At 74.4% G+C, this 57373-nt stretch carries 47 protein-coding genes, 1 tRNA gene, 2 pseudogenes and 1 riboswitch (1 of these 51 cut by a window edge); of the genes and pseudogenes, 23 read left to right on the top strand and 27 right to left on the bottom strand.

Going from position 1 to position 57373, the window contains the following annotated elements; all coding sequences use genetic code 11:
* A protein-coding gene (locus tag ACFV1W_RS14070; protein ID WP_380416176.1) for an ATP-binding protein crosses the window boundary here: on the top strand, window positions 1-1070 show its 3' portion. 574 nt of this gene lie to the left of the window's left edge; the window shows 1070 of its 1644 coding nt (coding positions 575-1644); its start codon lies off the left edge, out of view; the stop codon is at window positions 1068-1070.
* Window positions 1071-1130: 60 nt separating this feature from the next.
* Window positions 1131-1490, top strand: a pseudogene (locus tag ACFV1W_RS14065) (hypothetical protein); the annotation flags it as partial.
* Between the two features lie 348 nt (window positions 1491-1838).
* Here ACFV1W_RS14065 and ACFV1W_RS14060 read toward each other — a convergent pair.
* Complete coding sequence (locus ACFV1W_RS14060) at window positions 1839-3266, bottom strand: MFS transporter (RefSeq protein WP_380416174.1); 1428 nt, start codon at window positions 3264-3266, stop codon at window positions 1839-1841.
* 85 nt (window positions 3267-3351) lie between these two features.
* Window positions 3352-3927 (bottom strand): TetR/AcrR family transcriptional regulator, encoded by a 576-nt coding sequence (locus tag ACFV1W_RS14055; protein ID WP_380416172.1) that lies wholly within the window; start codon window positions 3925-3927, stop codon window positions 3352-3354.
* Between the two features lie 193 nt (window positions 3928-4120).
* Here ACFV1W_RS14055 and ACFV1W_RS14050 point away from each other — a divergent pair, with 193 nt between their 5' ends.
* Window positions 4121-5263, top strand: a complete 1143-nt coding sequence (locus tag ACFV1W_RS14050; protein ID WP_380416170.1) for an MFS transporter — start codon at window positions 4121-4123, stop codon at window positions 5261-5263.
* A 242-nt stretch (window positions 5264-5505) separates the two neighbouring features.
* On the opposite strand, the gene ACFV1W_RS14045 is transcribed toward ACFV1W_RS14050, so the two are convergent.
* The gene (locus tag ACFV1W_RS14045) at window positions 5506-6225 is read right to left on the bottom strand and encodes a G1 family glutamic endopeptidase (RefSeq protein ID WP_380416168.1); all 720 of its coding nucleotides are present in this window, start codon (window positions 6223-6225) and stop codon (window positions 5506-5508) included.
* Between the two features lie 492 nt (window positions 6226-6717).
* Between ACFV1W_RS14045 and ACFV1W_RS14040 the strand changes: the two genes are divergently transcribed.
* The 9 genes from ACFV1W_RS14040 (at window position 6718) to ACFV1W_RS14000 (ending at window position 16871) form a co-directional block, all read left to right on the top strand.
* Window positions 6718-7176: a LytR C-terminal domain-containing protein gene (locus ACFV1W_RS14040; protein ID WP_380416167.1), complete on the top strand. Its 459-nt coding sequence runs from the start codon at window positions 6718-6720 to the stop codon at window positions 7174-7176.
* A 230-nt stretch (window positions 7177-7406) separates the two neighbouring features.
* Complete coding sequence (locus tag ACFV1W_RS14035; RefSeq protein WP_380416165.1) at window positions 7407-9062, top strand: LCP family protein; 1656 nt, start codon at window positions 7407-7409, stop codon at window positions 9060-9062.
* 105 nt (window positions 9063-9167) lie between these two features.
* On the top strand, window positions 9168-9617 hold the full coding sequence (locus tag ACFV1W_RS14030) for an SRPBCC domain-containing protein (RefSeq protein ID WP_380416163.1): 450 nt from the start codon (window positions 9168-9170) through the stop codon (window positions 9615-9617).
* Between the two features lie 192 nt (window positions 9618-9809).
* Complete coding sequence (locus ACFV1W_RS14025) at window positions 9810-10610, top strand: VOC family protein (RefSeq protein ID WP_380416161.1); 801 nt, start codon at window positions 9810-9812, stop codon at window positions 10608-10610.
* A gap of 122 nt (window positions 10611-10732) precedes the next feature.
* Window positions 10733-11476 (top strand): HAD family hydrolase, encoded by a 744-nt coding sequence (locus ACFV1W_RS14020; RefSeq protein ID WP_380416159.1) that lies wholly within the window; start codon window positions 10733-10735, stop codon window positions 11474-11476.
* Between the two features lie 73 nt (window positions 11477-11549).
* Window positions 11550-13955, top strand: a complete 2406-nt coding sequence (locus tag ACFV1W_RS14015; RefSeq protein ID WP_380416156.1) for a glycoside hydrolase family 65 protein — start codon at window positions 11550-11552, stop codon at window positions 13953-13955.
* 151 nt (window positions 13956-14106) lie between these two features.
* Window positions 14107-15819 carry a pyruvate dehydrogenase gene (locus ACFV1W_RS14010; protein WP_380416295.1) on the top strand — a complete coding sequence of 571 codons (1713 nt, stop codon included), beginning with the start codon at window positions 14107-14109 and terminating at the stop codon, window positions 15817-15819.
* Between the two features lie 115 nt (window positions 15820-15934).
* The gene (locus tag ACFV1W_RS14005) at window positions 15935-16570 is read left to right on the top strand and encodes a helix-turn-helix domain-containing protein (protein WP_380416154.1); all 636 of its coding nucleotides are present in this window, start codon (window positions 15935-15937) and stop codon (window positions 16568-16570) included.
* Between the two features lie 31 nt (window positions 16571-16601).
* The gene (locus tag ACFV1W_RS14000) at window positions 16602-16871 is read left to right on the top strand and encodes a DUF6126 family protein (protein WP_380416152.1); all 270 of its coding nucleotides are present in this window, start codon (window positions 16602-16604) and stop codon (window positions 16869-16871) included.
* 22 nt (window positions 16872-16893) lie between these two features.
* Here ACFV1W_RS14000 and ACFV1W_RS13995 read toward each other — a convergent pair whose 3' ends face one another.
* From ACFV1W_RS13995 to ACFV1W_RS13985, 3 genes are all read right to left on the bottom strand, one after another.
* Window positions 16894-18324 (bottom strand): PLP-dependent aminotransferase family protein, encoded by a 1431-nt coding sequence (locus ACFV1W_RS13995; RefSeq protein ID WP_380416150.1) that lies wholly within the window; start codon window positions 18322-18324, stop codon window positions 16894-16896.
* 148 nt (window positions 18325-18472) lie between these two features.
* Window positions 18473-19390, bottom strand: coding sequence for an undecaprenyl-diphosphate phosphatase (locus ACFV1W_RS13990; RefSeq protein WP_380416148.1), 918 nt, complete (start codon window positions 19388-19390; stop codon window positions 18473-18475).
* Between the two features lie 256 nt (window positions 19391-19646).
* Window positions 19647-20426, bottom strand: a complete 780-nt coding sequence (locus ACFV1W_RS13985; protein WP_380416146.1) for an NRDE family protein — start codon at window positions 20424-20426, stop codon at window positions 19647-19649.
* Between the two features lie 139 nt (window positions 20427-20565).
* On the opposite strand from ACFV1W_RS13985, the gene ACFV1W_RS13980 reads away from it, so the two are divergent.
* Both ACFV1W_RS13980 and ACFV1W_RS13975 read left to right on the top strand, forming a co-directional pair.
* A complete protein-coding gene (locus ACFV1W_RS13980; protein WP_380416144.1) occupies window positions 20566-21045 on the top strand; it encodes a carboxymuconolactone decarboxylase family protein in 480 nt (159 codons plus the stop codon).
* 11 nt (window positions 21046-21056) lie between these two features.
* Window positions 21057-21866, top strand: a complete 810-nt coding sequence (locus ACFV1W_RS13975; protein ID WP_380416142.1) for an isocitrate lyase/phosphoenolpyruvate mutase family protein — start codon at window positions 21057-21059, stop codon at window positions 21864-21866.
* 79 nt (window positions 21867-21945) lie between these two features.
* Here the strand turns inward: ACFV1W_RS13975 and ACFV1W_RS13970 are convergent, their stop codons facing one another.
* The 10 genes from ACFV1W_RS13970 to ACFV1W_RS13925 form a co-directional block, all read right to left on the bottom strand.
* Window positions 21946-22206, bottom strand: a complete 261-nt coding sequence (locus tag ACFV1W_RS13970) for a hypothetical protein (RefSeq protein WP_380416139.1) — start codon at window positions 22204-22206, stop codon at window positions 21946-21948.
* A 50-nt stretch (window positions 22207-22256) separates the two neighbouring features.
* Entirely contained in the window at window positions 22257-23384 is a 1128-nt protein-coding gene (locus ACFV1W_RS13965) for a cytochrome P450 (RefSeq protein WP_380416137.1), read from the bottom strand.
* A complete protein-coding gene (locus ACFV1W_RS13960; protein WP_380416135.1) occupies window positions 23348-24865 on the bottom strand; it encodes a cytochrome P450 in 1518 nt (505 codons plus the stop codon). Before ACFV1W_RS13960 ends, ACFV1W_RS13965 begins: the two co-directional genes overlap by 37 nt.
* Window positions 24862-25488 carry an ATP/GTP-binding protein gene (locus ACFV1W_RS13955; protein ID WP_046386144.1) on the bottom strand — a complete coding sequence of 209 codons (627 nt, stop codon included), beginning with the start codon at window positions 25486-25488 and terminating at the stop codon, window positions 24862-24864. The genes ACFV1W_RS13960 and ACFV1W_RS13955 overlap by 4 nt, the downstream gene beginning before the upstream one ends.
* On the bottom strand, window positions 25466-25813 hold the full coding sequence (locus ACFV1W_RS13950) for a DUF742 domain-containing protein (RefSeq protein ID WP_380416133.1): 348 nt from the start codon (window positions 25811-25813) through the stop codon (window positions 25466-25468). Before ACFV1W_RS13950 ends, ACFV1W_RS13955 begins: the two co-directional genes overlap by 23 nt.
* Complete coding sequence (locus ACFV1W_RS13945) at window positions 25810-26223, bottom strand: roadblock/LC7 domain-containing protein (protein WP_030289775.1); 414 nt, start codon at window positions 26221-26223, stop codon at window positions 25810-25812. The genes ACFV1W_RS13950 and ACFV1W_RS13945 overlap by 4 nt, the downstream gene beginning before the upstream one ends.
* A 78-nt stretch (window positions 26224-26301) precedes the next feature.
* Complete coding sequence (locus ACFV1W_RS13940) at window positions 26302-27573, bottom strand: sensor histidine kinase (RefSeq protein WP_380416293.1); 1272 nt, start codon at window positions 27571-27573, stop codon at window positions 26302-26304.
* A gap of 396 nt (window positions 27574-27969) precedes the next feature.
* Window positions 27970-28602 (bottom strand): TetR/AcrR family transcriptional regulator, encoded by a 633-nt coding sequence (locus ACFV1W_RS13935; protein WP_380416131.1) that lies wholly within the window; start codon window positions 28600-28602, stop codon window positions 27970-27972.
* A gap of 25 nt (window positions 28603-28627) precedes the next feature.
* Entirely contained in the window at window positions 28628-29452 is an 825-nt protein-coding gene (locus tag ACFV1W_RS13930) for an alpha/beta fold hydrolase (RefSeq protein ID WP_380416130.1), read from the bottom strand.
* Window positions 29453-29548: 96 nt separating this feature from the next.
* On the bottom strand, window positions 29549-29839 hold the full coding sequence (locus ACFV1W_RS13925) for a YiaA/YiaB family inner membrane protein (protein ID WP_380416128.1): 291 nt from the start codon (window positions 29837-29839) through the stop codon (window positions 29549-29551).
* A gap of 196 nt (window positions 29840-30035) precedes the next feature.
* Window positions 30036-30194, top strand: a riboswitch (cyclic di-AMP (ydaO/yuaA leader).
* Between the two features lie 11 nt (window positions 30195-30205).
* Here ACFV1W_RS13925 and ACFV1W_RS13920 point away from each other — a divergent pair.
* Window positions 30206-31081 carry a M23 family metallopeptidase gene (locus ACFV1W_RS13920; RefSeq protein WP_380416127.1) on the top strand — a complete coding sequence of 292 codons (876 nt, stop codon included), beginning with the start codon at window positions 30206-30208 and terminating at the stop codon, window positions 31079-31081.
* 54 nt (window positions 31082-31135) lie between these two features.
* On the opposite strand, the gene ACFV1W_RS13915 is transcribed toward ACFV1W_RS13920, so the two are convergent.
* Window positions 31136-32014: a hypothetical protein gene (locus ACFV1W_RS13915; RefSeq protein ID WP_380416126.1), complete on the bottom strand. Its 879-nt coding sequence runs from the start codon at window positions 32012-32014 to the stop codon at window positions 31136-31138.
* Between the two features lie 42 nt (window positions 32015-32056).
* On the opposite strand from ACFV1W_RS13915, the gene ACFV1W_RS13910 reads away from it, so the two are divergent.
* The 3 genes from ACFV1W_RS13910 (at window position 32057) to ACFV1W_RS13900 (ending at window position 34855) form a co-directional block, all read left to right on the top strand.
* Window positions 32057-32638: a GNAT family N-acetyltransferase gene (locus ACFV1W_RS13910; protein WP_380416123.1), complete on the top strand. Its 582-nt coding sequence runs from the start codon at window positions 32057-32059 to the stop codon at window positions 32636-32638.
* A 116-nt stretch (window positions 32639-32754) separates the two neighbouring features.
* Window positions 32755-33489: a sensor domain-containing protein gene (locus ACFV1W_RS13905; protein WP_380416121.1), complete on the top strand. Its 735-nt coding sequence runs from the start codon at window positions 32755-32757 to the stop codon at window positions 33487-33489.
* A gap of 109 nt (window positions 33490-33598) precedes the next feature.
* Window positions 33599-34855 (top strand): GNAT family N-acetyltransferase, encoded by a 1257-nt coding sequence (locus tag ACFV1W_RS13900; RefSeq protein ID WP_380416119.1) that lies wholly within the window; start codon window positions 33599-33601, stop codon window positions 34853-34855.
* Here ACFV1W_RS13900 and ACFV1W_RS13895 read toward each other — a convergent pair.
* The 8 genes from ACFV1W_RS13895 to ACFV1W_RS13860 all read right to left on the bottom strand — a co-directional run bounded on the left by ACFV1W_RS13895 (window position 34852) and on the right by ACFV1W_RS13860 (window position 45415).
* On the bottom strand, window positions 34852-36003 hold the full coding sequence (locus ACFV1W_RS13895; RefSeq protein WP_380416117.1) for a hypothetical protein: 1152 nt from the start codon (window positions 36001-36003) through the stop codon (window positions 34852-34854). The genes ACFV1W_RS13900 and ACFV1W_RS13895 overlap by 4 nt on opposite strands.
* Before the next feature lie 406 nt (window positions 36004-36409).
* A complete protein-coding gene (locus ACFV1W_RS13890; protein WP_380416116.1) occupies window positions 36410-37234 on the bottom strand; it encodes a hypothetical protein in 825 nt (274 codons plus the stop codon).
* Between the two features lie 196 nt (window positions 37235-37430).
* Window positions 37431-37504: transfer RNA gene (locus ACFV1W_RS13885), tRNA-Met, on the bottom strand.
* 88 nt (window positions 37505-37592) lie between these two features.
* Window positions 37593-38921, bottom strand: a complete 1329-nt coding sequence (locus ACFV1W_RS13880) for a PrsW family intramembrane metalloprotease (RefSeq protein WP_380416114.1) — start codon at window positions 38919-38921, stop codon at window positions 37593-37595.
* Between the two features lie 116 nt (window positions 38922-39037).
* Window positions 39038-39868, bottom strand: a complete 831-nt coding sequence (gene trmB / locus ACFV1W_RS13875) for a tRNA (guanosine(46)-N7)-methyltransferase TrmB (protein WP_380416112.1) — start codon at window positions 39866-39868, stop codon at window positions 39038-39040.
* A gap of 154 nt (window positions 39869-40022) precedes the next feature.
* Entirely contained in the window at window positions 40023-41258 is a 1236-nt protein-coding gene (lhgO, locus tag ACFV1W_RS13870) for an L-2-hydroxyglutarate oxidase (protein WP_380416291.1), read from the bottom strand.
* Between the two features lie 594 nt (window positions 41259-41852).
* Window positions 41853-43430 carry a TROVE domain-containing protein gene (locus tag ACFV1W_RS13865; protein ID WP_380416111.1) on the bottom strand — a complete coding sequence of 526 codons (1578 nt, stop codon included), beginning with the start codon at window positions 43428-43430 and terminating at the stop codon, window positions 41853-41855.
* A gap of 557 nt (window positions 43431-43987) precedes the next feature.
* Window positions 43988-45415, bottom strand: coding sequence for an MFS transporter (locus ACFV1W_RS13860; protein ID WP_380416110.1), 1428 nt, complete (start codon window positions 45413-45415; stop codon window positions 43988-43990).
* Window positions 45416-46126: 711 nt separating this feature from the next.
* Between ACFV1W_RS13860 and ACFV1W_RS13855 the strand changes: the two genes are divergently transcribed.
* The 3 genes from ACFV1W_RS13855 (at window position 46127) to ACFV1W_RS13845 (ending at window position 49732) form a co-directional block, all read left to right on the top strand.
* Window positions 46127-48283, top strand: coding sequence for an asparagine synthase-related protein (locus ACFV1W_RS13855; RefSeq protein WP_380416109.1), 2157 nt, complete (start codon window positions 46127-46129; stop codon window positions 48281-48283).
* Between the two features lie 127 nt (window positions 48284-48410).
* A complete protein-coding gene (locus tag ACFV1W_RS13850) occupies window positions 48411-48932 on the top strand; it encodes a universal stress protein (RefSeq protein WP_380416107.1) in 522 nt (173 codons plus the stop codon).
* A 95-nt stretch (window positions 48933-49027) separates the two neighbouring features.
* Window positions 49028-49732: a DsbA family oxidoreductase gene (locus ACFV1W_RS13845; RefSeq protein WP_380416106.1), complete on the top strand. Its 705-nt coding sequence runs from the start codon at window positions 49028-49030 to the stop codon at window positions 49730-49732.
* Between the two features lie 90 nt (window positions 49733-49822).
* On the opposite strand, the gene ACFV1W_RS13840 is transcribed toward ACFV1W_RS13845, so the two are convergent.
* Window positions 49823-52150, bottom strand: coding sequence for a sigma-70 family RNA polymerase sigma factor (locus ACFV1W_RS13840; RefSeq protein WP_380416105.1), 2328 nt, complete (start codon window positions 52148-52150; stop codon window positions 49823-49825).
* A gap of 367 nt (window positions 52151-52517) precedes the next feature.
* Entirely contained in the window at window positions 52518-53399 is an 882-nt protein-coding gene (locus ACFV1W_RS13835; protein WP_380416103.1) for a TetR/AcrR family transcriptional regulator, read from the bottom strand.
* A gap of 575 nt (window positions 53400-53974) precedes the next feature.
* Here ACFV1W_RS13835 and ACFV1W_RS13830 point away from each other — a divergent pair.
* Window positions 53975-55324, top strand: coding sequence for an NAD(P)/FAD-dependent oxidoreductase (locus ACFV1W_RS13830; protein ID WP_380416102.1), 1350 nt, complete (start codon window positions 53975-53977; stop codon window positions 55322-55324).
* 182 nt (window positions 55325-55506) lie between these two features.
* A pseudogene (locus ACFV1W_RS13825) lies at window positions 55507-56823 on the top strand (PP2C family protein-serine/threonine phosphatase); the annotation flags it as partial.
* Window positions 56824-57373: the final 550 nt, after the last annotated feature.

Raw genomic sequence — 57373 nt, 5'->3', positions numbered from 1 at the left:
CGGAGCGCGTCCGGGAGGAGGCCGAGGGGGTGCGGCGGTCGGCGTGCGCCGACGCCCAGGAGATCGTGGAAGAGGGCCGACGCCTGAGCTTCCGGACGACGTCCGGAGCCCTGCGCGAACTCCGTGAGACCGTGGAGAAGATCAGCGAATCGCAGCTGCCCGAGCTGATCGAGAGGATCACCTCCGGTCGGGTCCCGGAGAACGGGCACGACCTGAGGCTCCCGTCCGTCGGCATCCACGGACGTGACAGCGTGGGACGGCTGGCCCGTTGCTTCGAGTCGGTCATGCGCCTCGCCGTCGAGCAGGCCCTGCTGCGCGGCAGCTCCGAGTCGGTCCTCGCCAACCTGTCGCGCCGCGGCCAGCGCCTCATCCAGCGCCAGCTGGGACTGCTCGCAGAGCTGGAGCGCCGGGAGACGGACCCGGAGCGGCTGGCCGACCTGTTCAAGCTGGACCACCTCGCGGCTCGCGTGCGCCGCAACGGTGAGAACCTCCTCGTCCTGACGGGTGAGGACCGGGGCGGCCGCTGGACCAGGCCCGTTCCACTGGTCGACGTGCTCGGCGCCGCCGCCTCCGAGGTCGAGCACCACGAGCGCATCGAGCTCCTCGCCGTGCCGTCGGCCGAGGTCGCCGGCCGCGTGGTCGACGACCTCGTCCACCTGCTCGTCGAACTGCTGGAGAACGCCACCTCGTTCTCCAGGCCGCAGTCCTTCGTCCCGGTCGTCGCCCACGTCCTGCCGGACGGCCGGGTACTGGTCGAGATCCACGACACCGGCATCGGCTTCAGTCCCGACGACCTCGGTGAGATCAACGAGCGGCTGGCCAACCCGCCGATCGTCGACGCCTCCGTCTCCCGCCGCATGGGCCTCTTCGTGGTCGGCCGCCTGGCCCTGCGGCACGGCATCCGGGTCCAGCTGAGGCCGCGCTCCGACGGCACCACCGCGCTGGTGATGATCCCGGTCGACCTGCTGAAGCTCCCTGCGGCCGAGCCGCTCGTGGACGGCGCCGCACCGCCGGCCGGACGGCCGCCCGATGTCGAAGGGGCCGGAGCCCGCCGAGCGGGCAAGCCCTAGCGGACTCGGCTGAAGGCCCCCGCCGAGATTGGGCGACGGAGGCTCAACTATCTTGACGACATGGGACCTTTGAAGCCGGATCTTTCACAGCTCGTCATCGGACTCGTCTGCTTCTTCCTGATATTCGGCGTTCTCGGGGCGGTGCTGGTACCGCGCATCGAGAAGCTGCTCGGAGAGCGCCGGGATGCCACCGAGGGTGGTGTGGAGCGGGCCGAGGCGGCGCGGGCGGAGGCCCAGCGGGTGTACGAGGAGTTCCAGGCGGAGCTCGTCGCGGCGCGGCACGAGGCGGCGGTGATCCGGCAGACGGCGACCGAGGAGGGGGCGGCGCTGATCGCGCGGTTGCGGGCCGAGGGGCAGGCGCTGCGGGACACCATGCTGGCCGAGGCGCAGGTGCAGCTGGCGGCGGACCGGGTGCTGGCCGAGGCCGAGCTGCGGGAGGACGTGATCCGGCTGGCCGGTGAGCTCGCGGGCCGGGTGATCGGCGAGCCGGTCGCCGAGCTGCGCGCACCCGGGCGATCGCCGAGGAGTTCTTCGCCGCGCACGACGCGAGGGACGCCCAGGCCGGCACCCGCGGCTGACGTCCCCCGTCTTCGTACCTCCCCACCGACGGCCCGGGCCCCGGGCAGTGGTTCAGCCACTGCCCGGGGCCCGGGCCGTTTCGGAACCCGGAGGGAGCCCCGGCCGGTGAGCCCGTGGCGCGGTGGTCGAGGTCCGTTCGGATTCGCTGGTCGGCGGCGTCGAGGTCCGCCAGGCCGCAGGAGCGGGGCGTCACGGCCGGGCCGCGGCCGGCGCAGGGGCCCCGGAAGCACCAGCGGGCGCGGGCGCGGGGGCCGCGGTCGCGCGGGAGAGGCGGACGGTCAGGCCGATCATGGCGAGGACGGCGGCGAGGGCGAGCCAGCTGGCCGCGGCCGCCGCGGTGGCGGGAGCGTGGTGGTCGAGGAGGGCGAAGTAGCTGCCGCCGATCACGGCGACTCCGGTGACGGAGGCGAACTGCTGGGTGGTGGAGAGGGTGCCGGAGGCGGTGCCGGCCCGCTCGGGGGCGATGCCGGCCATCGGAGCGCCGATCAGCGAGGGCAGCACCAGGCCGTTGCCGATGCCCGTCAGGGCCATCGCGGTGAGCAGCCAGGACAGGACGTCGCGCTGGTCGACGGTCTGCAGGACGAGGGCGGTGAGCAGCAGGCCGAGGGCGGTGACCGCCCCGCCGACGACCGGGACGCGCAGCCCGTAGCGGGGGAGCAGGCGCTTTCCGGTCAGCGAGCCGGCCATGGCGAGGACGGCCATCGGGGTGAAGACCAGGCCGGAGCGCAGCGGGCTGTAGCCGAAGCCGGTCTGCACGGTGAGGCTGATGACGAAGACGAAGCCGGCGAAGAAGGCCATGAAGGCGGCGTTGACGGCCAGCCCGGTGCGGAAGACCCGGCCGCGGAGCAGTTCCGGGTCGAGCAGCGGCTGTCCGCCGCGGGCGGCGAGGCGGCCCTCCCAGCGCAGGGCGGCGAGGAAGGCGGGGACGGCGGCGGCGAGCATCGCCCAGGCCCAGAGCGGCCAGCCGGCCTCCCGGCCGAGGACGAGCGGGACGAGGGCCAGGGCGAGCGAGCCGGAGACCGCGAGCACGCCGATGCCGTCGGGGGCGGGGCGGCGGCCGGTGGCGGTGCGCGGCAGGACGGCGCTGGCGACGGCGAGGACGATCAGGCCGACCGGCAGGTTGACCAGGAACACGGCGCGCCAGCCGAGGCCGAACAGGTCGCCGTCGAGCAGGACGCCGCCGAGCAGCTGGCCGCAGACGCCGCTGAGTCCGCCGGTGACGCCGAACCAGGCGAGGGCGCGGGCCCGGCCCTCGGCGGGGACGGCGGTGGTGATCAGGGCGAGGACCTGGGGGACCATGGCGGCGGCGGTGAGGCCCTGGAGCATCCGGGCGAGCACCAGCTGGGTGGGGGACTGGGACAGCCCGCACAGCACGGAGGCCACGGTGAAGGCGGCCATGCCGGTCAGGAACATCCGGCGGTGGCCGAGGATGTCGCCGAGCCGGCCGCCGGGGACGAGTCCGGTGGCGTAGCTGAACACGTAGCCGGCGACGACGAGTTCGAGGGCGGCCTGGCCGGCGCCGAGGTCGGCGCGGATGGCGGGGAGGGCGACGTTCACGACGTTGCCGTCGAAGCCGTACATGAAGAAGGCCGCCAGGACGACGGGGAGCAGGGGCATGGGGAGCCTCCGGCCGAATAGTTGTTGGTGAAAGTGCCAAAAACTTGGGTGCGAGGAAGCCCGGGCGGGCCCGGGGGTGCGGTGATCAGGCGCGCAGGTCCTCGACGATCGCGTCGACGGTCGCGTGCAGCGACTCGGGTTCGAAGCCCGCCTTGGCCTGCAGCAGCAGGCCGTGGAACCCGGCCATCACCTGGCGGGCGAGCGCCTGCGGGGTGCGGTCCGAGCGGATCTCGCCGCGGAGCCGGCCGTTCTCGACCGCCGTCATCAGCCTGGCCTCCAGTGGCACGAAGGCCTGGCGGGCCAGCTGGGCCAACTCGGGCTCGCGCAGCGCCAGTTCGGTGACGGTGTTGACCGCGAGGCAGCCGCGGTGATCGGCCGCGGCCTGGTTCACCCCCGTCAGCAGCAGTCGCCGGATGAGCTCCAGCGGTGGCAGGTCGGCCGGCAGGGGGGCGCTCCCGGCCGCGCCGCCCTCGCGGTAGCGGCGCAGTGCCAGCTCGAAAAGCTGTCGCTTGCCGCCGAAGGCGTTGTACAGGCTGCCGCGCAGCATGCCGGTGCTCTCGGCCAGGTCGTCGGTCGAGGTCGCGGTGTACCCCTTGGACCAGAAGGTGTTCATGGCCGCATCGATCGCGGCCTCGGTGTCGAACTTCCTCGGGCGTGCCATGGGGGGATCGTGCCAGTTGTTGGCAGTTTCGTCAAAAACTCCGTCAGATCACGTCCCGGGACGCGGTCGGTCGGGCCAGGGCCCTTCGGACGTTGAGGTCGCAATCGCGCCAGCCGGGGCCCGGCACCGCTGTTGGACTGGTTGCGTGCCCACAACTTCTCTGCTCACACCGCCCGTTGCTGCCCGTACCTCCGTGCGCAGCTGGTTGGCCGTGGTCTCCGTGATGACGGGGATCTTCTCCGTCGTGACCACCGAGATCCTGCCGATCGGCCTGCTCACCCCGATCGGCGACACCTTCCGGATCTCGGACGGCACCGCCGGGCTGATGATGACCCTGCCGGGGATCGTCGCGGCCGTGGCCGCCCCGGTCGTCACGGCCGCCGTTCGGCGGGCCGACCGGCGCCGGGTCCTGTGCGGGCTCGTGCTGGCCCTCGCGCTGGCCGATCTCGTCAGTGCGCTCGCGCCCGGCTATTGGGCGGTGCTCGCCGCCCGGCTCGTGCTCGGAGTGGTGATCGGCGGGTTCTGGTCGGTCGGGGCCGGACTCGCGCCGCGTCTGGTGGCGGGGGCGGAGTGGCAGGCCCGGGCCAACACGGTGATCTTCTCGGCCGTTCCGCTGGGGTCGGTCCTGGGCGTGCCCGCCGGGGTGCTGCTCGGCCACCTGGCCGGGTGGCGTGCGGCCTTCGCGGCCATGGCGCTGCTGACCCTCGCTGTCTTCGCCGCCCTCGCCGCGACCCTGCCCCCGCTGCCGCCGGAGGCCCCCACCCGCCTCGCCGTCCTGCGGGGGCTGCTGCGCACGCGGGCGGTCCGGGCCGGGCTGGTGGTGACTCTCCTCCTGGTGAGTGCCCACTTCGGTACGTACACCTACGTGACCCCGTTCCTGGAGGACGTCACCAAGGTCGGCCCGGACGCCGTCACCGTGCTGCTGCTGGTGTACGGGGCCGCGGGCGTCGTCGGCAACGTCGTGGGCGGAGTCTGGGCGGCCCGGCGGCGCGCCACCTTCACCCTCGCCATCGGCCTGCTCGCCGCTGCCGTCCTGCTGCTGCCCGCCCTCGGGGCCACCTGGCCGGTCGCGGCACTGCTGCTCGTGCTGTGGGGCCTCGCCTACGGTGCCGTCCCGGTCTGTGCCCAGACCTGGTTCGTCCGCGCGGCCCCGCACGCGCCGGAGGCGGCCACGGTCGTCTTCACTTCTTCGTTCCAGGCCACCATCTCGCTCGGTGCCCTGGTCGGCGGTGCGGTCGTCGACGCCTCGTCGCCGTCGACGGTGCTGCTGCTCGGCGGGTGCGTCGCACTCGTCGCCGCAGCGGTGGCGCACGTTTCCGCAGCTCGAGAACCGTAGGAGAAGACCGGGTGGGCCGTTGGGGGAGATGCCCGTGCCAGGCCTCGGTGGCGGCTACGAAAAGGCCTCCCCTGCGGCTGGTTCGAAGGCCAGTTGGGGGGCCGGCCCTGTCCTCACACACATGGACGACGCCGGGGGTCTCGGCAGCCTCGGCGCAATCGCCTGGGCCTGCCACCACGCCCCGTGAAGTGCCGAGGAGCAGGAAGTCGGCCCGGCCGACTTCCTGCTCCTCGATGCGGTGGCTACTCCGCCAGGAAGGTGTCGGTGAAGCTGGTGCCGCTGGAGCCGAGGCCGCTGGTGCGGGCCTCGTAGGTGCCGTTGGAGCTGGGGTCGAGCGCGACCGGGCTGAAGGAGCCGAGGGACTTGCCGTTGACCGTCGCCGAGGTGAAGCTCAGGGTGCCGAAGTCGGGGTAGGAGCCGGTCGGCGACTCGATGATGACCTCGGCACTGGTCCGCTGCGCCGAGACGGACTTGGTCGTGGTGTAGGTCCAGCCCTGCGAGGAATCGGACAGCTTGAGGGTGTACCGGCTGCTCCCGGCGTACGTCACCGATGCGCTGATGTGGTCGCCGGCCGATACGGGGTACGAGCTGAGGCTCAGGTAGACCGGGCTCGCCGGGTACATCTCGTACCAGGCCTGGTTCACCGGGCTGCCGCTGGAGCAGTCGGTCGCCACGCCGGTCTGCTCCACGGTGGACGAGCCGTACCCGTCGATGCCGACCCAGGGTGCGTAGAGGTCGTTGGTGGAGTTGCAGACCGCGTCCGGCTCGGTCCAGGAGGCCGAGACCGAGGTGAAGCCGCTGCCCGTGGCGGCGTAGCCGCCCCAGTTGTAGCCGTTGGTGTTGTACGCGAGGGGGCGGAACGACAGGCTCTGGGCGGCCGCCGCGGTGGTCGGTGCCGCGGGGGCGGCGAGGGTGGTGGCGGCCGCCGCCAGGGTGGCGAGGCGGATCATGAACTTGCGCATGTGGCTCCTTCGTTGGGGGCGAGCAGGAGGTGCACGCGCCAGCCCGGCCGTTGGGGGTGGCCGTTGAGGGATGGCAGTACAGAGTCGCCGACTGTCATGAGCCCGGCAAGAGCGCTTCGGGATTGTTGGGGAGTCAATTGCACTGTGCGGTAGAAGAATTGGCGAAACTCATGTGGGCCGCCTCTTCCCAGGAGGGGGCCCACGTGCATCCCGCCGCTCTCAGGTCACCCGCACAGGCCGGACCCTCACCCGCCAGGAAGGGGGTTGCGGCGATTGATGATTGGACGACGAGCCGCTTTGGCCCGGCCGGTTCTGGGACGTCAACCTCGTCAACCCGCCGCAGATCCAGAAGATCGTCAAGCAGTTCTTCGGCTGCGCGGACGCCGCCGCGGCCCCGGCCGCCGCGCCCACCGACACCGCCGCCCCGGGCGCCACCGCGAGCACGGCCCCGGCCGAGACCCGACCCGGGCGGCCGCGCCCGCCGTGGTGGACGTGTTCAACGCCTCATCCGCCGCCGGGGTGTCCTCCGCCAACGAGGCCGAGGTCCTGGTCGGCCCGGGTTTCAAGGAGGGCCGCACCGGCCCGGCCGCCAGCAGGCCGAAGACCACCACGGTCGCCTACGGCAAGGGCGCCAAGGACGCCGCCGACCGGATCGCCGCCCGCTACGGCGCCACCGCCGCGGAGTCCGCCTCGGCCGCCGCCGGCCACGTCGTGGTCACCCTCGGCACCGCCTTCACCGGCGTCGCCTCCGACCGCCCCACCAGCGCCCCGACCGACCCGGGCACCAACGTGGCCCAGCAGGGCCCCGTGGTCGACGCCCGGCCCGACGGAGGCATCCCCTGCGTCTTCTGGGCCGGCGTCGCACCGAGTCCGAAAAGTAGCTTTTCGGGAGGTTCTGTAACGGGATCTCCCTGTGGCTGCCGGGATGGTTGGTGTACCGGAGGTCAGTGATCACCTTCGGTCTCAATATGATCGGAAGCCACGATGGTCGGACTGTGCCGACCTTCGTACGTACAACCAGGGAGCGGTTCTGGTCGTCTCCCCCTGTGCGGTGCGCCAGATCGTCCGGGGCGTCGCTTCCGTCGGTGAAAGGTACGCGCATGTCAGGTCGGAGGGGCGAGAGCCCGGCTCGGGGCGAGGGCGCGCCCGACGCGCTCCCGGCGGAAGGTACACCGGGCAGCGTGCCCGCGCCGCGCTCCGGCGGCCGGGCCGAGGCCCGTCGCGCCGCGCAGGGCAAGGGCGGCGGCGCGGCGGACGGCGCTTCCGGCGGACGGGCGGCGGCGCGGCGCAACGCCAAGCCCAAGAAGAACGTGAAGAAGATCGTCGCCTGGTCGGCGGCCGGCGTGCTGGTGCTGATCGCGGGCGCCGGCGGCGCGATCTACTTCAAGCTGAACGCCAACATCAAGTCCTTCGACGCCGACGCGATCTCCACCGACCGCCCGCCGGAGGCCAAGGCCGACGCGGACGGCAACAAGCCGGTCAACGTCCTGCTGATCGGCTCCGACAGCCGGGGCGGCAACAACTCCGACCTCGGCGGCGGCGAGGACGGCGGCGCCCGCTCGGACACCACGATCCTGCTGCACGTCTACGCCGACCACAAGCACGCCGTCGGCATCTCGATCCCGCGCAACGCGATGGTGCAGATACCGTCCTGCAAGCTGCCCAACGGCAAGTGGACCAAGGGCGGCAACGACCTGTTCAACGCCGCCTTCTCGACCGGCGGCAGCGACAACGGCAACCCGGCCTGCACCCAGAACACGGTGGAGAAGCTCACCGGCATCCGGGTCGACCACACCATCGTGGTCGACTTCAACGGCTTCGCCGCGATGACCAAGGCCGTCGAGGGCGTGGACGTCTGCCTGCCGAAGCCGATCTACGAGGGCGACATCAACCCCAACCTGCACAAGAAGGGCAACCTCGTCCTCCCGCAGGGCAAGCAGACCGTCCAGGGCCAGCAGGCGCTCGACTACGTCCGCCTGCGGCACGGCATCGGCGACGGCTCCGACATCGGCCGGATGAAGCGCCAGCAGGCCTTCATGAGTTCGCTCGCCACCAAGATGAAGAAGGAGGGGATGAGCCCCACCAACCTGCTGCCGCTGGCCGACGCGGCGACCAAGTCGCTGACCGTCGACCCGGGGCTGGACTCCGCGGACAAGCTGCTCTCCTTCGGGCTGTCGCTGAAGAACATCGACATGCACGACCTCAAGTTCGTGACGGCGCCCTGGCGCTACCGCACCCAGGACGCCAACATCGACCTGGTCCAGCCGGACGCCAACAAGCTCTGGGAGACCCTCAAGGCCGACCAGACCATCGACGGCCAGAACGCCACCGGCCAGCAGCCGGATGCCGGCGCCAGCCCGAGCGCCGCCCCGCAGCAGGCCGCGCCCAGCACGTCCGCCGCCCCGGCCGGTGACGCCTCCAACGCCTCGATCAAGGTCGCGGTCTACAACGGCACCCTCGCCAACGGCCTGGCCGGCAAGGCGACCGACCTGCTCAAGGGCGCCAAGTTCACCGCCAGCACGGCGGGCCAGGCGGCGAGCACCAAGTACAAGGCCACCACGATCGAGTACAGCGCCAGCCAGAAGGCGAACGCGGAGAAGGTCGCCGCGCTGTTCCCCGGCGCCAGTTTGGAGCCCAGCAGTGCGCGGGGCATCTCGGTGATCGTCGGCCAGGACTTCGCCGCGGCCAACGGCATGGGGACGTCCACGGCCGGCACCGCGAGCACCACCCCGGGCGCCCAGACGCCCGCGGCGCCGCTGCCCACCACCGTCACCAACGACGCCCGCTCGGCGGACGACGACATCTGCGCGAACACCACCTACGGCAGCGGCGGCTGACCGCAGGCACCGGAACGGCCGGGACGACCCCGGGGCGCACAAGCCCCGGGGTCGTGCCATCGTGGGCGGGTGGAGGGGGCCACCGGTCACCGAAAGGCGGATCCCGTGCCCGAGATCGCCATGCAGATCGACATCGCCGCGCCCCGCGCGGCCGTGCTCGACGCGCTCAACACCCACGACGGGCTGACCAGCTGGTGGACCACCGCGGTGGACCGCGAGGGCGACCTGCTGCTCTTCGACTTCCCCGGCGTCCCCGAGCCGTTCCGGCTGCGCCGCGAGCGGGCCGACCGGGACCGGGTGCTGTGGGCCAACGCCGGGGCGTTCCCGCCGCACTGGGCCGGCACCTGGATCAGCTGGGACCTCGCCGACCAGCCCGGCGCCCCCGAGCGCACCCGGCTGCTGTTCCGGCACGGCGGCTGGCAGCCGGGCAGCGAGGAGGGCGTCCCGATGGTGGCCGGCACCTGGGCCGAACTGCTGGTCCGGCTCAAGGACTACGCGCAGAGCGGCAAGGTGCAGCCGTACTTCGTCACCACGATGCGCCACGACGAACAGTGACCGGCCGGTGACCGCCGGGCCGCCGGTAGCCCGCCAGGGCGCCGTCCGGTGGCGGGAACGCGGCCGCGGACCGAAGGTGGGCGGTGTACCTCCGTCGTACCGTCGTCCGCGCGGACGGCCGTACCGGCCGGGCCGGGCCCCCGCCCGCCCGACGACCACAGCCGGCCACCACCGCCTCCGGGAGGCCCAGCAATGCCCGTAGTGACCGATCCGTACAAGCCCGGCACCCCGTGCTGGATCGACCTGATGGCGAGCGACCAGCAGGCCGCGCTCGACTTCTACCGCGATTTGTTCGGCTGGCAGGGCGAGATCGGCCCGGCCGAGTTCGGCGGCTACGCCGTGTGCACGCTGGGCGGCCGCCCGGTCGCGGGGATCATGGCGCAGTCCGGGCCCGAGGGCCAGCCGCCACCGCCCGTCGCCTGGACCACCTACCTCGCCTCGGACGACGCCGACGCGGCCAAGGCCGCCATCGCCGAGGCCGGCGGCACGGTCCTGTACGACCCGATGGACGTCGGCGCGCTCGGCCGGATGCTGGTCGCCGCCGATCCGACCGGCGCGGTGTTCGGCGTCTGGCAGGCGATGGACTTCATCGGAGCGGGCGTCGTCAACGAGCCCGGCGCACTGGTCTGGAACGAGCTCAACACCTCCGACACCGGTGCGGCGGGCCGCTTCTACCAGCCGGCCCTGGGTTTGCGCCCGGCCACCATCCAGGGCATGGACGGCTACTACTCGCTGAACGTCGGCGACCGCACGGTGGGCGGCATGCAGGAGATCCCGAAGTACCTGGACGCCGGCACGCCCTCGCACTGGATGCCGTACTTCTCGGTCGACGACACCGACTCCGTGGTGGACGCCGTGGTCAAGCGGAACGGCACGGTGATCCAGCCGCCGTTCGACATGCAGTCCGGCCGGATGGCCGTGGTCAAGGACCCGCAGGGCGCGGTCTTCGCCGTCATCCAGGCGCCCGAGGCCCAGCTGCCCGACTCGTCCTGAGCCCGACTCGCCCTGACCCCGCCGCGGCGCTGACCCGGCCGCGGCGACCGGATGCCGCCCTTCCCGCGACGCGCCGCCGGGATGGGCGGCATCCCTCGCGCTCCCTGGGGCAGACTGCACCCATGCTGGGGCTACCCGACGACATCCGTGCTTTTCTCTTCGACCTCGACGGAGTGCTCACCCAGACCGCCACGGTCCACGCCGCGGCCTGGAAGGACACCTTCGACGCCTTCCTGCGCGCCGAAGCCGCCCGCACCGGCGGGCAGTTCGTCCCCTTCGACGCCGTCACCGACTACGACACCTACGTGGACGGCCGCCCGCGCCTCGACGGCACCCGGGCCTTCCTGCGGAGCCGGGGCATCGATCTCCCCGAGGGCAGCGAGGACGACCCGCCGAACGCCCGTACTGTGCAGGGGATCAGCCGGGCCAAGAACGACACCGTGCTGCGGCTGATCCGCGAGCAGGGCGTCGCGCCCTACGAGGGCTCGGTCGCCTACGTGCGCCGGCTGCGCGCGCTCGGGCTGCCCAGCGCGGTGGTCTCCTCCAGCGCCAACTGCAAGGACGTGCTGCGCTCGGCGGGCATCCTGGACCTCTTCGACCTGATCGTGGACGGCGTGGTCGCCAAGCAGCGGGCGCTGCCCGGCAAGCCCGCCCCGGACACCTACCTGTACGCCGCCCGCGAGCTCGGCGTCGAACCCGCGCACGCCGTCGTCTTCGAGGACGCCCTCGCCGGGGTCGCCTCCGGCCGGGCCGGCGGCTTCGGCGCCGTGGTCGGCGTCAACCGCACCGGGCAGGCCGACGAACTGCGCCGCGACGGCGCCACGGTGGTCGTCGACGACCTCTCCGAGCTGCTGGGGGAATCGTGAGCGAGCGCGGGGAGCGGACCGTCGAGAGGCGCGTGCGGGCGAACGCCCCTGCCGAGCGCAGCGAGGTGGGAGCATGAGCCCTGCGGACAACTTCACCATCGACCCCTGGCAGATCACCGAACACGGCGTGGACGCGACCTCGATGGCCCGCGCCGAGTCCGTCTTCGCGCTCTCCAACGGCCACATCGGCCTGCGCGCCAACCTGGACGAGGGCGAGCCGCACGGCCTGCCCGGCACCTACCTCAACGGCGTCTTCGAGCTCCGCCCGCTGCCGTACGGCGAGGGCGGCTACGGCTACCCGGAGTCCAGCCAGAGCGTCATCAACATCACCAACGGCAAGATCATCCGGCTGTTGGTGGACGACGAGCCCTTCGACCTGCGCTACGGCGAACTCGTCAGCCACACCCGCTGGTTGGACTTCCGAGAAGGCCTGCTGCACCGCCGGTGCGAATGGACCTCCCCGGCCGGACGCACCATCCGGGTGCGCTCCTCCCGGCTCGTCTCGCTCACCCAGCGCGCCATCGCCGCCGTGGAGTACAGCGTCGAGGCGGTGGACGGGCCGGTGCGGATCGTGCTCCAGTCCGAGCTGGTCGCCAACGAGCAGCTGCCCGGCGGCCCGGAGGGCGACCCGCGCGCCGCCGCCGTCCTGGAGGCCCCGCTGCAGCCCGAGGCGCACCACGCCAGCGGCACCAAGGCCGTCCTGGTGCACCGCACCCGGTTCAGCGGCATCCGGGTCGCCGCCGGGATGGACCACGTGATCGAGGGCCCGGAGCGGCTGGACACCGTCGCCGAGGCCGAGTCCGACCACTGCCGGATCAGCGTCACCACCGTGCTGGAGCCCGGACAGAGGCTGCGGCTGGTCAAGTTCATGTCCTACGGCTGGTCCGGCACCCGCTCGCTGCCCGCCGTCCGGGACCAGGTCGAGGCCGCGCTGACCGCCGCACGGTACACCGGCTGGGACGGCCTGGTCGCGGAACAGGCTGACTTCCTCACGGAATTCTGGGAGACCAGCGACATCGAGATCGAGGGCGACGTCGAACTCCAGCAGGCCGTCCGGTTCGCCGTCTTCCACGTCCTCCAGGCCGGTGCCCGCAGTGAGGAACGCGCCATCCCCGCCAAGGGGTTGACCGGCCCCGGCTACGACGGCCACAGCTTCTGGGACACCGAGACCTTCGTCCTGCCGGTGCTCACCTACTGCCTGCCCGGCGCCGTCAACCAGGCCCTGCGCTGGCGGCACACCACCCTCCCGCTCGCCCGGGAACGAGCCGCCCAGCTCGGGCTGTCCGGGGCGGTGTTCCCCTGGCGGACGATCCGCGGCGAGGAGTGCTCCGGCTACTGGCCGGCCGGCACCGCCGCCTTCCACATCGGCGCCGACATCGCCGCCGCCGTCGCCCGCTACGTCCGGGCCACCGGGGACCAGGAGTTCGAGCGCGAGTACGGCCTCGAACTCCTCGTGGAGACCGCCCGGATGTGGCGCTCGCTCGGCCACCACGACAGCGCCGGGAAGTTCCGGATCGAGGGCGTCACCGGCCCCGACGAGTACAGCGCCGTCGCCGACAACAACGTCTTCACCAACCTGATGGCGCAGGCGAACCTGCGCGCCGCCGCCGAGGCCGCCGTCCGCCACCCGCGCGAGGCCGGCGAACTCGGCGTCGACACCGAGGAGACCGCCGCCTGGCGCGACGCCGCCGCCGCGATGTACGTCCCGTACGACGAGGACCTCGGCGTCCACCCCCAGGCCGACGGCTTCACCCACCACCAGGTCTGGGACTTCGAGGCCACCCCGCCGGAGAAGTACCCGCTGCTGCTGCACTACCCGTACTTCGACCTGTACCGCAAGCAGGTGGTCAAGCAGGCCGACCTGGTGCTCGCCATGCAGGTCCGCGGCGACGCCTTCACCGACGAGCAGAAGGCCCGCAACTTCGCCTACTACGAGCGGCTCACCGTCCGCGACTCCTCGCTGTCCGCCTGCACCCAGGCCGTCATCGCCGCCGAGGTCGGCCAGCTCGACCTCGCCTACGACTACACGGCCGAGGCGGCGTTGATGGACCTCCACGACCTCGGCGGCAACACCCGCGACGGCCTCCACATGGCCTCGCTCGCCGGCGCCTGCATCGCCCTGGTGGCCGGCTTCGGCGGACTGCGCGACCACAGCGAGGCGCTCGACTTCCGGCCCCGGCTGCCCTCCGGGCTGATGAAGCTGAGCTTCTCCCTGATGGTGCGCGACCAGTTGCTCGGCGTCCGGATCACCCACGAGGGCACCACCTACACGCTGCGCCGCGGCGAGGTGATCCACCTGCGGCACGACGGCGAGGCGGTCCAGGTCAAGGCCGGCTCCCCGGTCACCCTGCCCACCACCGCCCCGCCGTCCCAGGAGCGCTGCGCCCAGCCCCCGGGCCGCGAACCCGCCCGCCGCCAGGCCCAGGCGGGGCTGGTCGCGGGCAAGCTCGGCCAGCAGGACCACCTGGCGGCGGAGTAGCCCGTCCGACTCCAGGGCGCGGGGCCGCCCCCGGCTCCGCGCCCTCACCCGTTCGGCCCACCCCGGGTGCACGCCCCCGCCGCCCCGTCGGAGGGTGCAGGTGTCCTGTGGCGATCGAAGGGAAGTCCCCGTGGCGACCGTGGCCGAACAGATGGTGGAGGTGCTCCGGCAGGCCGGGGTGGAACGGGTCCACGGCGTCGTAGGGGACAGCCTCAACCCCGTGGTCGACGCGATCCGCCGGGCGGAGGGCATCAGCTGGGTGCACGTGCGCAACGAGGAGGCCGGAGCCTTCGCGGCCGCCGCCGAGGCCGAGCTCAGCGGCCGCCTCGCCGTCTGCGCCGGCTCCTGCGGCCCCGGCAACACCCACCTGATCCAGGGCCTGTACGACGCCCAGCGCAGCGGCCTTCCGGTGCTCGCGCTCGCCTCGCACATCCCCTCCGGGCAGATCGGCACCGGCTTCTTCCAGGAGACCCACCCCGAGCGGGTGTTCACCGACTGCAGCAACTGGTGCGAGATGCTCTCCACCCCCGCCCAGCTGCCCCGGCTGCTGAGGGTCGCGATCCAGCACGCGCTGGGCTCGCACGGCGTCTCGGTGCTGGCCTTCCCCGGGGACGTCGCCGCCCTCCCCGCCGCCGGCCCGACCGGCACCAGCCACTTCCTCACCGAGCAGGCGGTCGCCGCGCCGCCCTGGTCCCAGGTGCAGGAGCTGGCCCGGCTGCTCAACGAGGCCCGCCGGGTCGCCCTGTTCTGCGGCGCCGGGGTGCGCGGCGCGCACCCCGAGGTGATGGCCGTCGCGCAGGCGCTGAACGCGCCGGTCGGGCACTCGCTGCGCGGCAAGGAGTGGATCCAGTACGACAACCCCTACGACGTGGGGATGAGCGGCCTGCTCGGCTACGGCGCCTGCCACGAGGCGCTGCACTCTGCCGACCTGGTGCTGCTGCTCGGCACCGACTTCCCGTACGACTCCTTCCTGCCGCAGGCGCACACCGTCCAGGTCGACCACGACGCGACCAGGCTGGGCCGCCGCACCGCGCTGGAGCTGGCCGTGCACGGGGACGTCGCGGCCACCCTGCGGGCCGTGCTGCCGCTGCTGGACGCCAAGCAGGACCGGTCCTTCCTGGACGGCATGCTGCGCAAGCACTGCCGGTCCCTGGAGGACGTGATCGGCGCCTACACCAGGGACATCGAGAAGCACCTGCCGATCCACCCCGAGTACGTCGCCTCGGTGCTGGACGAAGTGGCCGCCGACGACGCGGTGTTCACCGTGGACACCGGCATGAACAACGTCTGGGCCGCCCGCTACCTCCAGCCGAACGGCCGCCGCCGGGTGATCGGCTCCTTCCTGCACGGCTCGATGGCCAACGCCCTCCCGCACGCGATCGGCGCCCAACTCGCCTGTCCGGGGCGGCAGGTGGTCGCCATGGCGGGTGACGGCGGGATCGGCATGCTGCTCGGGGAACTGCTCACGGTGGCCAAGCACCGGCTGCCGGTGAAGACGGTGGTCTTCAACAACGGCGCGCTCGGCATGATCAAGCTGGAGATGCTGGTCTCCGGCTACCCGGAGTCCGGGATCGACAACGGCGACGTGGACTACGCCGGGATCGCACGGGCGATGGGCATCCCGGCCAAGCGGGTCGCCGAACCGTCCCGGGTGCGGGAGGTGCTGGCGGAGGCGCTGGAGCGGCCGGGCCCGGCGCTGGTGGACGTGGTCACCGATCCCAACGCGCTGTCCATCCCGCCGCGGATCACCGCCGCCCAGCTGAAGGGCTTCGCGCTGGCGGCCGGGAGGACGGTGCTGTCGGGCGGCGTGGGGCGGATGGTCGACCTGGCGCGGAGCAACCTGCGCAACATCCCCCGGCCGTGAACCGGGTGGCTGCTCCGGGCGGAGGGCGCTCAGGGTAGCGCGGGGCGGGGGCTCGCGGGTTTGCCTCGCGGGCAAATTTCTTGCCTGGGCGGCAGGCCGGGTGTCCACTGGTCACATGACCACCAGCTCCACCGGCACCTCCGACGCCGGCGACCAGCTCGACGACCAGGAGGTCGCCGGCCTCGCCGCCCGCCTCCGTGAGCACCGGCTCAGCAGCCGGCTGACCCTGGAGGTCGCCGCGGGCCGGGTCGGCCTGTCCCCAGCCTACTTGTCCCGGCTGGAGACCGGCCGCCGCCAGCCCTCGCTGCCCGTCCTGCTCGGCCTCGCCCGCGCCTACGGCACCTCGGTCTCCGGCCTGCTCGGCGAGGCCATGGTCGAGCCCGACCCGGTGGTCCGCGGCGGCGCCATCGAGCCCGGCCGGGCCGGCGGCTGGGGCTACCGCCGGGCCGGCGCCCCCGGTCGCGCCATGCAGGCCCTCCGGGTGCACGTGCCGCCGGGTGTCCAGGACGCGGTGGTCCGGGTCCACCCCGGAGAGGAGTGGCTGTACGTGCTGCGCGGGGAGTTGAAGGTGACCCTCGGCGACCGCGTCCACCACCTGGCCCCCGGCGACTCCGCCCACTACGACTCGCTCACCCCGCACTGCATCGCCGCCGAATCCGACTCCGGCGTCGAACTGCTCTTCATCCACACCCTGTTGCAGAGCCCGGGCGGCGAACTCTGCCTGGGCGGCGGCCCCGCCGCGACCCACTGAGCCACCGTCAGTCCCCTCGGAGGAGATCCCCGTGGCCGATCCCGCCACCACCGCCACCACCGCCACCACCGCCACCACCGCCACCGTGACCGGCGCCGTCACTGCCGCCGTACCGACCGGCGCCGTCACTGCCGCCGTACCGACCGGCGCCGCCGACACCGCCGCCGGCCCGAAGACCATGGACGCCGGCAAGTGGGCCAACAAGCGGGTCTACCTCCGCCTGGTCATCTACACGGCGGGCATCCACGCCTTCGCGGGCTTCATCATGCTGCTGTTCGAACTGGGCAGCCGCAACCGGTAGTCGGACCCGTCCCGGGCCCCGCTCACGACGCGCGGAGCACCCCGCACAGGGCCTCCAGGGCCGCCGGGAAGGCGTGCTCCGGAGGGGACGCGTAGCCGATCACCAGAGCGGGCCCGGCTTCTTCCCCGCCCGCCGCCTCCCGGTCGGCGCGGTGCCAGCCGAGGCCGCTGAGGGCGAGCCCGGCGGCCTGTGCGCGAGCCACGAGTTCGGCCTCCGGCGGGGAGCCGGGCGGGAGTTGGAGGACGGCGTGCAGGCCGGCCGCGATGCCGGTGACCCGCACGTGCGGGGCGTGCTCGGCGAGGGCCGCGACCAGCCGGTCGCGGCGGCGCCGGTAGTGCAGCCGGCAGCGCCGCACGTGCCGGTCGTACGTCCCCGAGGTGATCAGTTCGGCCAGCGTCAGCTGGTCCAGCACCGGGGACATCGTGTCGGCCAGCACCTTCAGCCGGGCGACCGGTTCGACCAGCGCGTCGGGGAGCGCCAGCCAGGCCAGCCGCAGGCCCGGGGCGAGGCTCTTGGCGGCCGTCCCGGCGTACACCACCCGCTCCGGGTCGAGCGCCTGCATGGCGCCGAGCGGCTGGCGGTCGTAGCGGAACTCGCCGTCGTAGTCGTCCTCGACCACGTACCGGTCCTGCTCGCGCGCCCACCGCACCGCGGCCGCCCGCCGGTCGGCGGACAGCGGTGCGCCGGTGGGGTACTGGTGGGCGGGGGTGAGCAGGACGGCCCCGCTGCGGGCGTCGAGCCGGTCGACCAGCGCGCCCTCGCGGTCCAGCGGCAGCGCGACGGTGGACAGCCCCGCCGCCCGCACCACGGCGTGCTGCGGCGGCAGCCCGTACGCCTCGACGGCCAGTGACCGGGCGCCGCGCTCCCGCAGCGCCGCGCAGAGCAGCCCGAGGCCCTGCTGGACGCCGCCGCAGACGAGCAGGTGGTCCGGGTCGGTGCGCACCCCGCGGACCCGGGCCAGGTAGTGGGTGAGGGCCTCCCGCAGTTCGATCCGGCCGAGCGGGCCGCCGTAGCCGAGCGCCTCGTGCGGCGCGGTGGCTAGGGCGCGGCGGGCGGCGGCGAGCCAGGCGGTGCGGGGGAAGAGCGAGAGGTCGGGGCGCCCGGACATCAGGTCGTGCCGGGCGGCCGGCCGCCGGGGCCGCGGCCTGGCGGGCCGTACGGCGGGCGGGGGCGCGGACCGCCGGGCGACGGTGGTGCCGGAACCCTGCCGGGAGTCGAGCCAGCCCTCGGCGGTGAGCTGGCCGTACGCCTCGACCACGGTGTTGCGGGCGATGCCGAGGTCCTCGCCGAGCGCCCGGGAGGAGGGCAGCCGGGTGCCGGGTGCGAGCCGTCCGTCCTGGACGGCCTCCCGCAGGGCGTCCTCCAGGGCGGCCCGCAGCCCGGCGCCGGCGGCGCGCCGCTCGGTGAGGTCCAGGTGCAGGTCGCCGCCGAAGGAGGTCCATGAGCCGTTCACGGGTCCATTGTCCCGTGCCGTTCCGGCTCACCGGGCGGTGCCGGCGCGCTCCTCGCACCCGTCCTCCCGCCGTGAAGTCGCCTGTCCGGTCGGAGACATCGGCGCCGACGCGGCCGGCCGGCGTGCGCGGGTCCGTTCGGACGGGGGCTCAGAGCGAGAGGTAGACCGCGCTGCCGACGCCGGCCACGAAGCAGTACACCGCGAAGGGCGTCAGGCTGCGGGTCTCGAAGTACCTGGTGAGGAAGCGCACCGAGACGTAGCCGGCCACGAAGGCCGCGACGCTGCCGGCCGCGACCGGGCCGAGGACGCCGGAGTTCTCCGGCTTGAACAGCTCGGGCACCTTCAGCACCGAGGCGGCCAGGATGACCGGCGTGGCGAGCAGGAAGGAGAACCGGGCGGCGTCCTCGTGGTGGAGACCGCGCAGGATGCCGGCGCTCATGGTGACGCCGGAGCGGCTGATCCCGGGGAACAGCGCGAGGATCTGGGCGGCGCCGATCCAGGCGCCCCGGCCGTAGCCGAGCCCGGTCAGCCGGACGTCGGAGGCGACCGCCGGGTCGAGGCCCGGCTCGTCGACGGGTGCGGCGTGCCCGGCCCGGCGGCGGCCGGAGCCGCCGCGCTTGAGCCGCTCGGCGCCGAGCAGCACCAGCCCGTTGAGGGCGAGGAACACCGCGGCCGGGACGGGCTTGCCGAGCGCGTGGCGCAGCGCCTTCTCCAGGACCAGGCCGGCCACGCCGACCGGGATGGTGGAGATGATGAGCAGCCAGGCGAGCTTCTCGTCCCGGGTCTGCACCCGGCGGTGCCGGATCGAGCCGAGCAGGCCGCTGACCACCCGGACCCAGTCCCGCCAGAAGAACACCACCAGGGCGAGCGCGGTGGCCAGGTGCAGGGCGACCAGGGCGGCGAGGTAGGAGGAGCCGTCGGCGGTCATGTCGAGGTCCCGCTGGATCTTCCCGCCGATCACGGCCGGCAGCAGGATGCTGTGGCCCAGGCTGGACACCGGGAAGAGTTCCGTCACACCCTGCAGCAGGCCGACGCCTATCGCTTCCGGGTAGGTCAGGGTGGACATCGCGCACCTTCGCTCGGAGGTCTGCCGCCCGCCGATTCCGGGGGCCTCCGCGAAGCTACTACTGGCATGTAGACGCCCGGCAGCCCCGCCGCCAGAAGTTCATCGAGCGTATGTCCGGGTGTCACCGGCCTCCGCCCGGCGGGCGGGGACGGCGCGGGCGGTCCACCGGGAGTTCTCCTTCGAGGCCGGGGGCGACGGACGCCCAGGATGCCGCCTCCCGCAGCGTCAGCTTCAGGTCCTTCCGGGCGCTCCCGGTTCAGACCGCCACCCGCCGCCAGCCCGACCCGCCGGCCCGCACCGGCGCGGTCGCGAAGTCGTAGCGCAGCAGCTCCGGCCCGAGCGCCAGCAGGGAGATCGAGGAGGACCCCCAGATCCGCCCGTCGCCGAAGTCCCGGCGCTGGATCAGCGCGGCGTCCCCGTCCAGCGCCAGCCCGTCGCCGGTGACGATCGGCAGCCAGTCGCCCCAGGCCGGTTCCGCGGGCCCCTCGGCGGCTGGTTCGGGCCGGGGCGCGGCGGCGAAGCGGGCCCGGAAGTGGTCGGCGCGCGCGGCCATCAGCGCCCGGATCCGCTCGGAGGCGGTGCGGTTGGCGGCCAGCCCCTCCAGCCCGTCGTTGAGCACCACGCTGAGCCCGGTGGGCAGTTCGTGCTCGCTCGGCCGCCCGCCGCCCCAGCTGGTGACCCGGGCGCCGCCGGGGTGGACCTGGACGAGGTGGAAGGGGTCGTACGGGGTCAGGTCCAGGTGTCCGATCCCGCCCTCGCGGACGGCGGTGAGCGGCAGTTCGCCGCGGCTGAGCCGGGTGCCGGCGGGGGCGGGCGGGCCGAAGCCGTTGAGCAGGCAGGCGGCGGTGCTCCGGGCCGGGTCGACGGCCAGCCAGGTGCCGCCGGCCATGAGGTCCAGTCCGCCGAGCAGTCCGGGCCGCTGCGGCCAGTGGCGGTCCGGCGGCAGCCAGGCGCGACCGAGGTACTCGTCCCGGACGGACAGCAGCAGCACCGGTACCGCCGACTCCGGTTCGATGCTGACGAAGGCCGTGCACACGGTCCCGTTCCCCCTGACGTCCTGCGGAAGATCCCTGCCGGCGATCCTCGCACGCCTGTTCGCGCACCGGAAATGGCCCAAGGAGCCGGGCGGCGAATGCACCAGGACCGCGGGCCAGTGGCCTCCTAGGCTGGTCACCGTGACGACGAACAGCACCCCGAACGCGACCGTGCCGGCCCCCGAGCAGCGCCTCCGGATGGACGGGCTCGCTCCCGGCTTCTACCAGGCCATGATCGCCGTGGACCGGGCCTCCCGGCAGGGCCTGGACCCGGTCCTCGCCGAGTTGGTCAAGGTGCACGCCTCGATGATCAACGGCTGCGCCTTCTGCATCGACATGCACGCCACCGACGCCCGCAAGAACGGCGAGCAGGACCACCGCCTGGTCTCCCTCCCGGCCTGGCGCGAGACTCCCTGGTTCACCGCCCGCGAGCGCGCCGCCCTGGCCCTCACCGAGTCGGTCACCCTGCTGACCCGGGGCCACGTGCCGGACGCCGTGTACGACGAGGCCGCCGCCCACTTCGAGCCGGCCGAGCTGGCCCAGCTGATCGCGCTGATCGCCACCATCAACGCCTGGAACCGGATCGGCGTGGCCACCCGCATGAGCCCGGCCGCGAAGTGAGCGGGGCCGCGATGACCTCCCAGCGGGAGAAGGCCCGGCTGCTCAAGGAGCTGCACCGCCCGGGCGAGCCCCTGGTGCTGGCCAACGTGTGGGACGCGGCGAGCGCCCGGCTGGTGGCCGGTGCCGGGGCGCGGGCGGTGGCGACGGCCAGCGCCAGTGTGTCCTGGTCGCTCGGCAGCCCGGACGGCGGCGGCGCCGACCGCGGGCAGGTGCTGGCCCGTACCGCCGAGGTGGTCCGCTCGGTCGACCTGCCGGTCACCGCGGACCTGGAGAGCGGCTACGCGGACACCCCGGCCGGGGTCGGCGAGACCGTCACCGCACTGCTCACCACCGGCGCGGTCGGGGTGAACCTGGAGGACGCGGAGTACGCCGCGCAGGAGGCCGCCGAGCGGATCGCGGCCGCCCGGGCGGCGGCCGACGCGGCGGGCGTCCCGCTGTTCGTCAACGGCCGCACGGACGTCTTCCTGCACGGCCTCGGCGAGCCCGAGGGCCGGCTCGACGAGGCGGTCCGCCGGCTGCGGGCGTACGTCGAGGCGGGCGCGGACGGCGTGTTCGTCCCCGGCGTCGCCGACCCGGAGACCATCGCCGCCCTGGTCGAGGCCGTTCCGGCCCCCCTGAACGTGCTGGCCGCCCCCGGCTCCCCGTCGGTCGCCGAGCTGGCGAAGCTCGGGGTGGCCCGGATCAGCCTGGGCCCGGGCCTGGCCAAGGTGGCCTACGCGGCGGTCCGCCGCGCGGCCGAGGAGGTGTACGCGAGCGGCACGTACACCTCCCTGGACGGCGGACTGACCTACCCGGAGCTCAACGGCCTCTTCGCGGGCTGAGCGGCACCGGGTACGGCGGGCGGCCGGCCGGACGGGGGTCGGTCAGCCGCCCGGCGCCGGCCGTGCGGGCGACGGCCGGTCAGGGGTTGATCTGCCCGCTGAGCCCCGGGTGGGACATCTGGTTGGTGCCGATCGCCTCCACCTCGTCGGCGGTGCGGCCGACCACCGGGAGCTTGCTCGCGGTCTTCAGCGCGAGGTCGGCGGGGGAGACTTCGAGCCCGTCGGTGAGGCCGCCGGTGGCGTCCGGAGAGCTGGCGATCTGGCTGGCGGCGGAGGCGGGCGCGGCGGCGAGGGCGAGGCCCGCCATGGTGAGGGCGGCCAGGGTGGCGAGTTTCTTCATGCCCTGCCGAACGACCGGACCGCCCTCAGGTAACCGCGCGGTGCGAACCATCACCCTCGGACCGTCACCCGCAGGGTCCGCACGCTGTTGCTCACGAACGACCCGATCGGCTCCGGCCGTTCGCCCTCCGCCAACGCCAGCCCCGGGAACCGCCCGAACAGGTGCCGCAGCGCCGTCTCCGCCTCCAGCCGGGCCAGCCCCGAGCCGAGGCAGAAGTGCGGGCCGTGGCCGAGCGACAGGTGCCGGGCGGGCTGCCGGGTGAGGTCGAAGCGGTCGGCGTCCGGGTAGTGCCCGCCGTCGCGTCCGGCCGCCGCGTACGAGGCGAGCAGCGCCTCGCCGCGCCGGATCACCGCGTCGCCGACCTCGATGTCCTCGATCGCGTAGCGCAGCGGGAACTGGCCGACCGGCGAGTCGTAGCGCAGGGTCTCCTCCACCACCGCCGACCACGGCTGCGCGCCGTCCAGCACCAGCCGTAGCTGGTCGGGGTGGGCGAGCAGGGCCCGGACCGCGTTGGTGATCAGGTTGAGGGTGGTCTCGTGCCCGGCGACCAGCATCAGCAGCAGGGTCCCGACGAGTTCGGCCTCGCTGAGCCGCTGCTGGTCGAGGCGGTGGCCGGCCTCGTGGGCGGCGATCAGGTCGGTGGTCAGGTCGTCGCCGGGCTCGGCCCGCTTGGCCGCCACCACCGAGGCCAGCAGCGCGTTCAGGTCCCGCTGGGCGGCGAGGGCCGCCTCCGGGGTGGCGGAACTGGAGACCAGGGTGTCGGACAGCTCGTGCAGCCGGTGCTGCTGCTCCTCCGCCAGGCCGAGCAGCTCGCCGATCACCTGCATCGGCAGCGGGTAGGCGAAGTGCTCGCGCAGGTCGAACGGACCCTCCAGCTCCGCCACCGCGTCCAGCAGGGCGAGCGCCCGGGCCTCGATCGCGGGGGCCAGCGCGGCTGTTCGGCGCGGGGTGAAGGCCTGGCTGACCAGCCCGCGCAGCCGCTTGTGGTCCTCGCCGTCCGCGGTGATCATGCCGGGCACGGCGACGAAGTTGAGCAGCGGCCAGCCGTACGGCAGCCGGCCCTCCCGGAAGGTGGTCCACAGCGCCGGGTTCTTGCCGACCCGGGGGTCGGCCAGCAGGGACTGCAGGGTGTCGTGGTGGGTCACCGCCCAGACCACCACCCCGCCAGGGAGTTCCACCAGGACGGCCGGTCCGGCTGCCCGGAGTCGGGCGTTCTCCCCGTGCTGGTCGCGTCCGAAGGGGTCGAGCCGGACGGGCTCGGGCCGGACGGGCTCGGGTCGGGAGCCACGGGGGGCGTCGGCGGTGTCCATGCGGGTGCGGGCCTTTCGGGAACTGGCGGGCGGGGCGGGGTGAAGGCGCTGTACAGCACCGGCAGGGCGACCAGGGCCCGCGACCAGGGGGACGGACGCCAGGCCAGTTCGCCGGAAGGGACGGCCAGTTGGAGGTCGGGCAGGCGGTGCAGCAGGGTCTCGATCGCGGTCTCGACGATGATCCGAGCCGGGTGCTGGGCCGGGCAGACGTGCCGGCCCGCGCCCCAGGCCAGGTGCGCCCGGTTGCCGCCGAGCGAGCCCTGCGCGGCGGAGGCGGCGCCCTGGGCGGCCGGATCGGCGTTGGCCGCGGCCAGGCCGAGCACCAGCATGTCGCCGGCGCTGATGTACTGGCCGCCGAGCACGGTGTCGCCGGTGGCCCAGCGGCCGGGGAAGTTCTGCGTCGGCGGGTCGCGCCAGAGCACCTCCTCCAGCGCGTCGGAGACGGTGAGCCGCCCGCCGGTCAGGGTCGCCCGGAAGCGGCGGTCGGTGAGCAGCAGCCGCAGGGTGTTGCCGATCCAGTTGATGCAGGTCTCGTTGCCCGCGATCATCAGCACCACCAGGTGGTGCGCCGCCTCCTCGTCGGTCAGCGCGGCCGGGTGGGCGAGCAGCCAGGAGGTGAGGTCGGCGCCGGGGGCGGTCCGGCGGTGCCGGACCAGGTCGGCCAGGGTCGCCTGGAACTCCCCGGCGGCGCGCACCGATTCGGGACCGCTGTCGACGAAGTGGCTGATCAGCTCGATCATCCGCGGTCCGCTGCCGGTGGGCAGACCCACCAGCTGGGTGGAGACCAGCAGCGGCAGCGCCCGGGCGTACTGGCCGATCAGGTCGGCGGTGCCGTCCGGGCCCCAGCTGTCGATCAGACCGTTGGCGGCGGCCTCGGTGGTCTCGCGCAGCTGCCGGTGGTCGATCTGGGCCAGGGTGTCCGAGACGGCGGCGCGCAGCCGCTGGTGCTCGGCTCCGTCCAGGTTGAGCAGGGTGGGCCGCCAGGCGGTCATCGGCTGCAGCCGCGAGTCGGGGGCCAGCCGGCCCTCGGCGGGGACCCGCCAGTGCCGCGAGTCCTTGGAGAACAGCGCCTCGTTGCGGGTGAGTTCGAGCAGTTCGCCGTAGCCGATGACCAGCCAGGCCTCGACCCCGGGCTCCAGCTCGATCGGTGCGACCGGCCCGTAGCGCTCGCGCAGCCGGGCGTACAGGCCGTGCGGGTCGTCGGCGACGGCCTGCCCGTACAGCGGGGTCAGCGGGACGCCCACGGGGAGCGCGCCGCCGTGCGGGGCCCCGCCGTACCCGGCTCCGTACGCGGCGCCGTGCGCGACCGGGCAGCCGCCGGGCGCCCCCGGGGGCTCGGGTGCCGTCACGGCTGCAGCTCCAGGAGCGAGCTGCGGTGCAGGTGGTCGACGAAGTCGATCAGCAGGTCGTAGGACTGCCGCCGGTCCCGGGCGTCGCAGTAGAGGATCGGCACCTCCGGCAGCACGTCCAGCGCCGAGCGCAGCTCCTCCTCCGGGTAACTCGGCGTGTCCGGGAAGGTGTTGACCGCCACCGCGAAGGGGATGCGCTGCTCCTCCAGCCGGCCGAGCACGTCGAAGCTCTCGTCCGGCCGGCGCAGGTCGACCATCGCGATGGCACCGAGCGCGCCGCGCGACAGGTCGTCCCACAGCGGCCAGAACCGCTGCTGCCCGGGCGTGCCGAACAGGTACAGCGCGAGCCGGGAGTTGAGCGTGATCCGGCCGAAGTCCAGGGCGACCGTGGTGGTGGTCTTGTCGCCGCGCCCGGTGAGGTCGTCCACGCCGCTGCTGGCGGCGGTCATGGTCTCCTCGGTGCGCAGCGGGGTGATCTCGCTGAGCGAGCCGACCAGCGTGGTCTTGCCGACCCCGAACGGGCCGGTGACCAGGATCTTCACCGCACCCTGCACCGAGGACGGCAGGTACTGCGGTCCGGACGGCCGGGAGGCGGGGGCTTCAGCGGAGTTGGCGGAGGCCAACGAGCACCTCTTCCAGGAGGGTTGTGGGCAGGCGTTCGGCCTGCGGGACGGGCGGGAGCACCTGCACGGCGCCGAGGTCCCAGAGGTCGCCGACCAGCACCTTGACGACGCCGAGCGGCAGCCCCAGGTGGGCCGCCACCTCGGCGACGGACAGCAGGCTGTGGCAGAGCCCGAGGATGCGCCGGTGCTCCCGGTTGAGCAGGACGTGCTCGGGCAGCGCCGGGGGCTCGGATAACGCGCTGACCAGGCTCTCGATGGCCAGGTCGGTGCGGGTCGGGCGGCTGCGGCCGCCGGTGATCACGTAGGGCCGGACCGGCCCGTTCACCGGTGGCCCCCCGCCGCGTGGTCGACGCGCGGCGGGCTGGTCAGGTGGGTGCCGATCCGCTCGACCAGGACCTGCATCTGGTACGCGACCAGCCCGGCGTCGACCGCCTCGCTGGTCACCACGGCCAAGTGGGCGCCGGCCCCGGCGGCGACGATGAACAGGTAGCCGCCGCCGTACTCGATGATGATCTGGCGGGTGGCGCTGCCCGGGCCGCCGAAGCCGGCCGCCACGCCGCGGGCCAGGGACTGCAGTCCGGAGCAGGCGGCGGCGAGCCGCTCGGCGTCCTCGCGGGCGATGTCGGCGCTGCGTCCGATCTCCAGGCCGTCGTTGGAGACGACGACGGCGTGCTGGACCTGCGGGACGGCGATGATGTCGGCGAGCAGCCAGCCGAGATCGGGGGTGGTGGTCATGGAACTCTCCGGGGCGCTGGGGAAGTCGGGGGAAGCCGGGGGAACTCGGGAGGTCGGGGGAGCGGGGCGGGGGGCCGGTCAGTGCTGGCCGGGGGGCCGGCCCTGGGCACGGGCGGCCGAACGGCCGTTGGCGGTCCCGGCCTGGAACATCGTCATGAACGTCTGGGCCTCCCGGGCCGAGCGGTACGGCGGCTCGGGCGGCGGCGGGGGAGCGGCGTGTTGGGCGGGGCGGTTCCCGCGGTCGCGCCGGTGGCTCCGGCGGGGCAGCGGCGGCGGGGCGTCGCCGGTCGCGGGCGCCCGGCCGGCGGGCGGGGGCTCCACCAGCGGGTGACCGGCGCCGGGGTGGGCGGCCCCGGGGTGGGCGGTGCCGGCGGTCGGCCGCGGGTCGGGACTGCGCGCCGGGCCGGGGCGGAACGCCGGGTCGTCCCCGTCCAGCCCGAGCCCGAGTCCGGGGACGGTCGGCGGCAGGGGCTCCGTGAGCAGGGCGTTCGGCAGCAGCACGACGACGCGCACACCGCCGTACGGCGAGGGCGCCGAGCTGAGGGTGACCCGGAAGCCGTAGCCCTCGGCCAGCCTGCCGACCGCGGCCAGCCCCAGCTGCGGCACCTCGCCGAGCCGGGAGACCTCCAGGCTGCTGCCGCCGGCGAGTGCGGCGGCCGCCTTGGCGACCGCCTGTTCGGGCATGCCGACGCCGCCGTCGTCGATCTCGATGACGGCGCCGTTGTGCACCGGCATCAGGGTGACGAACACCTGGGTGCTGGGCGGGGAGTAGCGGGTGGCGTTGTCCAGCAGCTCGGCGACGGCGTGGATCAGCGCCTCGGCGGCGGCACCGACCACCGCGGTCTCGATCCGGCTGCGGACGACCACCCGCTGGAAGGGCAGGATGCGCGACTGGGCGCCGCGCACCACGTCCTCCAGCGAGACCGGCTCCGGCCAGTGCCGGCCGGCGCGGGCGCCGCACAGCACGGCCAGGGTCTGGGCGAGCCGGGCCTGTTGGGCGGCGGCGTGGTCGGCCTTGAGCAGGCCCTCCAGCAGTGCCGGGTCGTCGTGGGTGCGCTCCATCTCGTCGAGCAGGGCCTGCTGGTCGTGGGCCATCACGAGGATCCTTCGGGCCACGCTGAGGAAGGCCCGCTGGGTGGAGGCGGTGAGCTCCTGCTCCTGCTGGACGGCGGCCTGGTCGGCGCCCCGGCGGGACAGCTCGGAGCTCAGCCGCTCCTGCAGCCGGGTGAGTTCGCCCTCCAGCCGGTCGGCCCGGCCGCGCTGGGTGACGGACACGGCGCGGTACCGCGAGGCGGCCACGAGGGCGAGGACGGCGAGCACGCCGGTAGCCGTTGCGCACCACTGAGTCATCGTCACGCGGCGAATTCTAGGGCGATGATCCTACGAAGGTGTGAACGGATCTCGCCATGTGACCGGATCTCGTCAATATCGAGTCAATACACCGCGATCCAGGGGTGGTTCGGGCGCGATCCCGCCGCCATGACGGGCTGTCCGATCGTTCGTCCAGGGCCTTTCGGCTCCGTTCGGTGTGACGGGAGGTGGCTGATTCGCTTCCCGGGATGTGTGGGGTTGGTGTGCGCGATGTTGTTGAACGAACGACATTCCGTGCAGGTGAACGATTTCGGCTCCGGCTGCCGAGGGCCGGCACCCGGAGCGGGAGCGGCAGGGCCGCGCCGTCCGGCCGGGACCGGCGCTCGGTCACGTTCAGGGTCGGCGGGCCCGCCAGTTGCTCGGCCGCTTAACCGCTCAGCCGTCCAGCCGCTCCGGCGCCGGGCGTTCGGCGGTGCGGGCCGGGGCGGCCGACTGTTCCTTCCCCTTCGGCCAGGAGCGGAGGCCCGTGGTGAGGGTGGTGACGAGGCGGTCGTGGGTGGTGGTGGGGTCTTCGGTGAGCTGGAAGGCGCCGGCGATGGAGAGGGAGGCGAAGCCGTGGGCGAGGGCGCGGAGGGTGCGGGCGGCGTGGATCGCTTCGGGGCCGTCGAGGCCGTAGCCGCGGAGGACGGCGATGATGACGCCGACGAGGCGGGTGGCCGCCCGGGTGAGGTCGTCGTCGGGGTGCGGGGCCTGGGGCAGGGCGGTGTAGCGGTGCGGGTGTTCGCCGGCGTAGGCCTGGTAGGCGCGCAGGAGGGCGGTGACGGCGTCGTCCCCGCTACGGCCGACCGCGGCCTCCGCGAGCCGGTCGGCGAGTTCCTCGGTGACCCGGACGGCGACGAGCCGGCGGAGTTCGGCGAGGCCGCCGCTGACGTGCTTGTACAGCGAGGGGGTGGCGACTCCGGCGCGGGCGGCGACGGAGGCGAGGGTGAGGGCTTCGGTGCCCTGGTCGTCGATGAGGGCGAGGGCGTGGTCGACGACCTGGTCGGGGGTCAGTCCTACGCGGGGCATGGCTCTGGTTCTCCAGCGGGCGGGTTCAGGCGAGTTCGGCGAGGAAGGGCAGCAGGGCGTCGGCGACGGCCCGGGGGGCGTCGGCCATCGGGTAGTGCCCGGACCCCTCGATCATGACCTTCCGCGCGCCGAGCTTCTCGGCCTGGAGGTCGGCGACGGCCTCGGGGCGGGGGAAGTCGGGGTCCTTGCCGCCCATCAGCACGAGGGCGGGGCAGCGGACGGCCGCGGTCCAGCCGATCGGCGCGGAGTCGCCGGTGACGTAGCCGCGGGTGGCGGTCCGGCGGCCGGGGGTGCGCAGGGCGGCGACCAGCCCGTCCACGTAGGCGTCGAGGTCGGCGGGCCGGGGGCCGGGGAAGGCCATCTTGCGGAGGTAGTAGCCCCAGACGGCGGGCCACCGGACCATCGCGGCGCCCACGACGGCCATGACGCCCTTCATGAGCGCGTTCGCCCGGTGCTCGACGAAGGCGTCGATGAGCGCGATCCCGGCGACCCGCTGGGGCGCGTCCCCCGCGAGCTTGACGACCGTCGCCCCGGTGTAGGACTGCCCGACCAGGACGGCCCGCTCGATGCCGAGGTGGTCGAGCAGGGCGAGGACGTCGGTGGCGACGGCGGAGGGGCTGTAGTCGTCCCAGACGATCGAGGACTCGCCGAAGCCGCGCAGGTCCATGGTGATGACCCGGTGCCCGGCCGCGGTGAGCAGCGGGTGGAGGTGCCGGTAGGCGCGGCGGGAGTCGAGCATCCCGGGGAGCAGGACGACGGGGGTGCCGTCGCCCTGCCGGGTGTCGTCGTAGGCGAGGCGGCCGCCGGGGACGTCGAGGTACTGGGTGCTCGGGGTGATGGTGCCGTTCATGGTGGGCCTCCACGGGCTCGCTCGCTGCTGCCAATAGCCGTAAAGCTATGGCTAATAGCTTTAGCCGTCAAGCGCCCGGCTCCGCACGGGCCCCGCTCAGACCCCCTCGACCTTGAACGGGTCGTGCTCGCTCAGCAGCTTCTCCAGTCGGGCCTGGTCGACCCGGGCGACGGTGTCCGAGGACTCCTGCCGGTCCCGGATCACCTTGGCCAGCGTGAACGCGGAGGTGACGGTGTAGAGGAGGCCGATCCCGAGGAAGGCCCGGGTCCAGCCGCCGACGGGAAGGTAGGCGATCCCGGCCGCGAGGGCCGTGCCGGAGATGGCGAAGGAGAGGACGGCCTGGACGTAGTACGCGGCGGTGGTGCGTGACTGCATCGGTGCGTTCATGGCGCCAGGATGCGTCGGGGCGGCCGGGGTGCACATGAGTAGGAGTACTCAGATGAGCCGGGCGGCTGAGGGGTCGTTCGTTGACGTCCGATCACCCGTTCCCCCGCAGTCGCGGACGGACGGCTTGGAATCAGAGCCTCCTAGGATTAACGTTTGATAACGCAGCGCGGTCGTCAACGCCGTACCCAGACGGCACCGTGCGCCGTCGCCTAATCCCGCCGGCCGGCCTCCGGGCAGGCCAGGGAGCCGGGGAACCACGTTCCCTGGGGTGAATCGGCGGGGCCCCGGCCCGGCCGTAGGAGACCTTCCTGCTCCGAACCCGTCAGCTAACCCGGTAGGCGCGAAGGAAGGAAAGGAGCGCCCTCCGTGGCGTCGACGCACACCCCGGCACACCCGGCCGGCCCCGCAGCCGGTACCCAGCTCCTCGACCACCCCGGCCCGAACGGCTCCGAGCCCCGCGACTCCGGCTCCGCCGGTCCCGCGAACCACGGCGCCCCCTTCGCCCCGGAGGCCGAGCCCAACCGCCACCGGATGCCGCGTCAGACCCGCGGGGCCTCCCCGCTGCTCGGCGTCACCGCCGTCGCCGCCACCCTGGGCGCCACCGGCTTCGCCTCCGCGACCCCGGCCGCCGCGCCCGCCGTCGAGGCGCCGGACGAGGCCCCGGTCGCCCTGGCCGCCGACCCCGGACTCGCGCTCGCCGCCCGGATCCAGCAGCAGGCCGACAGCCAGCGCACCGCCGCAGAGGAGAGCGCCCGGGTGCAGGCCGCCCAGGAGGCCGAGGCCAAGGCCGCCGCCAAGGAGGCCGAGGCCAAGCGCGCCGCCGAGGAGGCCGAGCGGACCAAGGCCGCCGCCCTCACCCTGCCGGTGAAGGAGTACAACCTCTCCGCCCACTACGGCCAGAGCGCCCGCTACTGGGCCCACCTGCACACCGGCCTGGACTTCGCCGCCGACACCGGCACCGCGGTCCACGCGGTCGGCCAGGGCACCATCACCTCGGCCGGCTGGTCCGGCGCGTACGGCTACCGGATCGTCGAGACCCTGCCCGACGGCACCGAGATCTGGTACTGCCACCTGTCCTCGATCATCACGGGCTCCGGGCAGGTCGCCTCGGGCCAGCAGATCGGCAAGGTCGGCGCGACCGGCAACGTCACCGGCCCGCACCTGCACCTGGAGGTCCGCCCGGGCGGCGGCGCCCCGGTCGACCCGGAGACCTGGCTCCAGCAGCACGGCCTCAACCCGTAACGAACCCGGAAGGGGAGGAGCCCCGGGCCGCTCGCCCGGGGCTCCCCCGCCGTCTCACTCCGGCGGCAACTGCGCCAGGTACGCGTCGATCTCCTCCGCCCCCGGCTCCGGCGCGAGCTCCGGGAACTCCTCCACCAGCAGCCGCGGCAGCCCGGGCACCGTCCACTCGCCGAGCAGGTCGAGCGCCACCTCGGCCGCGGCTGCCTCGAACTCCTCGAAATCCCCGGCGAGTTCGTCCGGCATCGGCCGGCCCAGCGCGGTCAGCTCGGCCAGGTTGCGGTAGCTGCGCCGCATCAGCCCCTGCTCCAGCAGCCGCCGCGCCCCGTCGGTGGCCATGCCGACCGACAGCACCCGGCCCGGGCCCCAGCCCTGCTCGTCGGGCTCGTCCAGCCAACCGGTCGGCACCAGCGCCTCGTACCCGGCCAGCCGCCGTTCCTCGTCGAGGCCGGCGAAGCCGGTCAGCCACTCCCGGACGGCCGCGAGGTCCGTCACGTCCACCCCGTGCGCGTGCAGCAGCACCGCGTACAGCCGCGGCCAGGTCACCAGGTCGGCGCGGCGCAGCAGCCCGGCTGCGACCTCGCCCTGCCACTCGGCCTCGGCGTGCAGCCGCTCCTGGCGCTTGGCGTTGAGCCGCTTCGCCGCCCGCTGGTGGTCGACCAGCAGCCGTACGGCGACGCCGTACGCGAGCGGGTCGTCCTCCGGCGCGGGTTGGACGTAGAGGTGGAGCCGCTCGTACAGCAGGTGCTCCACCGCGCCGGAGGTCAGTTCGGGCCAGCCGTCGTGCATCCTGCCCTCGCCCAGCTCCAGCAGCGCCAGCACCGTGCGCAGCGGCGCTTCGGCCACCGGCGCGCGGTCCTGCCCGGCCGCCGCCGCCCAGGCGAGCAGGTCGGCGGCCCTGGTGCGCGGGGCGAGCCGCAGGTCTTCGTCGTTCATATGCCGAACGGTAGCCGCCGGACGGAGGTAGGGTCGGCAGCCATGGTCCCCGTACGCCTCACCGGCCCACGGCTCGCCCTCCGCGAGTACCACCACACCCCGGCGGAGGTGGACGCGCTGCACGCGCTGTACAGCGACCCGGAGGTCACCCGCTACCTCCCCTTCGAGCCGCGCGACCGGGAGACCTGCGCCGACCAGATCGAGCTCTACCTGGAGGAGGCGATGGCCGAGGAGCGGGACACCTACCGGCTCGCCGTCGTCCGGCGCGAGGACGCCGAGGACCCGGAGGACGCGCCGCCCGTCGCGCACGCCGCCCTCACCCTCGGCAGGTACCGCTCCGCCCACCTCGGTTACGTGCTCAGCCGCCCGGTGTGGGGCCGCGGCTACGCGGGCGAGATCGCCGGGCTGCTCTGCGGGCTCTCCTTCGGCCCGCTCGGCCTGCACCGGCTGGTCGCCCGGGTCGACGTGGACAACACGGCCTCGGTCAAGGTGCTCGCCAAGCTCGGGTTCCAGCTGGAGGGGCGGGCGCGGCACGACCTGTACAAGGGCGGCGTCTGGTCCGACTCGTACCAGTACTCGCTGCTCGCCGACGAGTGGACCGGTCCGACACCGCAGGGGGGTTAACCCCACCCCTGATCCGCCGGTCCCCCGGATGCCGTCCGGGCCGCGTTCCGGCCAGACTGAACTCCGTCAGCACGGAAGACACCGCGACAAGACAACGAGGGGCCGGGGGCCGGGAGATGAGCAACAGCACGCTGGGGCAGGAGTGGGACGGCCCGGACGGTTACGGCGACGGGACCCGCCCGGCCCGGGCCCGCCGCACCGAGCAGCCGCCGGGCTTCTGGCGGGCGCCGTTCTCCCGGCAGTACTACCGCGAGGTCGGCTACGCGCTCACCGGTCTGCCGGTGGCGATCGTCGGCTTCACGGTGGCGATCACCCTGTTCTCCGTCGGGGTGGGCACCTTCGTCACCGTCCTCGGCCTGCCGGTGCTGGCCGGCCTGACCAGCGCCGCCCGGGGCCTCGGCCGGGCGGAGCGGGCCCGGGTGCGGGGGATGCTCGGCCTGGACGTTCCGGGCCCGGCGCCGGTGCGCCAGGTGCGCCCGGGCAACTGGGGCGCGATCACCGCGCGGCTGGCCGACGGGGCGGGCTGGAAGGCCGCGCTGTACCAGCTGGTGATGTTCCCCTGGGCGGTGTTCAGCTTCTGCCTGACCCTGACGTTCCTGGTGCTCGGCTGGGCGATGGCGCTCTACCCGCTCTACCAGTGGGTCTTCCCGCACTACACCTCCTGGCCCGGCTACCAGCTGTTCGACTACACCGACAGCCACCACGTCCGGCACGCGTACTACGTCCAGGGCGCCGGGCAGATCGCCGCGTTCTCGGTGACCGGGCTGCTGCTGATCTTCCTCACCGCGCAGCTGGTGCGCGGCCTGACCGGCGTCAACCGGGCCGCCGCCCGGGGGCTGCTCGGTCGCTGAGCCCCCCTCTCTCCCTGCTCCGCCCGCTCCGCCCCGGCCCGCTCCGCCCCGCCCGCACCCCGGACGCACCTCGGATGCGGGCGGGGCGGTCCCGTGTTCGGATGGCCGGGTGATCACCGCCGCGGCCCAGGAGCCCGCCCAGGAACCCGCCCCTGAGGCGGACGTCCTGGTCACCTCCCGCCCGTTGGACGAGTACTGCGCCCTGTTCGGGCTCACCCGCGCCCGGCTCGCCGCCCTGCCCGGCCCGCTGCTGGACTGTCCGGGCGGCGCGGCGGGTCTGGCCGCCGAGGCCCGGGCACTGGGCTGCCGGGTGATCGCCGCCGACCCGGCGTACGCGCTGCCGCTGCCCGAGGTCGCGGCCCGGGCGCTGGCCGCCCGGGCGTCGATGGCCGCCGCGATGGCCGCCCGCCCCGAGCTGTACCCCTCGCCGCCCTCGTGCCGCCCGTACCGTCCGGAGCGCTATCTGCGCAGCTGGGACCGCGCCCGCTGGCTGTTCGCCGAGGACTCCGCCGCCCACCCGCACCGGTACGTGGCCGCCGCGCTGCCCCGGCTGCCCTTCGCGGACGGCGCCTTCGCCCTCACCCTGAGTGGCTACCTGCTCTTCGCCTACCCCGAACTGTTCGGCCCGGAGTGCCAGTTGGCCGCCCTGACCGAACTGGTCCGGGTGACGGCCGCGGACGGGGAGGTGCGGGTCCAGCCGCTGCACGACGGCCGCGGCCGTCGCTGCGGGCACCTCGACCGGCTGCGGTACGCGCTGGGCGAGCGCCGGATAGCCAGTGAGGTCCGCCGGGTGCCGCGCGGGGACGGCCGCACCCGAAGGGTCATGGTCCTGCGGTCCGCCGACCGCCGACCGCCGGCGGCCGCGGCCGGCCCGCCTGCTGTAATGGTTGCAAGGCCATTTCACTCCTATACTTACCGTATGAGCGAGACCACGATCCGGCCCGCCCGGCCGGCCGACGCAGACCGGCTCACCGCACTCATCCAGGCCTCCAGCGCCTACCGCGGCGCGTACTTCGCGATGATCGACGGCTACACCGTGGAGCCCGACTACATCGAACGCCACGAAGTCCGGATGGCCGTGGACCGCGCCGACGACCGGCTGCTCGGCTTCTACGCGCTCATCCACGAACCGGCCGAACTGGATCTGATGTTCGTCGCCGACGAGGCCCAAGGGCGGGGCATCGGACGGGCGTTGATCGCCGACATGCTCGACCGCGCGCGGGCCGCCGGGATCGAGGCGGTCAAGGTCGTCTCCCACCCGCCCGCCGAGGGCTTCTACCTCCAGGTCGGCGCCCGGCGCACCGGCACCCGCCCGCCGCAGCCCAGGACCCCCTGGGCGCAGCCGGAACTGGTCTTCACCGTCTAGGAGTTCGGCTGCCCCGGGACCTGGGCGGAGCTCGCGGCGCCGTCACCCGGCGCAGCGGCCGTCGGCCGCACCGGGACGGAGGCGGTCGGCTGCACCGGGAGGGAGGCCGTCACCGGCAGCCGGGAGAGGATCTTCTCCGCCAGCCAGCTGCGGTCCGACCCGTAGGGAATGCCCCGCGGGTCGACCAGTTGCGCCGCCACCGCGTCCCGCAGCCGCTGCGCCCCGGCACCGGGCAGCCGGGAGAGCAGGCCCCGGGCGGCCAGCAGCGCGTGGTACTGCTCGAAGCCCGAGCGCGGGTGCTCGATCGCGTCCAGCACGCTCGACAGGTCGGCCAGCGCCGGGTCGCCCTGCATCAGCGCGAGCGCCTGGATCCGGCGGCCCTCGGTGCCGTCCGCGAAGAGGTCCCGCACCTGGTCGGCGGTCAGCGCCGAGCGCCTCGCGGTGGAGCGGACCTCCGCCACCACCCCGGCCGGCCCGGCCGGCGTACCCGAGGCGGGCGGCAACTGCGCGGCCAGCGCGGCGGGTTGTCCGGCACTGCCGCCGAGCAGTCCGAGCTGCTGCATCGCCCGCACCCGGAGGTCGTCGGCGCCCACCTTGTCGCCCCGCCGGTCGCGGTCCTGCCCGGCCAGGAAGAGGTCCAGCGCCTCGTCGGTCTCGGTCAGCACCCTCGGCAGCGCCAGCCTGGTCACCAGCCAGCCGGCCAGGAAACCGAGGACCAGGAAGTACAGCACCAGCGCGGCCGCGAACGGCACCGCGGCGTTCCCTCCGCCGAGTACCGGCGCCAGCGCCGTGCCGAGCTGGTGCAGCCGCTCGCCGAGCGAGCCGAGCTGGGTCAGCCCGACGCCCAGCAGCACCTTGGTCAGCCAGTCGGAGACCTGTTCCAGATTGGTGTTCGGCGCGTACGAACCCTGCGGCTCACCGGAACCGCTCTTCACCCGGGGCACTCCGAACAGGAAGCCCAGCGCGCCGCCGAGCACCGTCGAGGCCCCGGCCACCACCAGACCGCCGCCGAGCGCTTGCCAGGCCTGCGCCCGGCCGAGGGCGAACAGCAGCAGGCCGAGCAGTCCCGTACCGCCCAGCACTCCGGCCGCCGCCCACTGCGCCGTCCGCAGTGCCGACGTGCCGACCCGTCGCCGTGCCACCGCCATCGCCCACCCCCTGTGTCCGCGCCGCTGCGCCCCGTCGTCCGTGGGGCCGCGCCGACTCTAGCGCCGCGCCCCCACCACGGGAACGCGTCGGGGGCTCCGCCGCGACGACGGGAACCGACTCCGGAAACGCAGACGGCCCGCGGGCTGCTCCTCGGCGCCGGCCCGTGCACTGGCCTGGCGCCCGAGGCACCGGGGATGTACCGGTGAGCCCGCGGGCCGGGTGACTGCTGTGGATTTCGCCTGCCGGAGGCCCTGGGGCCTCACCCTGCGCAGGCAGGGGCGGCTCTAGCGAGCAGCCACCTCACGCATCCTGATGGAACTCAATTCAGGATCACCTCCTTTCAGTGTGCCGCCACTGTAGGCAGGCTCCCGGCAGGAGGGCAACGGATTATTTCGCGGACGCCGGTCAGGCGTTCTTCACCTTGTCCTGGAACTTGGTGTAGTCGATCACGTTGTCGGGGGACGGCAGCTGGAGGGTGACCGGCTTGTCGTAGTCGGTGAAGTCGATCCGGCCCTGGTCCGCACCGGTGGTCTTCTCCATCCGCACCGGGTAGGACTTGCCCTCGGTGGCGATGTGGAGGAGCGACTCCTCGCCCTTCTCGTCCTTCTCCTTGAGGCTGAAGGTCTTCACCCCGTTGATCGTCCCGGCGGTGCCCTTGGTGGGGGCCGAGCCGCCGTCGTCCTTCAGCATTTCGCTCGCCCAGGTCAGCTTGCAGAAGTCCAGCATCGGCTTCATCTTGGGGTCGCTGTCGAAGCCGGTCAGGTAGCGGCCCTTGAGGAGCTCGGCGGCCTTGTCGCCGTTCGCGCCGCCGAAGGTCTTCCAGAACTGGGCGTCCGGCTTGAGGAAGGACTGCTTGCCGTCGCTGATCATCTCGAAGGAGCCCATGCCGGGCATGGCGATGGTGCCCTGGCACTCGCCCTTGGTGTCCATCGCCATGTCCATGGACATCACGCCGTCGTCGGTCGGGATCTTGCCGGCGAGCTTCAGCGAGGTCGCGCCGGCCAGGGCGTCCTTCGCCTTCTTCTCGATCTCCTGGGCGGTCAGCTTGTCGGTGTCGAGCTTCGCCGCGGTCGGGGTCGGGGTCGGCGTGGCGGTGGGGGACGCGGCAGCGGCGGCGGTGGTGGCGGGCGCGGCGGCCTTGTCCGAATCCTTGTTGTCACCGCAGGCGGCCGTACCGGCCCCCAGGAGGAGGCAGATCGCGGCGGTACTGGCCAGGCGCTTCGACAGCATTGAGGTGGTTCCTTATCCAGGGCACGGTCCCGCCGTCCCCCACTTGGATGAATTTTTCCTCAGTATGGGCGAGCCCTGTGACAGGAGATCTTGGTTTCGGCCGCTGTTACCGCTTCGTGGCAGGACCGTGCTCTGTTCGTCCTCGGAAACGCGAAGGGCCCGGAGGAAGAATCCTCCGGGCCCTTCGGCTACTGAGTAGCGGGGACAGGATTTGAACCTGCGACCTCTGGGTTATGAGCCCAGCGAGCTACCGAGCTGCTCCACCCCGCGTCGGTGAACACAACAATACGGGGAAGTCGCCGAGATGGGAAATCGGTTCTCCGGTCAGCCCGCGGAAGCCCTCCGCCGCGCCCCGCGTCTACCCCCTGGTCGGCCGCCGTCCGGGCCGCCAGGCGTGCCGGGCGGCCCGGGACCTGGCCCAGAGCGCGAAGCAGACCAGCGCCACGAAGCAGGGCACCATCAGCACCCCGTACACCACCAGGAACCCGTCCGTCCCCAGGTCGGCGGCGGCGTTCCACGTCCCGTGCAGCAGCATCGCGGCCAGCAGCCCGGCTGGCGCCGCCAGCCGGGCCAGCCAGCGCCGCCCGGTGGTCAGGGCGACGGCCAGGCCGATCCCGGTGAGCGCGGTGAACAGCGGGTGGGCGAAGGGGGAGAGCAGGGCGCGCAGCACGAAGGTCTGCACGGTGCTGTCGAAGTCGCGCAGGCTGGGCGGATCGCCCAGGCCGATGCTGTCCAGCCGGTTGCGCTGGTCGGTGGTGAAGGCCCGGCCCAGGTAGAGGGCGTTCTCGGTGAAGGCGAAGCCGCAGGCCGTCATCCCCCCGAGCACCACCCCCGCGGCCAGGGTGCGCGGCCGGGAGCGGCGGTGCGGCGTGCCCGGCGAGGGCGGCGCCGGGCACAGGTACGGCAGCGGGCGCAGGTACGGGCGCAGCCGCGGCCGGCCCCGGGCGTGCGGCCCGAGCGGGGGGCGCGGGTACGGGTGGGGGCGCCGGAGCGCAGGAGCCCGGTGCAGCAGCAGCGCGCAGGGGCGCCCGGAGCGGCGGCCGTGGCAGCGCAGCCGCTGGCCGAGCGGCAGGAGCAGCACCAGGAGGGCGGTGGCCTTGGCGCTCTCCTCGATCACCGGGGTGGCGATCCCGGCGCCGAGCAGGCCGCCGAACGCGCCCCGGTGGGCGGTCAGGTAGTCGGCGGTCCAGTTGTTGGCGAGGATCGCGACCGTGGTCGCGGCGCAGGCGCCCCAGCCGAGGCAGAACACGGTGTGCCGCAGCGGCACCCGGGCGGTGAGGTTGAGCCAGGCCAGGCCGCCCAGCACGAAGGGCAGCGGCACCATCGCCAGACCCAGGCCCACCAGCAGTCCGACCGTGCCGGTCTGCCGCTGGACCAGGTGCAGGATCAGCGCCCCGCAGCCGGCCAGGACCAGTACGGCGGCCGCGGTGACCGAGGAGAGCGCCGTCGAGCGGCTGCGGCCCGGGGAAGCCCCCGGTGATCCGTCCCGGGCGGACACCGAGGTGGCCGCGATCGACGGTGGCGCGCCGCCGGGCCGGGGCAGCAACCGTCGGGCCCGGCGCCCGCGGGGCCCCGGGATGGTCCGGGTGCCACCGGTGCGCGGGGCCGTCCCCGGTGCGTCGGCGGCGGCGCGGACGGTCGCCCGCCCCAGCCAGACGGTCCGGCCGCCGCCGGACGGGCTGCCCATGCGGCACAGGGTAGGCCACGGCGGCGGCCCGCCGGGAGGATTCGGGACGAACGATCCGTCCGGGGCCCGACCGGCCGGTCAGCCCGCCGGGGCCCGTTCGAACGGCCGCCGACGGGTCAGCGGCGGCGGAACAGCAGGTCGTGCACCACGTGTCCCTTGGCTATCCCGGCCCGCTCGAACTTCGTGACCGGCCGCCAGTCCGGCCTGGGCGCGTAGCCGGGGATGCTGCCGTCCGGGTGGTCCGCGGGCTCCAGCCAGCCGGTCCCGTCGCCCTCGGGGTGCAGGTTCTCCAGCTCGGGCGAGGCGGACAGCACCTCCAGCATCTGCTCCGCGTACGGCTCCCAGTCCGTCGCGCAGTGCACCAGGGCGCCCGGGGCGAGCCGGGGCAGCACCAGGTCGAGGAAGGACGCCTGGACCAGCCGGCGCTTGTGGTGCTTGGGCTTCGGCCACGGATCGGCGAAGTAGACCCGCAGGCCCGCCAGCGAGGCGTCCGGCAGCATGTCGCGCAGCAGGATGACGGCGTCACCGGCGGCCAGCCGGACGTTCTGCGAACCGTCCCGCTCCAGCATGCCGAGCAGGTTGCCGTGGCCGGGGGTGTGCACGTCCGCGGCGAGGATGCCCATCGACGGGTCGGCGGCGGCCATCGCGGCGGTGGTCTCGCCCATGCCGAAGCCGATCTCCAGGGTGACCGGCAGGCCGCCGAACAGTGCCGCGAGGTCGAGCGGGGTGCCGTCGATCGGGACGCCGTACGTCTCCCAGCTCCGGTCCAGGGCGCTCGCCTGGGCGTTGGTCATCCGGCCGCGGCGCGGCTGGAAGCTGCGGATGCGCCGCTCCCGGTGCTGCTCCTCGGTGGCCTTGTGCGGGTACATCGGCGCGGGGTAGGCGGCCGGCGCCGCGGACAGCCGGGCGGACGGCGATTGCTGGGGGATCGGGGCGGTGGCAGTCACAATCACCCGAGTCTACGGGGCTTCGGGGGCTGTCCCGCAGGGCCTGTGACCGGTCTCATCCGCCCTCGTCCGCTCGTCCGCTCGTCCGCTCGTCCGCTCGTCCGCTCGTCCGCCCTCGTCCGCCCTCGTCCCGCTCTCCTCCGTCCGTCCGCTCTCATCCGCCGGCCTCCAGGGCGGCCAGGGCCCGGCGGGCCACCTCGCGGCCGATCGGCAGGGAGGCCGTGGCGGCAGGGGAGGGGGCGTTCAGCACGTGCACCGCACGGCGCGGGGAGCGCGGGTCCTCCGGGTCGAAGCCCGCGAAGGCGAAGTCGTCCAGCAACGAGCCGTCCCGGGCGACCGCCTGCGCCCGCACCCCGGCGGCGGCCGGCACCAGGTCCGCGGCGGTCACGGCGGGCAGCAGCCTCTGGACGGCGGCCGTGAACGCCCGCTTGGACAGCGAGCGGTGCAACTCACCCACCTCGTAGCGCCAGTGCCGCCGGAGGATCCGCCAGGTGCCGGGGAAGGCCAGGGTCCCGGCCAGGTCGCGCGGGCGGACGGTGCGCCGGTCGTACCCCTCGCGGGCCAGGGCGGGCACCGCGTTCGGGCCGACGTGGACGTCCCCGTGGATGCCCCGGGTCAGGTGCACCCCGAGGAACGGGAAGGCCGGGTCGGGCACCGGGTAGACCAGGCCGCGCACCAGGTCCCGGCGCTTCTCGACCAGTTCGTAGTACTCGCCGCGGAACGGCACGATCCGCACCCCCGGGTCGTCCCCGGCCAGCCGGGCGATCCGGTCGCTGTGCAGCCCGGCGCAGTTCACCAGCACCCGGCAGCGCAGCTCCCCGGCGGTGGTGCCGACGGTCACCCAGTCCCGGCGCCGGACGAGCGCCCGCACCGCGGTACCGGGCCGGAGCTCGGCGCCCGCCTCCCGGGCCAGCCGTGCGTACGTCGTCGCGACCGCCGGGAAGTCGCAGATGCCGGTCGTGCCCACGTGCAGCCCGGCCCGCCCGGCGACCTCGGGCTCGTACCGGGCGATCCCGGCCCGGTCCAGCTCGGTGACCGGGATCCCGTTCGCCCGCCCCCGCTCGGCCAGCACCGCCAGCCGGGGCAGTTCGGCGTCGTCGGTCGCCACGATCAGCTTTCCGGTGACCTCGTGCGGGATGCCGTGCTCGCGGCAGAACCCGATCAGCTCGGCGGCGCCCTCGACGGCGAACCGGGCCTTGTACGAGCCGGGGCGGTAGTACACGCCGCTGTGGATCACCCCGCTGTTGCGTCCGGTCTGGTGCGCGGCGAAGCCGTTCTCCTTCTCCAGCACCGCGACCCGCAGGCCGGCGCGCGCCCCGGTCAGGGCGTGGGCCGTGGCCAGCCCGACGATCCCGCCGCCGACCACCACGACATCGAACTCGTTCGCCACCCTGTGCTCCTCGTCCGCCGCCCGGCCCCTGGTGCCGGCCCGGCGCGGTTCGGCGCCGGGCCTGCGGTGCCGATGCTGCCACGGGTCGGCGGCGCCGGGGCCGGTTTCCCGCTTGCTGCCCGGGCCGCGGTGCCGCCGCTGTGGCGGGGGTCGGCTGCCGGTGCCGTCGGGACGGGTGGTGCGCGGCGGGCGGCGGGTGCCGCGGCTGTTCTCGCGCACCGGTCGGCCCGTCAAGGCTCCGCTGCGCGGCTGCGCGGCCCTCCGCCCTTCCGGCGCCCTTCCGGTGCCCGGTGCGCCGGGTCGGGAGCGGTTCGTCGTGATCCGGCGGGTGGCACGCCGAGGTGGGCGGCAGTGTCCTGCCGCCCGCCTCGGGTGCGGGGCGGAGCCTCCCCTGTGGCTCCGCCCGGGGCTCCGGCCGGTCCCCCCGGACCGGCCGTTCGCGGTGGCGCCGAGTCCCCCGACACCGCGCCACCGTCTTCCCCTCCTGCGGCCGTGACGGTCGCGCGCCGAGTCCCCCGACCCCGCGCGCCACCGCCGCCCCGCGTCCGGCCGCACCGCGGTGCGCCGGGCCCCGTCCCGGCGCACCGGCAGTTGTTAGACCTCCCAGGGCCAGCCGGCGTCGGCCCCCGCCTCCAGGAGGGGGATCAGCCGGAAGGCCGCGTCGCTCAGGCCGCCGAAGGTGTGCCGGTTGGCGCCGCCGCCGGGGCCGTGGCCCAGGGCGTAGCCGGCCAGGTTCCACGTGTAGACGGGCACCTGGGCCGGGACGGCGGCGAGCGGGTCGCTGCCCCGGTAGCCGGAGCCGGTCTGTTCGTCGGTGACGATCACCACCCGGTCGTGGCCCCGGTAGTGGGTGCGGACGGCTTCGGCGGTGTTGGTGCCGCCGAGGCTGGAGAACCGTTCCAGCACCCGCAGCACCGCCTCCCCGCGGCCGACCTCGATCACCCGGCTGCCGCTGCCGAACTCGACCAGGTCCGCCTCGGCCGCCCGGACCTTCAGCGCGGTGCCGAAGATCGCCGCCGAGTCCGCCCGGTTGAGCTGGGTCTGCGCGCTCGGCCGGTCGAACATCGAGCCGGAGCGGTCGACCAGGATCAGCGTCCGGCCGGGCAGTTCGGGCACGTTGGCGAGCGAGTGGCCGAGCGCCGTCTCCAGCGCGTGGCCCCACCGCAGCGAGGGCGCGTGCCGGTGGGCGGCCAGGTAGCGGAACGGGAACTGGCGCGAGCGCCGTACCTCGCCCCGGTCGGAGATCCGCCGGGCCACCTCGGCCGCGACCTCGTCCGACACCCGGGCCTGGTCGAAGTTGCGCAGGTTCCGGACCAGCGCCATCGGGCCCATCGACGGGATGACCGCCTCCCAGACCGCCGCGTCCAGCGGCCCCTGCAGCCAGCCCGCCAGCGCCTCCCAGGTCAGCCCGGCGGCGGCCAGCCGCTCCGCGCCGTCCTCGGCGGTGACGGCTGCCCGGCGCTGATCGACCGGCAGTGCGAGCAGCTCGCGGTTGGCGGTCAGCGTCCGGTCGGCGGCGGGCGGGACGGCCTCCTCCGGCCGGTGCCGGCGATCCAGCGCGTACGCGAACAGCGGGCCCTGCCAGGGCTTGTCCGGGTCCGGCGTCGGGTGGGTCAGCTCCAGGACGTCACCGAAGCGGTATCCCTTGCTCGCGGTGTCGTACTTGAGCAGCGAACGGGCGTCGTACAGCCGCCGCACCGCGTCCGCGACACCGCGCTTGAGCGGCTTGGGCAGCGCCCGGCCGTAGCGCGAGGTCCAGTACGCGAGCAGCTCGCCGGGCTCGTCGGCGCGGCGCAGCACCGCGTCGACGGCCTGCCGGGAGTACCCGTGGGCGCCGGCGTCCAGCCGGGCGCGGGTGAACTCGGCGGCGCCGACCAGCGCGGCGGTGCGCAGCTGCGCCCCGTACCGCAGCCAGCGCAGCAGCCCGAGGGTCCACTCAGGCTCGGCGACGGCGAGTTCGCGCACCAGCGCGGTGTAGCGGTCGTCACGGGCGCCGCCGCGCTCGTAGAAGGTGTCCTGGCCGACCATGTTGGAGACCGACAGGAGGAAGAGTTCGGACTTGCGGTCCCGGACGTGCCCGGTGCCGCCCGCGTGGGTGAGACCGCGCTGCCCGGTCGTGGTCACCGGCGAACTCGGACTCGGCTTGGCCTTGCGGCTGTTGAACCTGGACATGCTGCAGCCCCCCTCGGCGTGCTCGGTCGTCAGCGGGAGGGAGGCATGCCGCGTTGAGGGGTGCCCGAGATCATGCCGGTCGTCGAACGAGCGGCCTCGGCGGAGGTAGGTGCCTTGTGCTCTACCGGATTGAGCTAGCGGCCGCGCTCGCGCACGGCGCGCCCGGGAATTGAACCCGGAACCGCAAGATCCGAAGTAACCCCCGCCTGCGCACCGGGCACTCCGAAGCGCAACTGCCTCCCGAGATCAAAGGTGGCCGCGGTAGGTGGAACTCAGCTTCACCGCGCCCCACCGGGGGCACTCGACCGAAGTAACCGCTGCCGTCGCACCGGGAGGTGCGGAATTCTATTCACGTGTAGGTGTCCAGAGTTCGAGGTCGGCTGAGGTGACGTAGCTGCTCTACCGACTGAGCTACACCGGCCCGAAGCCGGTGACGGGACTCGAACCCGCGACCCGCCCATTAAGAGTGGAAGTAACCTCTGCCTGCGCACCTGGACGAGAGGGACCATATCCGGGCCCCTCCCGCAGGTGCATCCCATTTATCGTCAGGTCCGGGATCACGCCGGAGCGACGATCACCGCCCGCGCCCGCTCGGTCAACTCCCGTACCCGGCGTTCACCCTGGAAGGGCTCCAGCCGCCGCAGCATCTCCACGACGTACTCCCGGCTGCGCTGCGAGGAGATCCGGCCGGCCACCTCGACGGCGCGCTCGCCGGCGGCGACCGCGGCGTCCAGGTTGCCCGCCTCGGCCTCGGCCATCGCCGAGACCACCAGCCGCAGACCGTGCGAACGGACGAAGCCCTCGGTGGGCTTGGCCAGCGCCTCACGGGTGAACTGGCGGACCTTGGAGGGCACTCCGAGGTCGCGGAAGCACTCGGCGGCGTCGGCGGCCAGCCGGTCGTAGGCGTAGAAGTCGATCCACGCCGGGTCGGGATCCCCGGCGCGTGCTCGTTCGAGTGCGCTCTCCGCCGCGCCGAGCGCCGTCGCGCACGCCGCCGCGTTGCGGGCCTTGGCCTGAGCGCGCGCCTCCACCAGGTGGAAGAAGCTCATGGTCCGGGCGGTGGCCAGGCTGCGGTTGCGCTCCAGTGCGGCCTGGGCGAGGTCGACGGCCTCCTCGGCGAAGCCCCGGTAGCCGGCCTGGAGGCTCATCGAGGCGAGCACGTAGCCGCCGAGCGGCACGTCGGCGGCGGCCCGGGCGAGCCGCAGGGCCTGGATGTAGTAGCGCTGGGCGGCCTCGTGCTGGCCGGTGTCGAAGGCCATCCACCCGGCCAGCCTGGTCAGTTCGGCGGTCGCGCCGAACAGCGCCCGGCCGACCGCGTCGCTGTACGAGGCCAGCAGCAGCGGCGCCGCCTCCACTCGCAGACACTCCGGCACCATCGACGAACGCCAGTCCCCGCCGCCGTACTTGGAGTCCCAGCGGCGGGCCTCCTGGGCGGCCTCACGGAGCTTGACGGCGTCCGAGTGGCCGACCCGGTACGAGGAGTTCTCGCTGGGGGAGCGCGGCACCTCGCGGGCCACCGAGCCGTCCGCGGGGTTGATCAGCCAGCGGGAGACGGGCGTCGCGTACGCGGCGACCGAGAAGGTCCCGGCCAGGCTGTCGCTCCAGCGGCCGCCGCCGGGGCCCCGGCGCAGGTCGAGGTCGACCCGGAACAGGTCGGTGGCGGAGCGCACGGCGTCGGCGACGTCGCGCGGGAAGGCCAGGCCGAGTTCGGGCGCCGGGTCGGTGTCGCCCAGGCCGATCTCCTCCAGCGGGACGGGCCGGCCGAGCTTGCCGCCGATCGCGGTGGCGATCAGGTGCGGGACGGGCCCCTGCGGGACCATGCCTTTGCTGACCCAGCGGGCCACCGAGGTCTTGTCGTAGCGCAGTGTCAATCCGCGCTGGGCGCCGAGGTCGTTGACCCGGCGGGCCAGGCCGGCGTTGCTGATCTGGGCGAGGGCCAGGAGCGTGCCGAGCCGTTCGTTCGGTCCTCGTGGGCTGACGGTCATGGTGGCGGCGGCACCTCCTGCGGCCTTGTGCGCGGGGCCCGGGCGGCACCGGGCCGTAGCTGCTGTACCTAGAGTAGTCGGACGCGTTCCGACGGTTAAGAGGCCGCATTCCGGATGGCGGGATCGCGCACCCGGCGGTACCGCGCCGGGCGGTTGCGGCAGTTGGTCCGGACCACCCGGAGCGGTCCGGTCGCTCCGCGCGCCGGAGCGTCGTGCTCCGGTCCCGTGTTCACGTGCGCCCGGCCGTGCCCCCTGGCCCGACCGGCTGCGCGGCGATTCGCTGGTGGTCGTGGGTCGGCCCGCCGTCGAGGACCCGGCGGGCCGGGGGATGCCGCCGCCTCAGTCCCCGCGGGCGGCGGTCAAGTCCGGGAGGGCATGCGGATGCCCTCCCGGGCGGGGCGACGCCTTTCGGCCATCTCGCGATGCCCATGTCAAGGGCGCCGTCCGGGCGGTCCGGGCCGGGGAGGGGGAGGCCCGGCCCGCCCGAATCCGTCCCCGCAGAAGTCCCGCCCACGGGCCGCCGAAGCCTCGGCGAAACCGAACCGGAACCGACGACACCGGTCCCGGTGCTGCCCGTTGGTGGCACGATGTCTCCTGACGGCGCGCCGGAACGAGGGCACGTCCGGACGCGCGTGCGGGCCGCAGCCCGGCACCCCACCCGGCCGCCCCGACGTGCCGCGCGAGTGCAGGTCCTCGTCCGGTGGAGGCGCGATGCGGTGGCTGACGGGCTGGAGCACGGGCGCGCCCCGGGCGGGAACACCGGCGCACGAGGCACTCGCCACGGTCACGCCGATCGCCGCGCGCCCCCTGTGGACCGGCCCCAACCCGCTGTGGGCAGTGGGTGACTGGCGCCCCGAGGAGATCCGCCTGGTCACCCTCCGGCCCGGGGCCCCCGCCGCCGTCAGCACCGGACCGGCCACCCCCGACCCGGTCGAGGACACCCCCGCCACCACCCGGCTCGCCGTCCTCGGCCACTGCGGAGCCACCGACGCCGAACTCGCCGCCGGCCTCGCCGCCGCCCGCGGCGGCGCCGTCCGCCACCTGACCGCCTGGCCCGGCAGCTACACCGTCGTGCTGCGCACCGGCACCCGCTCCACCCTGCTGCTCACCGACCTCGCCGGCGCCCAGCCCGTCTTCCACACCCCCTGGGCCGGCGGCACCGCGTACGCCACCGCCGCCCTCCCGCTCGCCGACCTGGTGGGCGCCGCCCTCGACACCGGCTACCTCGCCGCCCGGCTCGCCTGCCCCGAGTCCCCGGAGGCGCTCGGCACCGGCACCCCGTACCTGGGCGTCCAACGGGTGCCGCCCGGCCACGTGCTCGCCATCCGCGGCGGCCGCCCGTACCTCGACGCCTACGACGAGCCGCCCGGCGCCGAACAGCCGCGCGACGAGGCGCCCGCGATCCGCGAACTGACCCGCGCCCTGCTGGAATCCGTCCGCTCCCGGGTCCGCGCCACCGCACCGGTCGGCGGCCCCGCCGGGCGCGCCCGGCTCGGCGTCGACCTCTCGTACGGCACCGCCTCCGCCACCGTCGCCCTGCTCGCCGCCGCCGTACCGCTTCCGCCGGTGCCCACGGGCGCCGGGGCCGTCGGTGCCGCCGGGGCCGGAGCCGCGCCGCGCGCCGCCAGCACCAGGAGCGGCGCGGTCAAGGGCTCCTGGGTCCGGGAAGCGGCCCAGGGGCCTTCCGCCCCGGAGCAGTTGGCCGCCGTCACGCTCGGCGAGACCGAACCGCCCACCACCCTCGCCCTGGCCCCCGACACCCCGCGACTGCGGCACACCGTGCTCGACCCCGGCCCCGACACCCTCCCGTACGCCGTCCTGCGCGCCGATCCGCAGTCCGGTCCGCTCACCGACGAGCCGGGCCCCGAACTCGTGGCCGCTGCCCGCGCCGAGGCCCGCTTCGACGCCGGCGGCACCGACCACCTCACCGGCTACGGCGCCCGCCAGGTCCTGGACGGCCACCCGGCCCGGCTCGCCGACCTCATCCGGGCCGGGCGGCCCCGCGAACTCCTGCCCCCGGTCGCCGCCCTGGCCGGCGCCGACCGGGCCGCCGCCGGGGTGCTGGCCGGCGCGCTGCGCACCCCGCTCACCGTGGTCCGGGCCGCCCACCGGCTCTCCCGGGTCCGCTACGCCGAGGCGCTCGACGAGGCGGCCGCCAAACTGACCGCCCGCCACGTCCCCGACGGCGCCGGCACGGCAGGCGACCGCTCGGCCGTCGACCTCGCCTGGTGCGTCCCCGGCCCGGCCGCCCGCTGGCTCTCCGACGAGGCGCTCTCCTCGGTGGCCCTTCGGCTACGGCTGGCGGCGCGCAAACCGGCGCCCGAGGAACACCCCGGCGCGCACCGCGCCCGCCACGCCCTCCACCGCCAGGCGCACTCCTACCGCACGCTCGTGCACGCCGCCGAACGGCCCGGTCAGCGGCTGCACGCGCCCTTCCTCGACAACCAGGTGGTCCGCGCGGCCCGGCTGCTTCCCGACGACGTCCGCCTCCAACCCGGCGCCCGGCACGCCCTCCTGCACGCCGTGCTCACCGGCGCCGGCCGCACCGACCTGCCCCCCGACTGGGGCCGCGGCCCCCGCCCCGACCGCACCGCCCCCACCCGGGCGGGCCTGCGCCTCGCCGCCGACGGCCTCGCCGAACTCTTCGACGCCCCCCTCCTCGCCGAAGCGGGACTCATCGACCTCCCCGCCGTCCGGGCCGGTCTCGCCCAGTCCGCCGACCCCGCGGCCCCGCTCTCCCCGGCCGCCCTGGCCGGCCTCGCCGACCTCGTCTCCACCGAACTGTGGCTACGCCGCCTCCGTGCCCGCCGCCACGGCGCCTGCTGGACCGGCCTCCCCCGCCCCCACCTCCCGGCCCTCGTCCCCTGACGCCGGACGCCGGGCCGGGGCGCTCCCGCGCCCCCTCCGCTACGCCGTCCGGCGCGGCTGGCCCGGGCGGTGGCGCCGGGCAGGTGATGATGGCGGGGCTGTGAGCCAGCGGTGAGGAGTGTGTGCGGTGGCCGGTGTGAGCCCGGGGCAGGAGGTCCCCGTGGTGCTGTCGGTGCTCGGGCGGCCGCCGACGGGCCGGCCGCCCGGGGTGCTGGCGGCCTGCGACGGGTCCGACGGGTCGCTGTGGGCGTTGGACCGGGCGATGACGGAGGCGGAGCTGTTCGGGCTGCCGCTGTACGTGCTGGCCGTGGTGAACCCGGCACCGGCCGGGTACCCGCCGGGCATGGCGGAGCTGGTGCAGGAGAGCGTGGAGACGCTGGTCGAGAGCATGGCGGACGGGTTGCGCCGGGCGGTGGCGGCCGTGCTGCGGCAGCGGGTCCGGCCGTACGAGGGGGAGATGTCGCTGCACGTGGTGCTGGGAAACGTGATCGAGGTGCTGCTGGAGGCCTCGACCCGGCAGCACACGCTGGTGGTCGGCACCCGGGGCAACGGGGGCTTCGCCCGGCTGCTGCTGGGGTCGGTGAGTTCGGCGGCGGTGCACCACGCGGCCTGCCCGGTCCTGGTGGTGCCGGCGCCGGTGGAGGGCTGACCGAGGGAGCCCGGCGGTGTCGGGAATGTACCGAGATGGTTCATCGTTCACCCATCCCGAACATCCGCACGAGACGCACCCTGGAGCCCCCCGACATGAAGGTCGAGATCTGGTCCGACATCGCCTGCCCCTGGTGCTACATCGGTAAGCGCCGCTTCGAGCAGGCCCTGGCGGACTTCCCGGGCAAGGAGGACGTCGAGGTCGTCTACCGCCCGTACCAGCTGGTCCCGGACGCGCCGGCGACGGCGAGCCCGCACCGCGCCTGGCTGGCCGAGCGCTACGGCCCGCAGTCGGTCGCGATGGACGCGCGGGTGGCCGAGCTGGGCCTCGCCGAGGGCATCACGTACGACTTCGACGCAGCCCTGCACGCCAACACCTTCCTCGGCCACCGCCTGCTGCACCTCGCAGAGGTCGAGTACGGCGCCGAGGCGCAGGGCCGGCTCAAGGAGGCGCTGCTGAAGGCGCACTTCACCGACGGCGTGGACGTCGGCGACCGCGCCGCGCTGGCCGACGTCGCGGTGGCGGCGGGTCTGGACCGCGAGCGGGTGACCGCCTACCTGGCGGGCGACGAGGGCACCGCCGAGGTCCGCGCCCAGCTCGCCGAAGCCCGTGAGCTGGGCATCAGCGCCGTGCCGACCTTCGTGTTCGAGGGCAAGTGGGCGGTCCAGGGCGGCCAGGAGGCCGCGACCTTCCGCAAGGTGCTGGAGCAGGTCGCCGCCGAGACCGGCGAGCGCCGCCCGGCCCCGGTCCAGGTCGCCCCGGCGGGGGAGGCCTGCGCGGACGGCTCCTGCGCCGTCTGAGCGGAAAGCCGCGAGAACCGGGGCCCGCAGCCCGTCCCCAGGTGAGCCGTCAGCAGCTCCCGGGACGGGCCGCGGCCCTGGCCCGGACCGCTACGCGCACCTGAACCGGGCCTGCGCCCAGTCCGCCACGTCCAGCGCCGACCAGGTCCCGTGCACCGGCGTGACCACCAGCCGGATGGACTTCTGGCCGACCAGCGGCACGTGCACCGGCACCGCGTCGTCCCCGGCGCCGAGGGCGCGGGAGCGCCACAGGGTGCTGCCGTCGCCGCCCTGGACGGTGAAGACCACCCCGCCGGGGCCGAGCGTGGCGTCGTCGACCCCGGCGACCGCGTCGAAGGACGTGCAGCTGCGGTTGAGGTCGACCAGCGTGGTGGCCGGCGCGCGCACGGTGATGGCGTGCGGGTGGTACTCGTCGCCGATCCAGCCGCCGCCGCGCTGCCAGAACCTGTCGCTGCCCTTCTGCCGGATGCTGGGCCCTTCCGCCGGCACCCGGTGGTTGCCGGGCTTGAGCACGGGGAGGGAGTCGCCCCAGAAGTCGGTGGGCGCGGGCGGGGCCGGCGGGGTGACGGTCGGTTCCGGCACCGGCGGCACCGGCGGCACCGTGGGCATCGGGACGTCCGGCACCTCCGGCACTACCGGCACCTCCGGCGTCGGCAGCGGCGGGAGGGTCGGGGTCTGGACGACCGGTGGCTCGGTGGTCGGTTCGGTGGTCGGTTCGTGCCGCGGGGCCCGGGTGGCCACCGGGCGCTGGGTCGGCTTCGGGGCCGGCTTGGGGGTGGGGCTCGCACTCGGGCTGGGCGCGGGCTGCTCCGGGGTAGGGGCAGGGGCAGGGGCCGGCGCCGGAGCGGCACTGGTGGGGGCCGGGGTGGGCGGCGCGGGCACGGGCGCCACCGGGGAGGGCGCGGCCGGGGCGGAGGTCGCCGGGGGAGCGGCCACGGGCGGCTTCGGCTCGGTCGAGCCGGTCAGCGCGTACGCGGCCACCGCGGCGGCCGCCATCGCGACGGCGGCGGCGATCCCGGCCTTCGCGGCGGTGCCCAGGCCCTCGCCGGCCGCGGCAGCGGCCGCGCTCCCGCCGGAAGCACCCGCAGCACCGGAAGCACCCGCAGCACCGGAAGCACCCGCGGCGCCGGTCGTCCCCGAAGCACCCGCGGCCCCCGCCGCCGTGCCCGAGGACCCGGCCGCGGCCGCCGCCGTGCCCGCTGCGGCCGCACCGCCGACCGCGGCGACACCGCCCGCGGCGGCCGCGGCGGCGCCGAACCCGCCGACCCCGACCCAGACCAGCACGCCGCCGGGCAGCAGCGCGCGCAGACCGGTGTTGATCTCGGTGAGTTCGAGGCAGGCCGCCGTGCAGCGGTCGCAATCCTTGAGGTGCCGACCGACCTCCGCCGAGGCCCGCTTGCGCAGCGAGCCGCGCGCGTACGCCCCGAGCCGGTTGGCGTACGCCTCGCAGGTGCTCGCCTGGCTGCCGGAGACGTGGGCCTGGAGGAAGGCGGCGGCCAGCCGGTCGCGGGCCCGGTGGGCCTGGACGGCGGTGGCGTTGGCGGTCTTGCCGAGCATCACGGCGACGGTCTTCGGGGACTCCCGTTCGACCTCGGTGTGCCAGAGCACCACCCGGTCGTCCTCGGGGAGTTCGGCGTAGGCCTGCATGACCATCCGCTGGTCGGCCATCGCCATGGCCCAGGCGTCGGCGCCCGGATCGGCCAGGTCGAAGTCGACGACGGCGGCCGAGGACTGGGCGAACAGACCGAAGTCGTCGACGAGTTGTTCACGCCGCTCGCTCCGGGTCCAGGCGGCGGCGACGTTGCGCACGGCGGTCAGCAGATAGGCGCGGACGGCGAACTCCGGCCCCTTGCCCGCCTTGAGCGCCTGGAGGGTGCGGGCGAAGACCTCGCCCGCGAGGTCCTCGGCGGTGAAGCTGTCCCGGCAGCAGGTGCGGGCGTAGCGGCGCACCGAGTCGACGTGCCGGAGGTAGATCTCCTCGTACGCGGTGTCGTCGCCGGCCCGGACCCGGGCGGTCAACTCGGCGTCGGAGGGCGGGCGCTCGCCGTCCACCGGGTCGGCGGGGGCGGGCACGGTCGGGCGGGCCGGGCGGCCGTCGCCGACGAACGCCTCGGGGGCGACGCCGCCCCGGCCCGCCGGAGCCTGGCCGGGCACCCGCCCGGGCGGCAGCGCGGAGGAGGAGGCGGAGGAGGCGGACAGCGACTCGCGACCGGGCCATCCGCCCTGGTCCGGGACGTGCGCGGGGCCCGGACCGGCCGCGCCGCCGGACCCGGCCGCTGCGCCCGAACCACCCGGGGCGCCCGGCACTTGGGCTGCCCCGCTACCGCCGGGGCCCGCGGCGGACCCTTCGGCAGCACTGCCGGAGAACCCCCCGAAGTCGAGGCCGTACCCGTAGTCGTTCTGTTCCTCGGCGCTCACAACGGACCCCAGATTCCACGACAGCCCCCGTAGTGTGGCAGGGCGTGCGGGAGTGCGTAGGCGCACGGTTCCCCGGCGTACGGCGCCGACGGCGCGCGAAGGGCGCGCATCGGGACATTGGCTCCAACCACGGGCAAAGGATGGCATAGCGCAGGGGCGCACGGTAGCCAGACCGGCCGGTACCCACTCTTCCGAGGGGCCGTCGCGGATGTGTTCGCCCAGCGCCCGGTGAGGAGTCGAGCGACGCCCGCGCCCGGCGCGCGTGCCCCGGGCGTGCGCCGGTGTTCCGCCCAACTCGTTTGCCCGTCCGGCGCGTCGGTCGCGAAGGCCGGGTACCGCCGCCGGATCGGCGTGCCCCGGAGGCGACTCAGTGCGCCCGCAGACCGTCCAGCAGTATCTGCAGCAGTCGGTCCGACGGCCCCATGGCAGTCGGTTGACCGTCCGTCTGCGGACCGACCGCCGTGAAACCGGCCGTCGTCGGCGCCGAGACCGAGGGCCGCGCCGCGTGCACGGGCACCGACGCGGTCAGCACCAGCACCACGTCCGACACCGTGACGCCCGGCCGCAGCTCGCCCGCCGCACCCGCGCGCGCCACCAGGGCGGCCAACAGCTGCAGCAGCAGCCGGGGATCGGCGTCCGCCGGTGAGGGCTCCGCCCCCGCCCCGGACCGCGCCCCCTCGCCGCGCAGGTCGAAGCGGACGGCGGCAGGCGGTTCCGGCGCCCGCTGCTCCGGCACCCCGCCCAGCTCCTCCGCGTACCGGAAGGCCTCCGGCGGCAGCAGCCGCCCGGCCCCGGTGCTCACGGCCCGGGCCAGGTACCCGGCCAGCGACTCCCAGGCGCCGGCGCCGCCGTACAGCGACTCCCGCGCCTGCGCGGTCAGCCAGGCCACCTCCTCGGCGGCGATCCGCTGGACCAGCACCTCCTTGCTCGGGAAGCGCCGGTAGACCGTGCCGACCCCGACCCCGGCCCGGCGTGCGACCTCCTCCATCGGAGCGCCGTAGCCGAACTCGCCGAACACCTCCCGGGCGGCCCGCAGCACGCTCTCCAGGTTCCGCCGGGCGTCCACCCGCAACCGGGCCCCGGGTGCCGGCGCGACGGCCTGCGGCGGCTCGGCCCGGTACGGGACGGCCGCGTACGCGATCCCGCCCTGCGGCAGGTCCACCGGGCCCGGGCCGCGCTGCTCCGGCACCGTGCCCTGTCCGGCGTGCGGTGCGCCCGCCCGCCCCAACACCTGCTTCTGTTCCATCATCCCAACTCTCCCCCGCAGGCGTCCGAAACCGGACCCTGTCGTCGCCCGCCCCTGCACCCCCCGGTGCAGCTCAGCCCGTCAGAAATGACCAGATGACCCATCGCTCGTGCCGCCCGTCCCGTTCCGGTGACCACGGTCGTGCCGCCGGGCCGCTCTTGGCGTCCGGCTCGGCGCGTCGGCACCGCCCGGGGCCTCGTCCGGGAACTACCCTTCCCCGGATGACTGTCCCCCAGTCGGGTTCTCACGCCAACACTGGAACTGGCCGTAGTGGCCGCTCCACGGTGCGTCGCCGCCGGTTGTCATGGCGGTGGCCGCTCCGGCACACAATCCGACCATAGTTCACGCCTCTTCGCGGCCGAAAGTGCGTCAGAAAGTGGCCCGGCAAGCACAACTGGCCACGTCCGTCACTTCCGTCGCAACCAGCCCCGTACGGACTGTGGACAAGACCACCTCCGCCGGTCCTTCATAGGGGTGCGTGACGGGGGGACGCCCCCGGCTGCGGGGCCGGGACGGAACGTCACATCGGCAGGAGGTGCACCATCAGGATCCTGATCGCCGGCGGCGGCTGCGCCGGGATGGCCACCGCGCTCCACCTCCAGCGTCGCCTGCGGGAGCGGCTGCGGCGCGGCGAGGTGGAGATCACCGTCGTCGAACCCCGGGCCTACTCCACCTACCATCCGCTGCTGGCCGAGGTCGCGGCCGGATCGATCGACCCGCGGCACGTGGTCGTCCCGCTGCGCCGGGCCCTGCCGGACTGCCGGGTGCTCACCGCCCGGATCACCCGGATCGAACACGCCGCCCGCCGTGCGCTGGCCGACGCCGCGGGCCCCGGCGAGCCCCCGGCGCCGCTCGAAATCCCTTACGACGTCCTGGTGGTGGCCCCCGGGTCGGTCTCCCGGACGGCCCCGGTGCCCGGCCTGGCCGAACACGGCTTCGGCTTCTCCACCGTCGGCGACGCCGTGCACCTGCGCAACCACGTGCTGGAGCAGCTCGACCTCGCCTCCGCCACGCGCGACCCCGCCCTGCGGCAGTCCGCGCTCACCTTCGTCTTCGTCGGGGCCGGCTACGCGGGCGTCGGCGCGCTGGCCGAACTCGAGGACATGGCCCGCGCCGCCGTACGGGGCCACCACAACGTCCGTGTCGAGGACCTGCGCTGGGTGCTGATCGAGGCGACCGACCGGATCCTCGCCGAGGAGTCGCCCGAACTCGCCGAGCACACCCTCGGCCAGCTGCGCGAACGCGGCGTCGACATCCGGCTGCGCACCACCCTGGAGTCCGTCGCCGGCGGGGTCGCCGCGCTCTCCGACGGCAGCCGCTTCGGCGCCCGCACCCTGGTCTGGACGGCGGGCGTGCGGCCCTCCCCGATGCTGCGCGACACCGATCTGCCGCTGGACACGCTGGGCCGGGTCCGCTGCCTGGCCACCCTGCAGGCCGTCGGACCGGACGGACGTGCCCTGCCCGGGGCCTGGGCGGCGGGCGACGGCGCCGCCGTCCCCGACGCCGACGCGGACGGCGCCGTCTGTGCGCCCAACGCCCAGCACGCCTTCGCCCAGGCCGAGCTGCTGGCCCGCAACATCGCGCTGGCCCTGGACGGCGGACCGCACGCGCCGGGGCTGGTCGCGTACCGGCCCGGCCCCGCCGCCTGCTCGACCTCGCTGGGCCTGCACCGGGCCGTCGCCCACACCCGGCGGGGCGGTCGGCTGACCGGACGCCGGGCGTGGTGGCTGCACCGGGCACGGCACCTGCGGCGACTGCCGAGCGCGGAGCGCCGGGTGCGGGTGCTGATGGACTGGGTGCTCCTCGGGGTGTTCTCCCGCGAGGTGGTCTCCCTGGGAACGACGGAGCACCCGCGTTCGGCCTTCGAGGGCGGATTCGATTCCGGCACGGGCCGACCGTCCGGGGCCGGGCCGGAAGCTCCCCGATGAACACACCCGTCGCCCGGGGCCGACGGCCGGTCCGAGGGTCGATCCGACGGCCACGCCGGGCGTGCGACTTCCGGAACCGGCCCTCCGCCTGACAGGATCAGCCCGAACTGGTCATTACCCCGTGTGTTGATGTGCACACAAAAAGTGATGATATGCCTGGAAAACGAGGAAGCGGCCGTCGTTTGAACCTCATGCGCTGGAGCGCCCGGCTCACCGGAGTCCCCTGGCGTGCCGCCCCACCCAACCGGGCCGGCACCGAGGAGGGCACGCCCTCCATCGACAACGTCGTCGTGCCCGGCCCCCGTGACCCGATCAGCCCCGCCACCGCCGCCGAACTCCTCGACCCGCACAAACCCCAGAACCTGCGCGAGGTCCTCAACCGCATCCCCGCCCCGGTCGCCGTCACCTACGGCCCGCACCACCAGCTCGGCTACGCCAACCGCGCCTACCGCGAACTCTTCGGCGACCGCCCCACCGGCCTGCCCGCAGCCGAGGCCCTCCCCGAACTCGGCACCATGGGCGTCCTGCCCCTGATGGACCAGGTCATCCGCGGCGGCAGCCCCCGCAGCGTCAAGGCCCGCTGCATCCTCGGCCTCACCGGCAACCGCTACTACAACGTCTCCTGCGTCCCGCTCGGCACCGGGGAGGCCGGCGAGCCGGCCGACAAGCCGTCGGCCGCCGAGGGACCGCCCGCCGGCGTGCTGATCTTCGCCGCCGAGGTCACCGACCAGGTCCTCGCCGCCGCCCGGCTGCGCGAGGCCGAACGCCGCCAGCGCGAGGCCGCCGTCACCCTCCAGCGCAGCCTGCTCCCGCAGAAGCTCGACCAGCCCGCGGACCTGCGGGTCGCCGCCACCTACCAGCCGGGCGGCGCCGAGGCCGCGGTCGGCGGCGACTGGTACGACGTCATCGCCATCGCGGGCGGACGTACCGCACTCGTCATCGGCGACGTCATGGGCCGGGGCCTGCGAGCGGCCGCCGTGATGGGCCAGCTGCGCACCGCCGTGCGCGCCTACGCCCGCCTCGACCTGCCCCCGCACGAGGTGATGTGCCTGCTCGACGGCCTCGCCATGGAGATCGACGCCAACCAGATCGCCACCTGCACCTACGCCGTCTGGGACCCACAGCGCCGCACCCTCTCCTACGCCTCGGCCGGCCACCTGCCCATGCTGCTGCGCTGCCCCGACGGAACCATCCTGCGCAGCGAGGACCAGAACGGCCCCCCGCTCGGCACCGGCGGCGGCCTGCACGTCTCCCACACCCTGCGCCTGCTCCCCGGCACGACCGGTGTCCTCTACACGGACGGTCTGGTCGAGCGACGCGACGAGGACATCGACCAGGGACTCGACCTGTTGGCCCGCACCCTCACCGGCGCGATCGGCGCCCCCGAGGTGATCTGCGCCCGCCTGCTGCGGGCGATGGGTGTGACCTCGGAGCACGACGACGACGTCGCCGTCCTGGCCTTCCAGCTGCCGGCGGAGGAGGGTGCCGAAAAATCGCTTGCGGCGCTTGACTCGGCCTCCCCAGAGGTCTAATGTTCTTCGAGTTGCCTGGCAGGGAGCACCGGACACGCATCAGCGCGGACGGTCCCGGGGCAGCCAATCCCTTGAAACACCACTCCGGTTCGTGCCGGCTGTTTCGCTTTTCGCGTCTCGGCTCGGTGCCTATTTGGTGTGCTCGTTTTATCGGATTGCGGCTGGATTCGCTTTTCGGAGCGGGGATCGGCTAGAGTTTGGAACGTCGGACGGGGCGTCAAGCGCCGGAAGACACCGGCGAGTTGGATGACGAAGCCCCGGAAAACGGAGCGGAAAACGTCTGATAAGCTGGAAACACGAAAGAACGAAGCGCCCGGAGGGCCCGCTGGAAGGCGGTCCGAAGGAAGTGTCCGTTCCTTGAGAACTCAACAGCGTGCCAAAAGTCAACGCCAGATATGTTGACATCCCCGGCCTCGGTCGTCTGATCGGGGTTGGAGATTCCTTTTGAAATAACACTAGCGAGGACGCAGTGCGCGGGGCCGCCCTATTCCGGTGGTTGCCGTGCCGCTCAACGCGG

Origin of the sequence: Kitasatospora sp. NPDC059648 (assembly GCF_042734825.1) — a bacterium.
In the GTDB taxonomy this organism is placed as follows: Bacteria; Actinomycetota; Actinomycetes; order Streptomycetales; family Streptomycetaceae; genus Kitasatospora.
Note: the sequence above shows the minus strand (reverse complement) of the source record. Positions and strands in the feature narration are given on the sequence as shown.

Coding starts and splice junctions, on each gene's coding strand:
- ACFV1W_RS14060 (WP_380416174.1), bottom strand. CDS start 3,266: ATGCCCCTGCTCCCCGTCGTCCTGGCGGCCTTCTTCATGTACGGCTTC.
- ACFV1W_RS14055 (WP_380416172.1), bottom strand. CDS start 3,927: ATGGCACGCCCGAGGAAGTTCGACACCGAGGCCGCGATCGATGCGGCC.
- ACFV1W_RS14045 (WP_380416168.1), bottom strand. CDS start 6,225: ATGCGCAAGTTCATGATCCGCCTCGCCACCCTGGCGGCGGCCGCCACC.
- ACFV1W_RS14025 (WP_380416161.1), top strand. CDS start 9,810: ATGCCCGTAGTGACCGATCCGTACAAGCCCGGCACCCCGTGCTGGATC.
- ACFV1W_RS14020 (WP_380416159.1), top strand. CDS start 10,733: ATGCTGGGGCTACCCGACGACATCCGTGCTTTTCTCTTCGACCTCGAC.
- ACFV1W_RS14015 (WP_380416156.1), top strand. CDS start 11,550: ATGAGCCCTGCGGACAACTTCACCATCGACCCCTGGCAGATCACCGAA.
- ACFV1W_RS14010 (WP_380416295.1), top strand. CDS start 14,107: ATGGTGGAGGTGCTCCGGCAGGCCGGGGTGGAACGGGTCCACGGCGTC.
- ACFV1W_RS14005 (WP_380416154.1), top strand. CDS start 15,935: ATGACCACCAGCTCCACCGGCACCTCCGACGCCGGCGACCAGCTCGAC.
- ACFV1W_RS13990 (WP_380416148.1), bottom strand. CDS start 19,390: ATGTCCACCCTGACCTACCCGGAAGCGATAGGCGTCGGCCTGCTGCAG.
- ACFV1W_RS13975 (WP_380416142.1), top strand. CDS start 21,057: ATGACCTCCCAGCGGGAGAAGGCCCGGCTGCTCAAGGAGCTGCACCGC.
- ACFV1W_RS13970 (WP_380416139.1), bottom strand. CDS start 22,206: ATGAAGAAACTCGCCACCCTGGCCGCCCTCACCATGGCGGGCCTCGCC.
- ACFV1W_RS13945 (WP_030289775.1), bottom strand. CDS start 26,223: ATGACCACCACCCCCGATCTCGGCTGGCTGCTCGCCGACATCATCGCC.
- ACFV1W_RS13940 (WP_380416293.1), bottom strand. CDS start 27,573: ATGACTCAGTGGTGCGCAACGGCTACCGGCGTGCTCGCCGTCCTCGCC.
- ACFV1W_RS13935 (WP_380416131.1), bottom strand. CDS start 28,602: ATGCCCCGCGTAGGACTGACCCCCGACCAGGTCGTCGACCACGCCCTC.
- ACFV1W_RS13930 (WP_380416130.1), bottom strand. CDS start 29,452: ATGAACGGCACCATCACCCCGAGCACCCAGTACCTCGACGTCCCCGGC.
- ACFV1W_RS13925 (WP_380416128.1), bottom strand. CDS start 29,839: ATGAACGCACCGATGCAGTCACGCACCACCGCCGCGTACTACGTCCAG.
- ACFV1W_RS13915 (WP_380416126.1), bottom strand. CDS start 32,014: ATGAACGACGAAGACCTGCGGCTCGCCCCGCGCACCAGGGCCGCCGAC.
- ACFV1W_RS13910 (WP_380416123.1), top strand. CDS start 32,057: ATGGTCCCCGTACGCCTCACCGGCCCACGGCTCGCCCTCCGCGAGTAC.
- ACFV1W_RS13905 (WP_380416121.1), top strand. CDS start 32,755: ATGAGCAACAGCACGCTGGGGCAGGAGTGGGACGGCCCGGACGGTTAC.
- ACFV1W_RS13895 (WP_380416117.1), bottom strand. CDS start 36,003: ATGGCGGTGGCACGGCGACGGGTCGGCACGTCGGCACTGCGGACGGCG.
- ACFV1W_RS13890 (WP_380416116.1), bottom strand. CDS start 37,234: ATGCTGTCGAAGCGCCTGGCCAGTACCGCCGCGATCTGCCTCCTCCTG.
- ACFV1W_RS13880 (WP_380416114.1), bottom strand. CDS start 38,921: ATGGGCAGCCCGTCCGGCGGCGGCCGGACCGTCTGGCTGGGGCGGGCG.
- ACFV1W_RS13865 (WP_380416111.1), bottom strand. CDS start 43,430: ATGTCCAGGTTCAACAGCCGCAAGGCCAAGCCGAGTCCGAGTTCGCCG.
- ACFV1W_RS13860 (WP_380416110.1), bottom strand. CDS start 45,415: ATGACCGTCAGCCCACGAGGACCGAACGAACGGCTCGGCACGCTCCTG.
- ACFV1W_RS13855 (WP_380416109.1), top strand. CDS start 46,127: ATGCGGTGGCTGACGGGCTGGAGCACGGGCGCGCCCCGGGCGGGAACA.
- ACFV1W_RS13845 (WP_380416106.1), top strand. CDS start 49,028: ATGAAGGTCGAGATCTGGTCCGACATCGCCTGCCCCTGGTGCTACATC.
- ACFV1W_RS13835 (WP_380416103.1), bottom strand. CDS start 53,399: ATGATGGAACAGAAGCAGGTGTTGGGGCGGGCGGGCGCACCGCACGCC.
- ACFV1W_RS13830 (WP_380416102.1), top strand. CDS start 53,975: ATGGCCACCGCGCTCCACCTCCAGCGTCGCCTGCGGGAGCGGCTGCGG.